54 protein-coding genes and 5 tRNA genes (1 of these 59 only partly in view) are annotated in these 56,338 nt (G+C 71.9%); 10 read left to right on the forward strand and 49 right to left on the reverse strand.

Translation table 11 applies throughout. The annotated features are described in order from the left end of the window. The 11 genes from lepB (ACZ4A5_RS08330) to proS all read right to left on the reverse strand — a co-directional run. A protein-coding gene (gene lepB / locus ACZ4A5_RS08330) for a signal peptidase I (RefSeq protein ID WP_467579858.1) crosses the window boundary here: on the reverse strand, positions 1-539 show its 5' portion. Its footprint begins 247 nt before the window's first position; only the first 539 of its 786 coding nucleotides appear in the window; the start codon lies at positions 537-539; its stop codon lies beyond the left edge, outside the window. 82 nt (positions 540-621) lie between these two features. Then, entirely contained in the window at positions 622-1,626 is a 1,005-nt protein-coding gene (gene lepB / locus ACZ4A5_RS08335; RefSeq protein ID WP_467580204.1) for a signal peptidase I, read from the reverse strand. Next, positions 1,565-2,596 (reverse strand): signal peptidase I, encoded by a 1,032-nt coding sequence (lepB, locus tag ACZ4A5_RS08340; protein ID WP_467579861.1) that lies wholly within the window; start codon positions 2,594-2,596, stop codon positions 1,565-1,567. The genes lepB (ACZ4A5_RS08335) and lepB (ACZ4A5_RS08340) overlap by 62 nt, the downstream gene beginning before the upstream one ends. Then, on the reverse strand, positions 2,589-3,416 hold the full coding sequence (gene lepB, locus ACZ4A5_RS08345; protein WP_467579864.1) for a signal peptidase I: 828 nt from the start codon (positions 3,414-3,416) through the stop codon (positions 2,589-2,591). The genes lepB (ACZ4A5_RS08340) and lepB (ACZ4A5_RS08345) overlap by 8 nt, the downstream gene beginning before the upstream one ends. 45 nt (positions 3,417-3,461) lie before the next feature. Next, on the reverse strand, positions 3,462-3,812 hold the full coding sequence (gene rplS, locus ACZ4A5_RS08350) for a 50S ribosomal protein L19 (protein WP_168096161.1): 351 nt from the start codon (positions 3,810-3,812) through the stop codon (positions 3,462-3,464). A 127-nt stretch (positions 3,813-3,939) separates the two neighbouring features. Continuing rightward, positions 3,940-4,749: a tRNA (guanosine(37)-N1)-methyltransferase TrmD gene (gene trmD / locus ACZ4A5_RS08355; RefSeq protein ID WP_467579869.1), complete on the reverse strand. Its 810-nt coding sequence runs from the start codon at positions 4,747-4,749 to the stop codon at positions 3,940-3,942. Then, the gene (gene rimM / locus ACZ4A5_RS08360; RefSeq protein ID WP_467579872.1) at positions 4,749-5,354 is read right to left on the reverse strand and encodes a ribosome maturation factor RimM; all 606 of its coding nucleotides are present in this window, start codon (positions 5,352-5,354) and stop codon (positions 4,749-4,751) included. Before rimM ends, trmD begins: the two co-directional genes overlap by 1 nt. 123 nt (positions 5,355-5,477) lie before the next feature. Then, complete coding sequence (locus ACZ4A5_RS08365) at positions 5,478-5,717, reverse strand: RNA-binding protein (RefSeq protein WP_005311361.1); 240 nt, start codon at positions 5,715-5,717, stop codon at positions 5,478-5,480. A 2-nt stretch (positions 5,718-5,719) separates the two neighbouring features. Continuing rightward, the gene (rpsP, locus tag ACZ4A5_RS08370) at positions 5,720-6,160 is read right to left on the reverse strand and encodes a 30S ribosomal protein S16 (RefSeq protein ID WP_361525207.1); all 441 of its coding nucleotides are present in this window, start codon (positions 6,158-6,160) and stop codon (positions 5,720-5,722) included. Positions 6,161-6,316: 156 nt separating this feature from the next. Further along, positions 6,317-6,907 (reverse strand): hypothetical protein, encoded by a 591-nt coding sequence (locus ACZ4A5_RS08375; RefSeq protein WP_361525204.1) that lies wholly within the window; start codon positions 6,905-6,907, stop codon positions 6,317-6,319. A gap of 291 nt (positions 6,908-7,198) precedes the next feature. Next, a complete protein-coding gene (gene proS, locus ACZ4A5_RS08380) occupies positions 7,199-8,614 on the reverse strand; it encodes a proline--tRNA ligase (protein ID WP_467579877.1) in 1,416 nt (471 codons plus the stop codon). Positions 8,615-8,888: 274 nt separating this feature from the next. Between proS and ACZ4A5_RS08385 the strand changes: the two genes are divergently transcribed. Next, positions 8,889-9,719 (forward strand): class I SAM-dependent methyltransferase, encoded by an 831-nt coding sequence (locus tag ACZ4A5_RS08385; RefSeq protein ID WP_467579879.1) that lies wholly within the window; start codon positions 8,889-8,891, stop codon positions 9,717-9,719. Between the two features lie 66 nt (positions 9,720-9,785). Here the strand turns inward: ACZ4A5_RS08385 and ffh are convergent, their stop codons facing one another. The 5 genes from ffh to nsdA all read right to left on the reverse strand — a co-directional run bounded on the left by ffh (position 9,786) and on the right by nsdA (position 17,533). Next, entirely contained in the window at positions 9,786-11,333 is a 1,548-nt protein-coding gene (gene ffh, locus ACZ4A5_RS08390) for a signal recognition particle protein (protein ID WP_467579882.1), read from the reverse strand. Between the two features lie 189 nt (positions 11,334-11,522). Next, positions 11,523-13,937 (reverse strand): [protein-PII] uridylyltransferase, encoded by a 2,415-nt coding sequence (locus tag ACZ4A5_RS08395; RefSeq protein ID WP_467579885.1) that lies wholly within the window; start codon positions 13,935-13,937, stop codon positions 11,523-11,525. A 76-nt stretch (positions 13,938-14,013) separates the two neighbouring features. Beyond that, positions 14,014-14,361 carry a P-II family nitrogen regulator gene (locus tag ACZ4A5_RS08400; RefSeq protein ID WP_398869853.1) on the reverse strand — a complete coding sequence of 116 codons (348 nt, stop codon included), beginning with the start codon at positions 14,359-14,361 and terminating at the stop codon, positions 14,014-14,016. Then, on the reverse strand, positions 14,358-15,683 hold the full coding sequence (locus tag ACZ4A5_RS08405) for an ammonium transporter (RefSeq protein WP_467579889.1): 1,326 nt from the start codon (positions 15,681-15,683) through the stop codon (positions 14,358-14,360). Before ACZ4A5_RS08405 ends, ACZ4A5_RS08400 begins: the two co-directional genes overlap by 4 nt. Before the next feature lie 338 nt (positions 15,684-16,021). Continuing rightward, entirely contained in the window at positions 16,022-17,533 is a 1,512-nt protein-coding gene (gene nsdA, locus ACZ4A5_RS08410; RefSeq protein WP_467579892.1) for a transcriptional repressor NsdA, read from the reverse strand. Between the two features lie 451 nt (positions 17,534-17,984). Between nsdA and ACZ4A5_RS08415 the strand changes: the two genes are divergently transcribed. Beyond that, the gene (locus ACZ4A5_RS08415) at positions 17,985-18,656 is read left to right on the forward strand and encodes a bifunctional DNA primase/polymerase (protein WP_467579894.1); all 672 of its coding nucleotides are present in this window, start codon (positions 17,985-17,987) and stop codon (positions 18,654-18,656) included. Between the two features lie 199 nt (positions 18,657-18,855). Here ACZ4A5_RS08415 and ftsY read toward each other — a convergent pair whose 3' ends face one another. Beyond that, positions 18,856-20,100: a signal recognition particle-docking protein FtsY gene (gene ftsY / locus ACZ4A5_RS08420; RefSeq protein WP_467579897.1), complete on the reverse strand. Its 1,245-nt coding sequence runs from the start codon at positions 20,098-20,100 to the stop codon at positions 18,856-18,858. 221 nt (positions 20,101-20,321) lie between these two features. Here ftsY and ACZ4A5_RS08425 point away from each other — a divergent pair, with 221 nt between their 5' ends. Beyond that, entirely contained in the window at positions 20,322-21,785 is a 1,464-nt protein-coding gene (locus tag ACZ4A5_RS08425) for a purine-cytosine permease family protein (RefSeq protein WP_467579900.1), read from the forward strand. 484 nt (positions 21,786-22,269) lie between these two features. Here the strand turns inward: ACZ4A5_RS08425 and ACZ4A5_RS08430 are convergent, their stop codons facing one another. From ACZ4A5_RS08430 to ACZ4A5_RS08445, 4 genes are all read right to left on the reverse strand, one after another. After that, complete coding sequence (locus ACZ4A5_RS08430) at positions 22,270-23,688, reverse strand: sugar porter family MFS transporter (RefSeq protein ID WP_467579903.1); 1,419 nt, start codon at positions 23,686-23,688, stop codon at positions 22,270-22,272. Between the two features lie 201 nt (positions 23,689-23,889). Then, positions 23,890-27,483: a chromosome segregation protein SMC gene (gene smc / locus ACZ4A5_RS08435; protein ID WP_467579906.1), complete on the reverse strand. Its 3,594-nt coding sequence runs from the start codon at positions 27,481-27,483 to the stop codon at positions 23,890-23,892. A 277-nt stretch (positions 27,484-27,760) separates the two neighbouring features. Further along, positions 27,761-27,967, reverse strand: a complete 207-nt coding sequence (locus tag ACZ4A5_RS08440; RefSeq protein WP_361527654.1) for a hypothetical protein — start codon at positions 27,965-27,967, stop codon at positions 27,761-27,763. Positions 27,968-28,389: 422 nt separating this feature from the next. Then, complete coding sequence (locus ACZ4A5_RS08445) at positions 28,390-28,674, reverse strand: acylphosphatase (protein WP_467579909.1); 285 nt, start codon at positions 28,672-28,674, stop codon at positions 28,390-28,392. 212 nt (positions 28,675-28,886) lie between these two features. Between ACZ4A5_RS08445 and ACZ4A5_RS08450 the strand changes: the two genes are divergently transcribed. After that, positions 28,887-29,804 (forward strand): CAP domain-containing protein, encoded by a 918-nt coding sequence (locus tag ACZ4A5_RS08450; protein ID WP_467579912.1) that lies wholly within the window; start codon positions 28,887-28,889, stop codon positions 29,802-29,804. Between the two features lie 39 nt (positions 29,805-29,843). Here ACZ4A5_RS08450 and mutM read toward each other — a convergent pair whose 3' ends face one another. From mutM to ACZ4A5_RS08495, 9 genes are all read right to left on the reverse strand, one after another. Continuing rightward, positions 29,844-30,725, reverse strand: coding sequence for a bifunctional DNA-formamidopyrimidine glycosylase/DNA-(apurinic or apyrimidinic site) lyase (gene mutM, locus ACZ4A5_RS08455; protein ID WP_467579915.1), 882 nt, complete (start codon positions 30,723-30,725; stop codon positions 29,844-29,846). A gap of 113 nt (positions 30,726-30,838) precedes the next feature. After that, positions 30,839-31,669 carry a ribonuclease III gene (rnc, locus tag ACZ4A5_RS08460; RefSeq protein ID WP_467579918.1) on the reverse strand — a complete coding sequence of 277 codons (831 nt, stop codon included), beginning with the start codon at positions 31,667-31,669 and terminating at the stop codon, positions 30,839-30,841. A gap of 19 nt (positions 31,670-31,688) precedes the next feature. Then, the gene (rpmF, locus tag ACZ4A5_RS08465; RefSeq protein WP_030087884.1) at positions 31,689-31,862 is read right to left on the reverse strand and encodes a 50S ribosomal protein L32; all 174 of its coding nucleotides are present in this window, start codon (positions 31,860-31,862) and stop codon (positions 31,689-31,691) included. Between the two features lie 2 nt (positions 31,863-31,864). Next, the gene (locus tag ACZ4A5_RS08470; RefSeq protein WP_398869841.1) at positions 31,865-32,461 is read right to left on the reverse strand and encodes a YceD family protein; all 597 of its coding nucleotides are present in this window, start codon (positions 32,459-32,461) and stop codon (positions 31,865-31,867) included. 201 nt (positions 32,462-32,662) lie between these two features. Next, on the reverse strand, positions 32,663-33,739 hold the full coding sequence (locus ACZ4A5_RS08475; RefSeq protein ID WP_467580206.1) for an ATP synthase F0 subunit B: 1,077 nt from the start codon (positions 33,737-33,739) through the stop codon (positions 32,663-32,665). Positions 33,740-33,838: 99 nt separating this feature from the next. Further along, positions 33,839-34,318 (reverse strand): pantetheine-phosphate adenylyltransferase, encoded by a 480-nt coding sequence (gene coaD, locus ACZ4A5_RS08480; protein ID WP_361527703.1) that lies wholly within the window; start codon positions 34,316-34,318, stop codon positions 33,839-33,841. A gap of 26 nt (positions 34,319-34,344) precedes the next feature. Continuing rightward, positions 34,345-34,947, reverse strand: coding sequence for a 16S rRNA (guanine(966)-N(2))-methyltransferase RsmD (rsmD, locus tag ACZ4A5_RS08485; protein ID WP_467579925.1), 603 nt, complete (start codon positions 34,945-34,947; stop codon positions 34,345-34,347). Between the two features lie 107 nt (positions 34,948-35,054). Next, positions 35,055-37,298 (reverse strand): ATP-dependent DNA helicase RecG, encoded by a 2,244-nt coding sequence (gene recG, locus ACZ4A5_RS08490; protein ID WP_467579928.1) that lies wholly within the window; start codon positions 37,296-37,298, stop codon positions 35,055-35,057. A gap of 67 nt (positions 37,299-37,365) precedes the next feature. Continuing rightward, a complete protein-coding gene (locus tag ACZ4A5_RS08495) occupies positions 37,366-39,057 on the reverse strand; it encodes a DAK2 domain-containing protein (protein ID WP_467579931.1) in 1,692 nt (563 codons plus the stop codon). 333 nt (positions 39,058-39,390) lie between these two features. On the opposite strand from ACZ4A5_RS08495, the gene rpmB reads away from it, so the two are divergent. Beyond that, positions 39,391-39,576, forward strand: coding sequence for a 50S ribosomal protein L28 (gene rpmB / locus ACZ4A5_RS08500; protein ID WP_087926075.1), 186 nt, complete (start codon positions 39,391-39,393; stop codon positions 39,574-39,576). 118 nt (positions 39,577-39,694) lie between these two features. Here the strand turns inward: rpmB and thiD are convergent, their stop codons facing one another. Both thiD and ACZ4A5_RS08510 read right to left on the reverse strand, forming a co-directional pair. Next, positions 39,695-40,483, reverse strand: coding sequence for a bifunctional hydroxymethylpyrimidine kinase/phosphomethylpyrimidine kinase (gene thiD / locus ACZ4A5_RS08505; protein WP_467579935.1), 789 nt, complete (start codon positions 40,481-40,483; stop codon positions 39,695-39,697). Positions 40,484-40,493: 10 nt separating this feature from the next. After that, positions 40,494-41,465: a thiamine-phosphate kinase gene (locus ACZ4A5_RS08510; RefSeq protein WP_398869837.1), complete on the reverse strand. Its 972-nt coding sequence runs from the start codon at positions 41,463-41,465 to the stop codon at positions 40,494-40,496. Between the two features lie 137 nt (positions 41,466-41,602). On the opposite strand from ACZ4A5_RS08510, the gene ACZ4A5_RS08515 reads away from it, so the two are divergent. After that, entirely contained in the window at positions 41,603-41,836 is a 234-nt protein-coding gene (locus tag ACZ4A5_RS08515; protein ID WP_361527676.1) for an Lrp/AsnC ligand binding domain-containing protein, read from the forward strand. A 20-nt stretch (positions 41,837-41,856) separates the two neighbouring features. Further along, positions 41,857-42,363 carry a DUF3515 domain-containing protein gene (locus ACZ4A5_RS08520; protein ID WP_467579940.1) on the forward strand — a complete coding sequence of 169 codons (507 nt, stop codon included), beginning with the start codon at positions 41,857-41,859 and terminating at the stop codon, positions 42,361-42,363. On the opposite strand, the gene ACZ4A5_RS08525 is transcribed toward ACZ4A5_RS08520, so the two are convergent. The 3 genes from ACZ4A5_RS08525 to ACZ4A5_RS08535 are packed head-to-tail and all read right to left on the reverse strand — an operon-like array spanning position 42,360 to position 45,296. Beyond that, a complete protein-coding gene (locus tag ACZ4A5_RS08525) occupies positions 42,360-43,514 on the reverse strand; it encodes a D-alanine--D-alanine ligase family protein (RefSeq protein WP_467579942.1) in 1,155 nt (384 codons plus the stop codon). The genes ACZ4A5_RS08520 and ACZ4A5_RS08525 overlap by 4 nt on opposite strands. 34 nt (positions 43,515-43,548) lie before the next feature. Beyond that, positions 43,549-44,550, reverse strand: coding sequence for an NAD(P)H-dependent glycerol-3-phosphate dehydrogenase (locus ACZ4A5_RS08530; protein ID WP_467579944.1), 1,002 nt, complete (start codon positions 44,548-44,550; stop codon positions 43,549-43,551). Next, positions 44,547-45,296 (reverse strand): lysophospholipid acyltransferase family protein, encoded by a 750-nt coding sequence (locus ACZ4A5_RS08535; protein WP_398869833.1) that lies wholly within the window; start codon positions 45,294-45,296, stop codon positions 44,547-44,549. Before ACZ4A5_RS08535 ends, ACZ4A5_RS08530 begins: the two co-directional genes overlap by 4 nt. 160 nt (positions 45,297-45,456) lie before the next feature. Here ACZ4A5_RS08535 and cofC point away from each other — a divergent pair, with 160 nt between their 5' ends. Next, positions 45,457-46,119: a 2-phospho-L-lactate guanylyltransferase gene (gene cofC / locus ACZ4A5_RS08540; RefSeq protein WP_467580208.1), complete on the forward strand. Its 663-nt coding sequence runs from the start codon at positions 45,457-45,459 to the stop codon at positions 46,117-46,119. A gap of 221 nt (positions 46,120-46,340) precedes the next feature. After that, positions 46,341-46,547, forward strand: coding sequence for a hypothetical protein (locus ACZ4A5_RS08545; RefSeq protein ID WP_467579947.1), 207 nt, complete (start codon positions 46,341-46,343; stop codon positions 46,545-46,547). 97 nt (positions 46,548-46,644) lie between these two features. Here the strand turns inward: ACZ4A5_RS08545 and ACZ4A5_RS08550 are convergent, their stop codons facing one another. From ACZ4A5_RS08550 to leuC, 4 genes are all read right to left on the reverse strand, one after another. Then, the gene (locus ACZ4A5_RS08550) at positions 46,645-47,349 is read right to left on the reverse strand and encodes an HU family DNA-binding protein (protein ID WP_398869830.1); all 705 of its coding nucleotides are present in this window, start codon (positions 47,347-47,349) and stop codon (positions 46,645-46,647) included. A gap of 125 nt (positions 47,350-47,474) precedes the next feature. Then, positions 47,475-47,720, reverse strand: a complete 246-nt coding sequence (locus tag ACZ4A5_RS08555) for an SCO5555 family protein (protein ID WP_116214085.1) — start codon at positions 47,718-47,720, stop codon at positions 47,475-47,477. Positions 47,721-47,889: 169 nt separating this feature from the next. Then, on the reverse strand, positions 47,890-48,483 hold the full coding sequence (gene leuD, locus ACZ4A5_RS08560) for a 3-isopropylmalate dehydratase small subunit (RefSeq protein WP_467579951.1): 594 nt from the start codon (positions 48,481-48,483) through the stop codon (positions 47,890-47,892). Between the two features lie 5 nt (positions 48,484-48,488). Then, complete coding sequence (gene leuC / locus ACZ4A5_RS08565; protein WP_467579954.1) at positions 48,489-49,922, reverse strand: 3-isopropylmalate dehydratase large subunit; 1,434 nt, start codon at positions 49,920-49,922, stop codon at positions 48,489-48,491. Between the two features lie 129 nt (positions 49,923-50,051). Here leuC and ndgR point away from each other — a divergent pair, with 129 nt between their 5' ends. Next, positions 50,052-50,780: an IclR family transcriptional regulator NdgR gene (ndgR, locus tag ACZ4A5_RS08570; protein ID WP_087926089.1), complete on the forward strand. Its 729-nt coding sequence runs from the start codon at positions 50,052-50,054 to the stop codon at positions 50,778-50,780. 51 nt (positions 50,781-50,831) lie between these two features. Here ndgR and ACZ4A5_RS08575 read toward each other — a convergent pair whose 3' ends face one another. The 10 genes from ACZ4A5_RS08575 to ACZ4A5_RS08620 all read right to left on the reverse strand — a co-directional run bounded on the left by ACZ4A5_RS08575 (position 50,832) and on the right by ACZ4A5_RS08620 (position 56,216). After that, on the reverse strand, positions 50,832-51,824 hold the full coding sequence (locus ACZ4A5_RS08575) for an anti-sigma factor RsbA family regulatory protein (RefSeq protein WP_467579959.1): 993 nt from the start codon (positions 51,822-51,824) through the stop codon (positions 50,832-50,834). Beyond that, positions 51,814-52,734: an MEDS domain-containing protein gene (locus ACZ4A5_RS08580; RefSeq protein WP_467579962.1), complete on the reverse strand. Its 921-nt coding sequence runs from the start codon at positions 52,732-52,734 to the stop codon at positions 51,814-51,816. Before ACZ4A5_RS08580 ends, ACZ4A5_RS08575 begins: the two co-directional genes overlap by 11 nt. Before the next feature lie 87 nt (positions 52,735-52,821). Then, positions 52,822-52,894, reverse strand: a tRNA-Glu gene (locus tag ACZ4A5_RS08585). A gap of 36 nt (positions 52,895-52,930) precedes the next feature. Next, positions 52,931-53,002, reverse strand: a tRNA-Gln gene (locus tag ACZ4A5_RS08590). A 12-nt stretch (positions 53,003-53,014) separates the two neighbouring features. Next, a tRNA-Glu gene (locus ACZ4A5_RS08595) sits at positions 53,015-53,087 on the reverse strand. 59 nt (positions 53,088-53,146) lie between these two features. Continuing rightward, a tRNA-Glu gene (locus ACZ4A5_RS08600) sits at positions 53,147-53,219 on the reverse strand. Between the two features lie 73 nt (positions 53,220-53,292). Next, positions 53,293-53,364 (reverse strand) — tRNA-Gln (locus ACZ4A5_RS08605). A gap of 295 nt (positions 53,365-53,659) precedes the next feature. After that, complete coding sequence (gene gltX / locus ACZ4A5_RS08610) at positions 53,660-55,138, reverse strand: glutamate--tRNA ligase (protein WP_467579965.1); 1,479 nt, start codon at positions 55,136-55,138, stop codon at positions 53,660-53,662. Continuing rightward, on the reverse strand, positions 55,131-55,913 hold the full coding sequence (locus ACZ4A5_RS08615; RefSeq protein ID WP_467579968.1) for a fumarylacetoacetate hydrolase family protein: 783 nt from the start codon (positions 55,911-55,913) through the stop codon (positions 55,131-55,133). The genes gltX and ACZ4A5_RS08615 overlap by 8 nt, the downstream gene beginning before the upstream one ends. A 90-nt stretch (positions 55,914-56,003) precedes the next feature. Continuing rightward, entirely contained in the window at positions 56,004-56,216 is a 213-nt protein-coding gene (locus tag ACZ4A5_RS08620; protein WP_398869822.1) for a hypothetical protein, read from the reverse strand. Positions 56,217-56,338: the final 122 nt, after the last annotated feature.

Raw genomic sequence — 56,338 nt, forward strand, 5'->3', positions numbered from 1 at the left:
GCGATGGCGTCCACCCGCCCCTTCACCGCGGAGGCGGGCACCGCGCCGTGCGTGGCGTCGGACAGGTGGGAGCGGGAGTCGATCGAGGTCGTGCGGTGGTCGCCGATGAGGAAGAGCTGCCCTTCGGGCACGGTGGCCGAGAAGGGCATGACCGACGCCGGGCTCCCGGCCGCCAGATAGGTCTCGTCGACCGGCTTGCCGCCGACCGTCATCCGGCCCTGCCGGTCGCAGCACTCGATCTTGTCGCCGCCGACGCCGACGACGCGCTTGAGCATGGGCACATTGCCCCAGACCTTGTCCTTGAAGACCACGACGTCCCCGCGCCGCACCTCGCTGCCGTCGACGCGCTCGGCGAGCACCCGGTCGCCGCGCGCGATGGTCGGCTCCATCGAGTCGGTGGGGACGGTGTACGGCTGGTACAGCACGGCTCCCCAGACGAATCCGCCGAGGAAGAGCACACAGCCGACGGCCACGGCCAGCCCGGACAGCACCCTGCCCGCGCGGCCGTGGCCGTCGTCGTCACGTCCCGCTGCGCTCATTCCGGCTCCCGCCCCCGTAAAGATCGGATTCCGCATGCCCCGAGGCATGGGATCGCACCTTACCGGGCGGTACGGACGTGAGTCAGCCCTTCGGTCCGGTCTTCCCGATGATCCTGCGGCGGCGCCACAGCACCAGCGGCACCGCGCCCGCGAGACCGAGCGCGGCGGGTGCCGCCGCGGCGGCGGCGTTCAGGCCGGACTGGTCGAAGGTGCCGGGCACCGAGAGAAAGGACCAGCGGTCGATCGGCCAGGCGACGCTGAAGGCGCGGCCCACGACGTCCTTCACCGGCACCGTGCCGTTGTACAGATCCGGGTGGTAACGGGAGTCCAGCGAGTCCTGGCGGTGGTCACCCATCACCCAGATGTGGTCCTTGGGGACCTTCACCGGGGCGAACGGCTTGTCGTCGCACGGGGAGTTGCCCTGGAAGATGTACGACTTCTCGTCGAGCGCCTTGCCGTTGACCTTCACCGGACCACCCTGGCCCTGGCATTCCACGGTGTCGCCGCCGACCGCGATGACCCGCTTGATGAGGTCCTTCTCCTCGGCCGACGGCATCAGGCCGATGAAGCTCAGGACCTTTTGCACACCGCGCCCGAGAGGGCCGGAATTCTGCTGCTGGGTATCGGGGCCGAGCCAGCTCTGGTCGCCCTTGCCCGGGTCGTGGAAGACGACCACTTCGCCCCGCTCGGGCTTGGACCCGAACCAGGGAGTCAGCTTGTCCACCAGCACCCGGTCGCCCCGCTGAAGGGTGTTCTGCATCGAATCGGAAGGAATCGAGAACGCCTGGACGAGGAAAGTCTTGATGAACAGGGCGAGCAACAGGGCGATGCCGACGAGGATCGGCAGCTCTTTCCAGAAGGACCGCTGCTTCTTGGCCTGCCGTCCACCCGGCTCCTCGGCGTCGCCGGGGGCCGCTTCGTCGTTCTCCGGGTTCACCGGTCCGTCCGCCGCCTCCCGGGACGCCTGGGCCGACCGGGCCGCCTGGGACGAGGCGGCATCCTCCGGCGCGCCGCCCCCGGGTGACTCATCGGTCCCTCCGGGTCGTTTCTCGGGCTCTCCATGACCGGAACGTGCGCCGACCGCCAAGTCCCCCACATCCGCTCCTCTCTCCACTCTGCCGCCTGTCGTACATACGACGCAGGCCCACCACTCCCATAACGAGCGGGAGTTCCGCAGGGGTCGGGAGCTGGATCAATCCGTCCTGATCCATGGAGGACACACTATTCGGCGAAGCGCCCGCTCGCGCCCCCGTACGCGGCGCGTCCCCGACCGATGCGAAGGTGTCCCGTTCGGACAGGCTCCGCCAGTGGCCGGACGGCCAGGCGATCACCATCGCCCGCCCCACCACAAGGTTCTCCGGGACGGTGCCCTGCCCGGCTTCCGTCAAGTGGTAGCGGGAATCGGCCGAATCGGAGCGGTGGTCACCCATGACGAAAAGGCGCCCCGCCGGTACCCGTACGGAGAATTCGATCTGGGACGGCGGGTTTCCCGGGTTGATATACGGCTCGTCGAGCGGTGTTCCGTTGACTGTGATTTTGCCGTTCTTGTCGCAGCACTTGACCGTGTCACCGCCGACGGCGATCACCCGCTTGATCAGATCCTGCTCTTTCGCGGAGGGAAGCAGACCGATGAAGGTCAGGAACTGCTTGCCCTGTTTGATGCCCACGGGGTCGTGCCCGGCCGTGGTCCCCTCCCCCGTGTGCCATCCGCCGGGGTCCTGGAAGACCACCACGTCACCGCGCTCGGGCTTGGACCCGAACCAGGGGGTCAGCTTGTCGACCAGCACCCGGTCGCCGATCCGGATCGTCTGTTCCATCGAGCCGGACGGGATCACGAACGCCTGCAGCAGGAAGGTCTTGAGCACCAGGGCGATCAGCAGGGCCACCGCTATGAGGATCGGCACCTCCTTGACCGCGGACCTCCGCCGGCGCCGCGTGACCCGCCGCGCCGCCTTCCGCCGCGCCGCGCGCCCGCCCGTCTCCACGCCCGCGTGCCCGGCGGGCGGGCCCTCGGTGTCCGGCGGGCGCGGCGGACCCGTACGCCCCCGGCTACCCATGCCGCCGCCCGGACGGGTCCGGTACGTCCGCGAAGGTGTCCGGCCCGCGCAGGGAGGTGAGCCGGCCGAACGGCCAGCCGATCCAGTCGGCCCGCCCGACGACCCGGCCGACCGGGACCGTGCCGCCGCCCGGCTCGCCCAGGTGATCGCGCGAGTCGCGGGAGCCGCTCCGGTGGTCGCCCATCACCCAGAGCTTCCCCGGCGGTACGACGATGTCGAAGGGCACGCGCGAGGGCGCGTCCCCCGGGAAGAGGTAGGGCTCGTCGATCGGCCGGCCGTTGACCTGGAGCCGGCCGCGGGCGTCACAGCAGGTGACCCGGTCGCCGCCGACACCGATGACGCGCTTGATGTAGTCGGTCCGCGCCGGGCTCATCAGGCCGACCGATGACGCCCCCTTGCGGATCAGCCCGGTGATCACGTTCTCCGAGGGGGCGTCCTGAACGAACGAACCCCTGCCGTCGAAGACCACCACGTCACCGCGGACCGGCTCGTCGCCGAAGCGGTAGGCGAGCTTGTTGACCAGCACCCGGTCGCCGACCTGGAGCGTGTTCTCCATGGATCCGCTCGGGATCAGGAAGGGCTGGACGACGTAGCTGCTGAGCAGCAGCAGAAAGACCAGGCAGGCGGTGAGCAGCAGGCCGGCCCTGCGCAGCGGTCCGCCGCCGACCAGCCAGCCCCGGATCCGCGCCGGCCGGCTCCGGCCGGGTATCTCCGGCGGAGGCGTCTCCCCGGGAAAACGCGAGGAGCGCGACCCCTGCTCCTCCCCCTGTGCGGGTTCTGGAGAGCGGTCGCGCTCCGAAAGCTGTGCGTCGGTGTCCATCGAGCCGAAAGCTTATCCGGCCGGGCCCGGACTCCGGACGAAAGCTCAGTTGTCGCGCTTCTCCTTGATCTTCGCGGCCTTGCCGCGGAGCTCACGGAGGTAGTACAGCTTGGCGCGGCGGACGTCACCGCGGGTCACCAGCTCGACCTTCTCGAAGATCGGGCTGTGCACCGGGAAGGTGCGCTCGACGCCGACGGAGAAGGAGACCTTGCGGACCGTGAAGGTCTCGCTGACGCCCGCGCCCTGGCGGCGGATGACGACACCCTTGAACTGCTGGATGCGGGAGCGGTTGCCCTCGATGACGCGAACGTGGACGTTCACGGTGTCACCGGGACGGAAGGCCGGGACGTCGGTGCGCAGCGACGCGGCGTTGACGTTGTCGAGCAGGGAGGACATGTTCGTCTGCTTCCTCGCCGATGCCACAGGTCATCAGCGGAATCGAAATGATGCTGGGGTGGTGCATGAGCCGGGCGGACGTCGTTCCCCCTGTGGCAGGGGCGCGCGCCGGGCGCAAGGCAACGGCTTATTCTTCCACGTCCGGGGCCACTCGCCCAAATCGGCCGTCGGGGCCCGGACCCCAGCCCAGGATCGAGAGCATCTCGCGGTCCTTCTTGTCGAAGGCCGCCGGGTCGGTGCGCTCGATCAGGTCGGGCCGGTTCGCGACCGTGCGCCGGAACGCCTCGTCGCGGCGCCAGCGGGCGATCTTGCCGTGGTGGCCGCTCACCAGGACGTCCGGGATGCCCCGGCCGCGCCACTCGGGCGGCTTGGTGTAGACGGGCCCTTCGAGGAGGTCGGCCATGGCGCCGGGGGCGAAGGAGTCGTCGCGGTGGGACTCCGCGTTGCCCAGCACGCCGGGCAGCAGCCGGGCGATGGCCTCGACCATCACCAGGACGGGCGCCTCGCCGCCGGCCAGCACGTAGTCGCCGATGGAGACCTCACGCACGTCGAGGCGGTCGCCGTACTCCTCGATGACGCGGCGGTCGATGCCCTCGTAGCGGGCCGGGGTGAAGACCAGCCACGGCTTCTCGGACAGCTCGACGGCGAGCTGCTGGGTGAACGGCTTGCCGCTGGGCGTGGGCACGACCAGGGTCGGCAGGCCCTCACCGGAGGCGATGACGGAGTCGAGCGCCTCGCCCCAGGGCTCGGGCTTCATCACCATGCCGGGGCCGCCGCCGTAGGGGGTGTCGTCGACGGTGTTGTGCTTGTCGTGCGCCCAGTCCCGCAGGTCGTGGACGCGGACGTCCAGCTGTCCGCGCGCTCGGGCCTTGCCGACGAGCGAGACGTTCAGCGGCTCCAGGTACTCGGGGAAGATCGTGACGACGTCGAGCCGCATCACGCGTCACCCTTCGCCGTGTCGTCCTCGTCCTGAGCGCCGGCAGCGCCGGCAGCCTCCGCCTCGGCGTCGCGGGAGCTCGCGACCTCGGCCTGCTCGCTGTCGATCAGGCCGCGCGGCGGCTCGACGACCGCGCGCTGCGCGTCGAGGTCGATCTCCGTGACGATCTCGGAGACGAACGGGATCATGACCTCGCCGCCGTCGGGCCGCTCCACGATGAAGAGGTCCTGCGACGGCAGATGCGCGATCTCCGTGATCCGGCCGATCACGGTGCCGTCGGCGGTGACGACGTCGAGGTCCATCAGCTGGTGGTCGTAGAACTCCTCGGGGTCCTCGGGGGTCTCCTCGGGGTCCACGTCGGCGATCAGGAGCGTGTTGCGGAGCGCCTCGGCGCCCGTACGGTCCTTGACGCCGGCGAAGCGCAGCAGCAGCCGACCGCTGTGCACCCGCCCGGTCTCGATGGTCAGCGGGCCCACTCCGGCGGGGTCCGTGGCCAGCACGGCGCCCGGCCCGAGCCGCAGCTCGGGGTCGTCCGTGCGCACCTCAACGGTGACCTCACCCTTGATCCCATGGGCGCGGCCGATCCTGCCGACTACCAGCTGCATGCCGTTCCTTCTCTGCTTCTGCTGTACGAAGCTTCTGCTGTACGAACACGACGAGCGAAACGCGACAACGGGCCGGGAGGGGCCATAAGCCCCTCCCGGCCCGTGCCGGTGCTCAATCGCTTCTCAGCGGACCTGGTCCACGTCGACGAGGTCGACGCGGATGCCACGGCCGCCGATGGCTCCCACGACGGTGCGCAGTGCGCGCGCGGTGCGGCCGTTGCGGCCGATCACCTTGCCGAGGTCGTCGGGGTGGACCCGGACCTCCAGCACGCGCCCGCGCCGCAGGTTGCGCGAGGCGACCTGCACGTCGTCGGGGTTGTCGACGATGCCCTTCACGAGGTGCTCAAGGGCCTCCTCGAGCATCCTCAGGCCTCGGTCGACTCAGCGGACTCGGCCGCGGCGGCCTCGTCCTTCTTCTCCGACTTCTTGGCCTTCGGGGTGATGGCCTCACCCTTCGCGGCGCTGTCCTCGAGGCCCTTGGCGAACTCGTCGAACGCGCGACGCTTGTCCTCCTTGGTCTCGGGGAGGAGCATCGGGGCCGGGGCCGGCAGACCCTTGAACTTCTGCCAGTCGCCGGTGACCTTGAGGATGGCCATGACGGGCTCGGTCGGCTGCGCGCCGACACCCAGCCAGTACTGGACACGCTCGGTGTCGACCTCGATGCGCGAGGGGTTCTGCACCGGGTGGTACAGACCGATCTCCTCGATGGCCCGGCCGTCACGGCGGGTACGGGAGTCGGCGACGACGATACGGTAGTGAGGCGAACGGATCTTGCCCAGACGCTTCAGCTTGATCTTGACTGCCACTGGAGTGGTGTCTCCTGGTCTTGACGTGGTTGGGCACAACGAGATGCCACGTGGGGTTGCGGTACTCGGGGTGCCCGATGGACGCGTCAGCCGGAGGAGAGAGGGGTCCTGTGCGACTGTCGAGTACAGCGTCCCATTGTGCCACACCGCTCCAGGTCAGCCGACCGATACGGCCTCGGGGATACGGAAGGGCTGCCCGCAGCCGCCGCACATGATCGGCGCCTGCGCGAGCACGGAAGGCACGACGCGGACGTTACGGCCGCAGTCGCACACCGCCTTGACCCGCACTCCCCCGCCGGAGGAGCCGTGCCGCGCCGCCGGACCCCGGAAGGTGCGCGAGGTGTCGGCGGTGGTGGCGACCGTGTGCGCCTTCAGGGCGCGCTGGAGTCTCTCGATGGTGGGGCGGTAGCGCTTGCGCGCCTCCGGGTTGAGCACGACCAGCGAGAAGCCGCTGCTGGGATGTGGCTCGTCCCCATGGTCGAGACCCAGCTCCTCGGCGATCGCCAGGAAGCGGCGATTGTGGTAGCGGCCCGCGCGTGACGTGTCACGGACACCGCGGGCGGCCGCGATGCCGTGCACTGCCTCGTGCAGCAGCCGTTCGAAGGAGAGCTCGGCGCCGCAGGCGGACGACGACTCCCCGATCAGCGATTCGGGCGCGGCTAGATCCGGCAGCTCGGGGTGGTACCGCTGAATATCGGCCCACGCCTGCGCCAGCTCTGCGGCGAGAACAGGTGGTGTCGTGCTCACGTCGTGACAACGAGCAGGGATGGCCCGGTGTTCCGATACCGGGCCATCCCAAATAATTTGCACGTACCAGTCAGTTTCACGCTCATGCGTCCTGACGAGGGCGGGTGCGCAGATCTATGGAGAACCCGCGCACCTGTTCGCAACATGGGACGTACTGACTCACGAGTAAGCACGCATCAGGGGGCGTGCGCCCCCACGCGCTTCCATGCGCCTGCCCGCCCCGGAGCGATCCATTCCGGCATCGGCGCTCCCCGCGCCGGCCGTGCGCGGCCGACGCGGGGAGCGGCGTGCTCAGTACGCGCGCGCGACGATCGCGATCGTGCCCGGGGCGTCGTCGGCCTCCGGCACCGAGCCGTCCTCGGCGATCAGGCAGCGCACGGACACGGCCTGCTCGGCGAGCTTGGCCTCACCCTCGGGACCGAGGTCCGCCCACGGGATCCGCGCCCAGCCACCGGCGATGGCGGCCTCCGCGGCCTCCTCGATGGTGCGCACGTCGGACGTCAGCGACTCGCGGCGCTCGCGCGACTGGGTCAGCAGCAGCTCCTGGTCCTCCTCCAGGACCTTCGGCAGCAGCGCGACCAGCTCGTCGAGGCGGACCGGCGCCTTGCCGCCGGGGATCCGGCGGGCCAGCATCGCGGTGCCGTTCTCCAGGTCGCGCGGGCCGACCTCGATGCGCACCGGAACGCCCTTGAGCTCCCAGTCCACGGCGCGGCGGCCGAAGGGGGTGTCGGTGCGGTCGTCGACCTGCACCCGGATCCCGGCGGCCTTCAGCTGGTCACCGATCTCGCGGACCTTGGCGATCACAGCGTCGTCACCCTTGATCGCCAGGACGACGGCCTGGACGGAGGCGAGGCGCGGCGGCACCCGCAGGCCGCTGTCGTCGCCGTGCGACATGATCAGACCGCCGACCATGCGGGTCGAGACGCCCCACGAGGTCTGCCAGACCATCTCCTGCTGCCCGTCCTTGGACAGGTAGGAGGTGTTGAACGCCTTGGCGAAGTTCTGGCCGAGCTCGTGGCTGGTGCCCATCTGGAGCGCCTTGCCGTCCCGCATCATGCCTTCGAGCGTGAGGGTGTTGATGGCGCCCGCGAAGCGCTCCTTGGCCGTCTTGCGGCCCAGCACGACGTCGATGCCGAGCACGTTCACCATGAAGTCGTAGTAGACGTCGCGGTGGATGCGGGCCGCGTAGTCACGCGCGTCCTCGTAGGTGGCGTGGGCGGTGTGGCCCTCCTGCCAGAGGAACTCGCTCGTGCGCAGGAAGACGCGCGGGCGCATCTCCCAACGCACCACGTTGGCCCACTGGTTGATGAGCAGGGGCAGGTCGCGGTAGCTCTGCACCCACTTGGAGAAGTACTCGTTGATGATCGTCTCGGAGGTGGGCCGGACGACGACCGGCTCTTCCAGCTCCTTGCCGCCGCCGTGCGTGACGACCGCGAGCTCGGGCGCGAAGCCCTCGACGTGCTCGGCCTCCCGCGTCAGGTAGGACTGCGGGATGAACAGCGGGAAGTACGCGTTGGAGGCGCCCGCGTCCTTGATGCGCGCGTCCATCTCCTGCTGCATGCGCTCCCAGAGCCCGTACCCGTACGGGCGGATGACCATGGTGCCGCGCACCGGGCCGTTGTCGGCCAGCTCGGCCTTGTTGATCAAGTCCTGGTACCAGCGCGGGAAGTCTTCCGCCTGGGGGGTGAGAATGGGAGCCTTTGCCATGGTGCGAATGGTACGGGGCCGATCCACCGGAGCGTGAATCCCCTCCCCGCGCCCACCCGCCCACCGGCGGGCCGCAACCCCCGCTGCCCGTGCGAGAGCGCCCGGCACATGCCATCGTGGGCGGACGGGAACGTTCTCGCGCCACCCCCTGGACTCGGGGACGGAAGCGGAGTTCTCTGGCATACGGGGGTGCTTCACAGCAGCGCGCGCACGGCAGCACATCGGGGGGCCGATTCGGCACACACACGTCTCTCGGCGGATTGGGGCGCTTTCGATGACACCAACGCTCGTGCGGCGGCACCGGCCGTCCGCTGCGTCGCCCGGCTCCCGGGCCCGCGACTGGGCGGAGATCCAGGAACGGATGCTGGTGCCGCTCTACGAAGCGGTGTACCAACGGCTGGAGGTCTCCTCCGGCACCCGGCTGCTCAGCCTGGGCTGCGGCTCCGGGCTGGCCCTGCTGATGGCGTCGGCCCGGGGCGCCACGGTCTGCGGCGTCGACTCCGACCGGCGGCGGCTGGACCTGGCCCGCGAACGGCTGTCCCCCGAGGGCGGCCGCGCCGGACCCGGCGCGCGTCTCGGGCACGGCGGCCCCGAATCCGTCACCGAGCCCGGCACTCCCGCCTTCAACCTCGTCACCGCCTTCGACCCGCTGTACTGCGCGGGCGGCGGCGCCGGCGACCTGGCGGGCGCCCTCGCCAAGGCGGCGGCCTGTGCCGAGTACGGCGCGCCCGTCGTGCTGGCCGGCTGGGGCCCGCAGGAGCGCTGCGCCGCCTCGGGAGCGCTTCGGGTCGCGGCCCGGCTCGCGGACCCCATGTGCGCGCCCTCCCGCTGGCGGCCGAGCGGCCGCGACGACCTGGAGAACCTGGCCCAGCGCGCCGGCCTGCGCCCGGACGGCTCGGGCCGCGTGGCCTGCCCGTACGGCTACGCCGACCTGGGCAGCGCGGTGCGCGGGATGCTCTCGACGGGCGCCTTCGACGCGGCGATCGAGGCCACGGACGAGGAGCAGGTCACCAAGGAACTCTCCGAGGCGCTCCACCCCTACCTGCGCCACGACGGCACCGTGTGGATGCCCAACGTCTTCCGCTATCTCATAGCCCGCGTCTAGCCCGGCCCCGCAGGGGCGTGAGGTCCTGCTGACGTCAGCAGGACCTCACGCTTTCGTACGACGGGATCAGCCCATGAACTTCTTGAACTCGTCGGGGAGTTCGAAGTTCTCCGGCTGCTGGCCCGCGGCGGGCAGGCCCAGCGGGTTGGCCGCCTGCTGCTCGCGGCGCGCGGCCGCGGCCTCCTCCTCGGCCTTGCGCTTCATCGGGTTGCCGCTCTTGCGCTTGCCCTTGGCCTGCTTGACCTGCTTTTTCTTACGGGCCGCGCCGCCGCCCATGCCCGGCATCCCGGGCATCCCCGGCATGCCGCCGCCCTGGGCCATGCGGGACATCATCTTGCGGGCGTCGAAGAAGCGCTCCACCAGATTCTTGACCGCGCTGACGTCCACGCCCGAGCCCTTGGCGATACGGGCGCGGCGCGAGCCGTTGATGATCGTGGGGTCCTGGCGCTCGGCCGGGGTCATCGACTTGATGATCGCGGCGGTGCGGTCGACGTCGCGCTCGTCGAGGTTGTTGATCTGTTCCTTGATCTGCCCCATGCCGGGCAGCATGCCGAGCAGCTTGGAGATGGAGCCCATCTTGCGGACCTGTTCCATCTGGGACAGGAAGTCGTCGAGCGTGAACTCCTTCGGCCCCTTCGCCAGCTTGGCCGCCATCTTCTCGGCCTCGTCCTGGCTGAAGGTCTGCTCGGCCTTCTCGATGAGGCTGAGCATGTCGCCCATGCCGAGGATGCGGGACGCCATGCGGTCCGGGTGGAACGCGTCGAAGTCGTCCAGCTTCTCGCCGTTGGAGGCGAACATGATCTGCTTGCCGGTCACATGCGCGACCGACAGGGCGGCACCACCGCGGGCGTCACCGTCGAGCTTGGAGAGCACCACGCCGTCGAAGCCGACGCCGTCGCGGAACGCCTCGGCGGTGTTGACCGCGTCCTGACCGATCATGGCGTCGACGACGAAGAGGACCTCGTCGGGGCGGACGGCGTCGCGGATGTCCGCGGCCTGCTGCATCAGCTCGGCGTCGATGCCGAGGCGGCCGGCGGTGTCGACGACGACCACGTCGTACTGCTTGGACTTCGCGAACTCGATCGAGTCCTTGGCGACCTGCACCGGGTCACCGACGCCGTTGCCCGGCTCCGGCGCGTAGACCGCGACGCCCGCGCGCTCGGCGACGACGGAGAGCTGGTTGACGGCGTTGGGGCGCTGGAGGTCGCAGGCGACCAGCAGCGGGGCGTGGCCCTGGCCCTTGAGCCAGAAGCCGAGCTTTCCGGCCAGGGTGGTCTTACCGGCACCCTGGAGACCGGCGAGCATGATGACCGTCGGGCCGGTCTTCGCGAAGCGCAGCCGGCGGGTCTCGCCGCCGAGGATGCCGATGAGCTCCTCGTTGACGATCTTGATGACCTGCTGGGCGGGGTTCAGCGCCGCGGAGACCTCGGCGCCGTTGGCCCGCTCCTTGACCTGGCGGATGAACGCGCGGACGACCGGCAGGGCGACGTCCGCTTCGAGCAGCGCGATACGGATCTCGCGGGCGGTGGCGTCGATGTCCGCCTCGGACAGTCGGCCCCGGCTCCGGAGGTTCTTGAATACGTCCGCCAAGCGGTCGGAAAGAGTATCGAACACAGCGCTCGTCGGTCCTCGGGGTCGGGGGCGGGGTGAATCGCCCTCCAGAGTATCTGGCCCCGCCGACCCGGTGTCCTCACCCACCGGATATGACGAACCGGAACGGACAGGACGGGACGGAACAGGAACCGTGCGGCGCCCGGGGTGCTCCCGGGCGGGCGTCGGGAACGGCCGTGCCCACGGCCCCGCTCAGGCCAGTGCCGCCTCCACGGCCCGCGCCACCGCCGTCGCCTCCTCCTCGGGCAGCGGCCCGCCGTCCACCCGCGTCACATAGAAGGCGTCCACCACATGGGCCCCGAGCGTGCTCACGTGCGCGCTCCGCACCCACACCCCCGCGTCCTCCAGGGCCCGCCCGATGCGGTGCAGCAGGCCGGGGGCGTCCTGGGCCCGTACCTCCAGGACCGTCGCGTCCCGTGAGCCACCGGCGGCCACCGTCACCCGCGGCGGCGCGTGCACGCCCCGGCGCCGCCTGGCGTACGCCGCCTCCCGCTCCGCGAGCCGGCCGACGAGGTCCAGGCCGCCGTCCAGGGCCCGTACGAGATCGTTCCGCAGCCGCACGGACTCCGGCAGGGAGCCGAACTCCGCGGCCACCCGCCATCGCAGCAGCAGCGCGCCACCGACCGAGCACAGGTCGGCCGCGCGGACGGTCAGCCGGTGCAGCGCGAGCACCCCGGCGGTCGCGGGCAGCACTCCCGACCGGGTGGGGACGGCGATGGCCAGTTCCACGCCCACCGTGCCCGAACCCTCGCGGGCCTCCTCGCCCTCCGGCCGCTCGCGCAGCTCCAGCACGACGCCTCCGGTGCGCAGCGCCGCGGCCACCAGACGCTCGTGCCCGGCGCCCGGCGGCCCCGTCCGCGTACGGCCCGGGGCGTCGCCCGTGAGCGCGGCCGCGGCGCGGCGGACGAGGCCGGTCACCAGCGAGGCCCGCCAGGCGCTCCAGGCCGCGGGCCCGGTGGCCAGCGCGTCGGCCTCGGTGAGGGCGTGGAGCAGCTCCAGGGTGTCGGTGCGCGCGACGGCGTCGGTGACGGCGCGGATGGTCGCCGGGTCGTCGAGGTCGCGCCGGGTGGCGGTGTCGACGAGCAGCAGGTGGTGGCGTACGAGCGTGGCGAGGGTCTCGGTGTCCGCCGGGCCGAAGCCGAGCCGGGCGGCGATGTCCCGGGTGAGGGCCTCCCCCACCGCGGAGTGGTCGCCGGGGCGGCCCTTGCCGATGTCGTGCAGCAGGGCGGCGACGAGCAGCAGGTCGGGGCGGCCGACGTCGCGCGCGAGGGCGGCGGCCCGGACGGCCGTCTCGATCAGGTGCCGGTCGACGGTCCAGCGGTGCACGGCGTTGCGCTGCGGGCGGCAGCGCACGTGCTCCCACTCGGGCAGCAGGCGCGAGATGAGCCCTTCCGCCTCCAGGGCCTCCCAGACCTCGACGGTGGGAGGGCCCGCGCCGAGCAGGGTGATCAGCGCCTCGCGCGCCTCGTCCGGCCAGGGCACCGGCAGCGGGGCGGCGGTGGCGGCCATCCGGCGCACGGCGTGCGGGGAGAGCGGCAGTCCCGCCTGCGCGGCGGCGGCCGCGGCGCGCAACGGCAGCACGGGGTCGCGCTCGGGCCGTGCCGCACGGGCGAGCACCGCCTCGCCCTCCTGCTCGACGACGCCCTCGGCCAGCGGCAGGCGCTCCGGCTCCACGAATCCCCCGCGGCCGCCGCGCCCGCCGAGGATCCGCCGCAGGCGCGGCCTGGCCGAGCGGGCGCGCAGGACCCGCCCGACCTCGCGCCAGGTGACGTCGGCGGCGTAGGAGACGGTGCGGGCCGCTTCGTAGACCTCGCGCAGCAGGGTGTCGCCGTCGGGGAGGCCGATGGCGGCGGCCACTTGGTCCTGCTCCTGGAGGGCGAGCCGGTCGGTGGCGCGGCCGGTGGCCAGGTGGAGGGCGTCGCGGGTGTCGAGCAGCAGGGCGCGGGCGCTCTCCAGGCCCTCGCGGGGCGCGTCCGCGAGCCAGGAGGCGGCGACGGCGCGCAGGGCGGTGGCGTCCCGCAGGCCACCGCGCGCCTCCTTGAGGTCGGGCTCCAGCAGGAAGCGCAACTCGCCCTGGAGCCTGGCCCGTTCCTCGCCGAGCTCGCGCAGCTCCGGCAGCCGGGAGGGGGCCTGGGCCCGCCAGTCGGCATAGGCGGTGGCGCGCAGCCCGGCCGTGAGGTGCTCGTCGCCGCCGAGGTGGCGGGCGTCGAGGAGCCCGAGGTGGACCTTGAGGTCGGCGGCGGCGGTCCGGCGCGCCTCGGCCGGGGTGCGCACGGAGTGGTCGAGCGCGAGGCCCATGTCCCATACGGGATACCAGACGCGGTCGGCGATCGCCGCGATCTTCGACGGGTCCGCCGAACCGTCGTGCAGCAGCAGGACGTCGAGGTCGCTGCGCGGCGACAGCTCGCCGCGGCCGTAGCCGCCGACGGCCACGAGTGCCACGCCGTGCGTCTCGCCCAGCAGCGCCCCCAGCCACTGGTCGGTGAGCCGGGCGAGGGCGGCGCGGCGCGGCGGCCCGGCCGTCGTCCCCTGGTGCAGGAGGCGCAGCCGGGCCGCCGCGTATCCGCCGGGTTCCGAGCCGGTCGCCGGGGAAGCAGTGTCCGTCACGTCGGGACTCCTTGAGAGTGCTCGTGGAAGGGGGCCGGCCGATCCGTGTCCGGCGGTGCTTCGGACGGCCGCGGGCCTAGAGGGCGTCCGGGCCGCGCTCGCCGGTGCGCACGCGGATGACGTCCTCGACGGGGACGACCCACACCTTGCCGTCGCCGATCTTGCCGGTGTCGCCGGAGCGGGCGGCCTTCACGATGATGTCGACGACGTCCTCGGTGTCGTGGTCCTCGGTGAGGATCTCTATCCGGATCTTCGGCACGAGGTCGACGGTGTACTCGGCGCCGCGGTAGACCTCGGTGTGGCCCCGCTGGCGGCCCGATCCGCTGGCCTCGCTGACGGTCATGCCGCGCACGCCGAAGCTCCGCAGCGCCGCCTTGATGTCGTCGACCATGTGCGGCTTGACGACCGCGGTGATGAGCTTCATGCGTCCACCTTCTTGTGCTGTGCCGTGCCGTTGTCCGGGGTGTGGCCGGACGTGTCGCGACCGGTCTCCGAGGACGGGTCCGACGAGGGGTGTGCGACGGTCCGGGTGACCGCCGAGACGCCGCCGACCGCGCTGAAGTCGTAGGCCGTCTCGGCGTGGAACGCCTGGTCGATACCGCTCAGTTCGTCGTCCTCGCTCGCCCGGAAGCCGATGACCTTGTCGACGAGCTTGGCCAGGAGCCAGGAGACGGTGAAGGAGTAGCCCAGCACCGCGAAGGCCCCCACGGCCTGCCGTCCGAGCTGGGTGGCCCCGCCGATGCCGCCCGTGGCGAGGAGGCCGACGAGGAGGGTGCCGATGACGCCGCCGACGAGGTGGACGCCGACCACGTCGAGCGAGTCGTCGAAGCCGAGCTTGAACTTCAGGGCGACGGCCCAGGAGCAGACCGCTCCGGCGACCACGCCGATGAGGAGCGCGCCGAAGGCGTTGACGGCGGCGCCGGAGGGGGTGATGGCGACCAGGCCGGCGACGGCGCCGGAGGCCGCGCCGAGGGTGGTGAACGCGCCGTGCCGGACGCGCTCGTAGGCGAGCCAGCCGATCATGGCGGCGCCGGTGGCCACCTGGGTGTTGAGCGCCATGTTGGCCGCGGTGCCGTTGGCGGCGAGCGCGGAACCGGCGTTGAAGCCGAACCAGCCGAACCACAGCAGCGCCGCGCCGAGCATCACCAGCGGCAGGCTGTGCGGCCGCATGGGGTCCTTCTTGAAGCCGATGCGCTTGCCGACGACGAGCACGGCGGCGAGGGCGCCGATGCCCGCGTTGATGTGGACGGCCGTGCCGCCCGCGAAGTCGATCACCTTCAGCTTGAAGAGCCAGCCGCCGGGCTGCCAGACCCAGTGGGCGACGGGGAAATAGACGACCGTCACCCAGAGGGTGATGAAGAGGGCCCAGGCGCTGAACTTCACGCGGTCGGCGAGCGCCCCGCTCATCAGGGCGGGGGTGATGACGGCGAACATCAGCTGGAAGAGGGCGAAGGCGAAGACCGGGATGCCGCCCTTACCGGTCAGCGTCTCCGGGCTGATGCCCTTGAGGCCGATGTGGTCGAGATTGCCGAGCAGCCCGGCGCCGACGTCGTCACCGAAGGCGAGTGAGTAGCCGTAGAGCACCCACAGCACGGTGACGATGCCGAGCGAGATGAACGACATCATCAGCATGTTGAGCGCGCTCTTGACCCGCACCATGCCGCCGTAGAAGAAGGCCAGGCCCGGGGTCATCAGCATCACGAGCGCGGCACTGATCAATACGAATGCGGTATCTGCGCCATTCACGCGACGTCTCCTCGAAAGCGGCGGCCCGTACGGGCGGATGGTCAGCGGGCCGGGTTTCGCCAAGAGGTTGACGCAGTGCGGTTTCAGCCGGTGCGGCCGGTTGTTTCACCGGGGTGACGATGGCGTCGTAGGTGTTACGCCCCGATGAACTGCGGTGGGTCGGCCCGCGACGTGTGGTGCTTCGCGGCGGCGGTCCATGGGGGCTCGGACCGGCCGCGGCGACCGCCCTGTCGGACCTGGCGTAGGGGAGCCGAGTCGGGCTGTACGGGAGGGTCGCCGCGGTCGGGGTCGGGGGTGGGAAGGGACGTGCGGAGATCGGCCGGCATGATGGCGGCGGATCAGACCGCCTGCACGGCTTCCGGGGATTCCGGCAGGTGAATGCCGAGTTGCTCGGTGAGGGCGACGACCTCGTGCACCTCGCCGAAGTCGCGGGCGGCGGTGCCCACGGTCTTGCGCAGGCGGTTGTTGACCCGCTCCGAGCGGACCTGCTTGGCGATCTTCAGGGCCTTGCCGGCCGCGACGCTCGCCTGCTCCGGCTCGCGCTGCATCAGGTGCACGGTGGCCATGCCGATGAGATTGAGTGCATACGACCGGTGGTGGTCGCCGTCCTGCTGGAAGAGCTCGACCGCGCGCTCCATCTTGGGCCGGGCGAGCGAGGCGTATGTGGGGCTGCGGCCGGCCACATAGGCGAGGTCGCGGTAGGAGTGGGCGTTCTCGGCGTTGAGCTCGGCCTCGGAGAAGAAGCGGATCCAGTCGGGGTCCTCGTCACCGGTGCCGCAGTCGGCGAAGCAGTCCTCCGCCATGGCGACCGCGCGCTTGCACTTGGCGGGCTGGCCCATATTGGCGTAGGCCCGGGCCTCCACGGCGTAGAGCATCGCCTGGGTGCGCGCGGTGGCGGTCTCCCGCGAGCCGTACTGCCCGAGGTGGATGAGCTCCAGGGCGTCGTCGGGCCGGTCGAGGTGGATCATCTGGCGGCCCATGCTGGAGAGGATGTACGACCCGAGGGGGCGGTCGCCGGCCTCCTTCGCGGCGTGCAGGGCGAGCACGAAATACTTCTGCGCGGTGGGGTGGAGGCCGATGTCATAGCTCATCCAGCCCGCCAGCTGGGCCAGTTCGGCGGCGGCCTTGAACAGCCGCTTGGAGGTGGCCTCCGGCTGGGGCTCCTGGAGCAGGTCGGTGACCTCGTGGAGCTGCCCGACCACGGCCTTGCGGCGCAGCCCGCCGCCGCACTGGGCGTCCCACTGCCGGAACATCACGGTCGTGGACTCCAGCAGATCCAGCTCGGGCGCGGAGAGCCTGGAGGCGCGCGGGGAGCGGTCCTGCACGCTGTGCAGATCCCGGCCGACGGGGCCGGGCGTGAGCCAGCGCTGCATCGGCTCGATCAGCGAGGGGCCGGCGGCGAGGGCGAGCGAGGCACCGAGGAAGCCGCGCCTGGCCAGCATCAGGTCGCTGCGGGAGAACTCGCTGATCAGCTCGACGGTCTGCGGGCCGGCCCAGGGCAGGTCGACACCGGCCACGGAGGGCGACTGGTGCGCGACCCGCAGCCCGATGTCCTCGACGCCGACGACGCAGCCGAAGCGCTCGGAGAACAACTCGGAGAGGATCTTGGGGATCGGCTCACGCGGCTGCTCGCCGTCGAGCCAGCGGCGCACCCGCGAGGTGTCCGTGCTGATGTGGTGGGCGCCCAACTGCCGCGCCCTGCGGTTGACCTGGCGCGCCAGCTCGCCCTTCGACCAGCCGCTGCGCAGGAACCAGGAGCCCAACTGCTCGTTGGGACGCTTCTCGGCCCGGTCGGACCCGGCCTTCTCAGCTTTCTCGGCACCACTGGTGCCGCTGCCGTTGCCGCCCACCTGGAAGCCCCCATCCCGAACTCTGAATCAGTGCGTGACCCGCAAACAGCCCGCCGCCACTGCGGCGGCCTGTCCGGCGATGCTCCACCCCGGCCGGGGGTTGGCCGGCCGGGCGGCGATACGGGCCGCGCCTCCGACGTGTGGCAGTCGGCGGGTGCATCTCCGAGGTCCGTGCACCGAAAGTAATCCTACGATCACGGGTCACGCGAGGGCAGTCCAGGAAACGCCACCATTCGCCACCCCAAGGAATGAACTCAACCGCACCTCCACGCGATTGACTTGACACATACCGATCAGGGGCGGGTCGGACCGATGCGCGCCAGGGCGCGCGCCCCGCGGCGCACCCCGGGCCGCACACCGTCACGCCGTCGCATGGAGGGCTTCGACAACCGTCCGTGTCCGAGACACTCCGAGTCGTAACCATCGGCGAGCACGACCCGTTGGAGGGGGCATGGGCTTCACTATCGGCGGCATCCGGGACCTGCGCTCGGGCTCTCGGCGCCGCGGACGCGCGTCCGAGACCGTGACAGCGGTGGCGGAGTACACCGGTCTGTGGGGATGGGATGTGGTCCCGGGCGCCCGCGCCTCCCGCGGCGGGCGTCCGTCCTGCTCCTGCGGCACCGCCGACTGCCCGGCCCCCGGCGCGCATCCGCTCTCCTTCGCCCCGCCCGTCCCGGCGGGCGCCACCCTGGGCGCCGCCGCGGCCGCGTGGGGCGAGGTGCCGGGCGCGGCCGTACTGCTGCCCGTGGGCCGCTCGTTCGACGTGCTGGAGGTCGCGGAGACCGCCGGGCGGCACGCCCTCGCCCGGCTCGAGCGCATGGGGCTGCGGCTCGGCCCGGTGGCCCTCACCCCGCACGGGCGGGCCCTGTTCTTCGTGGCGCCCGGCGCCGCCGCCGAACTCCCCCAGCTCCTCTACCGCATGGGCTGGGACGACGCCCGGCTCGATCTCCGCTGCCTCGGTCCGGGCGATTACGTCACCGCGCCGCCCTCCGACCTCGCGGGCCTCGGCCCGATGCGCTGGCTGCGCCCGCCGACCCTCGACACGGCGGGCCGGCCACCGCAGGCTCGGCTGCTGCTGGGCACACTGGCGTACGTCTGCCACCGCGCGCCGCTGTGCCGTTGAGGCTGCCGCCCCGGCTGTAGCCGGGGAGCCCGGGCGCGCCCTGGACCGCCGGACCGGCCGATGCCCGCGTGACCGCCGGCCCGCGACAGGCGGGCCCCTCCGGCAGTAGTGATGCGGAACCGGAGCGCGGCCGCAAAACGTCAGGGGCCCCACAGCCGAAGCTGTGGGGCCCCTATTGCCTCGCGGGCACGCGTCCCGGTCAGTCGCCGATCAAGGCGTCCACGAACGCGCCCGGTTCGAACGGCGCGAGGTCGTCCGCGCCCTCGCCGAGGCCCACCAGCTTCACCGGCACGCCCAGCTCGCGCTGGACCGCGATGACGATGCCGCCCTTGGCGGTGCCGTCCAGCTTGGTGAGCACGATGCCCGTGATGTCCACGACCTCGGCGAACACCCGCGCCTGCACCAGGCCGTTCTGCCCGGTGGTGGCGTCGAGGACGAGCAGCACCTCGTCGACCGAGCCGTGCTTCTCCACGACGCGCTTGACCTTGCCGAGCTCGTCCATGAGCCCGGTCTTGGTGTGCAGGCGGCCGGCGGTGTCGATGAGGACGACGTCCGCGTTCTCGGCGATGCCCTCCTTGACCGCGTCGAAGGCGATCGACGCCGGGTCGCCGCCCTCGGGCCCGCGGACCGTACGGGCGCCGACGCGCTCGCCCCAGGTCTGGAGCTGGTCGGCGGCGGCGGCGCGGAAGGTGTCCGCCGCGCCCAGGACCACCGACTTGCCGTCCGCGACGAGGACGCGCGCGAGCTTGCCCGTGGTGGTGGTCTTGCCGACGCCGTTGACGCCGACGACCAGCACGACGCCGGGCTTCTCCTCACCGTTCACACCCACGCCGGGCTCGGTGTGGACGCTGCGGTCGGTGTCGGCGCCGATGAGGGCGACCAGTTCCTCGCGGAGGAGGGCGCGCAGCTCCTCGGGGGTGCGGGTGCCGAGCACCTTCACCCGCTCGCGGAGCCGCTCCACGAGCTCCTGCGTCGGGGCGACGCCCACGTCGGCGGTGAGCAGGGTGTCCTCGATCTCCTCCCAGGTGTCCTCGTCGAGGTGCTCGCGGGAGAGCAGGGTCAGCAGACCCTTGCCGAGGGAGTTCTGCGACCGGGAGAGCCGGGAGCGCAGCCGGACGAGCCGGCCCGCGGTGGGCTCCGGGACCTCGATCTCGGGCGCCGCCGGAGCCTCGGGGGCCGCCGGGACCTCGGGTTCCGCGACGGGCGCCTCGGCCACCGGAGCGTCGGCCGCGGGCAGCTCGACCTCTTCGACGGTGCGGCGCGGCTCCGGGCGCGGGGTCTCGGCCTCCTCGCCGACGTGCGGCTCGGCGGGCGGCGCGGTAACGGACGGGCTGCTCGGCGGGGCCGGGGGCAGCTGCTTCTTCTTACGGCTGCTGACCACGAGCCCGCTGATCGCGCCGAGCGCGACCACAGCGATGACTACAGCAAGGATGACGATTTCCATAACGTCCCCAGTATCGGACACCCGGGCGTCATCGCACCGCCGCCTCCGCGACCTGTGGATTCGTACAAAGCGACGAGGACCAAAGGCACTATCTGGCCAAAGTTGGAGCAAAGTACGATGGCGGTCGACGTTGTGACGCGCGTAGAGTCCGCAGCGTCTCTTTCTGCCCCGGCCCTTCCGCTGTGGCTTTTGCCCCGCTTCACCCGCACGGAGCCCCCCACATGGACAACGTCGTCCCCGCCGAGTCCGACGGCGCGATAGAAACACGCGGCATCGAGCCCGTCCCGGACCATGAGCGGCACGGTCGCGTCCGGGAGCTGTTCCCGACCTGGGTCGCCGCCAACATCAGTGTGCTGCTGCTCACCATGGGCGCGGCGCTGGTCGTCTTCAACCAGCTGAACTTCTGGCAGGTCCTGATCGTCGCCGGGTGCGCCGCGCTCGCGTCGTTCGGCATGGTCGGCGTGCTGTCGGTCTCCGGCAAGTGGGGCGGCGCCCCGGGCGCGATGCTCTCCCGCGCGACCTTCGGCGTCCGCGGCAACCTCTTCCCGGGCGCGATCCTGTGGGTCGCCCGCTTCGGCTGGGAGACGATCAACGCGGTCACCGGCGCCTACGCCGTGCTGACCGTCCTGGACCTGCTCTTCGGCATCAAGAGCAACACCCCGCTGATCGTCGTCACGCTGTTCCTGTTCGTCGCCAGCACCTTCCTGGTGAGCGGCATGGGCCGCAAGGCGCTGAACGTGTGCAACAAGTGGTCGACGTACCTCTTCGGGGTCTTCTCCGTGCTGGTGCTGGGCTATCTGATCGTCCACATGAACTGGAGCGAGGTCTTCTCCAAGCCGGCGGGCACCACCGCCATGATGATCACCGGCATCGGCACCATCGCCGCCGGCGGCATCAGCTGGGTGCCCACCGGCCCCGACTTCGCGCGCTACCTGCCGCACAAGGCCTCCGGCAAGAAGATCGTCGGCGCGACGGTCTCCGGCGCCGGTCTGGTGATGGTCCCGATGGTGCTCATGGGCGCGGTCATGGCCGTCGCGACCCCGGATCTGGCAAAGGCGCCGGACCCGGTCTCCTTCCTGGGCGACATCCTGCCGACCTGGCTGGCCGTGCCCTACCTCGCCACCGCGATCGTGGGCATGCTGCTGATCAACAGCCTGTCGATGTACTCGGCCGGCTTCACCGCCCAGACGATGGGCGTCAAGCTGCCGCGCGCCATGGCCGTGAGCATCAACGCCGTGATCTCCCTCGTCGGCGGTCTGCTGCTGATGCTGGTCGCCAAGAGCTTCCTCAGCTCCTTCATCACCTTCCTGATCCTGCTCGCGGTCTCCTTCTCCGCGTGGATCGGCGTCTACGCCGTCGACATGGCCCGCCGCCGGGTCCGCGCCGTGCGCTACGACGCGGAGGCCCTGATGGACACCGGCCGCACCAGCCGCTACTGGTACGCGGGCGGCTTCTGCTGGCAGGCGATGACCGCGTGGACGGTCGCCCTGGTCGCGGGCGCCTGCTTCACCAAGTGCGACTGGTTCGCCGGTCCGCTGTCCGGCACGTTCATCGGTGAGTACGGGCTGGGCTGGGCGGCGACGATCGCCATCGCGGCGCTGGTGATGCTTCTGCTGCCGACGCCGCGGGAGTCCGTGGCCGAGGCTTCTCCCGCGGCCCCGGCCCGCGAGAAGGTCTCCGCGTAGCGTTCTGCTCCACCCTGACGTCCCCTTCCGCCGCTCCCTGGCGGGAGGGGACGTTTGCGTGTGCGGCTCGCTGACGCCTGCGGCGGGCTTCTTCCCCTACCCGCCCCTTCCCGAACTGGGGCGCGTGCCCCAGACCCCCGGCTACCGGTCCGTTGCCGCCTGCGGCGGGAGCGCCCTTGGGGGTCCCCCCGGACGAAGTCTGGGGGAGCGTCCTCAAACTCCCCCAGCTACCGCTGGGAGGTGCCCCCAACGGGCTGGATTGCGCACCCACATCAGCCAAATCCAGCCCGTCCGGCGTTTGAGGACAACGCGCGAAGCGTGTTGCTGGGGGTCTGGGGGCCTGCCCCCAGTTCGGGAAGGGGCGGGGCTGGGGAAAAGCCCGCCGCAGGCGCAAGCAACCCGCAAGCGCAACAAAGACGGCCGCTGCCCCCGCTCATACGGATGAGCGGGGGCAGCGGCCTTCGAGGAGAGAGCGGCGGGGTGGTCAGCCCATCTCCTCCAGCGCCTTGCCCTTGGTCTCCTTCACGAACTTCAGCACGAAGGGGATCGAGAGCACGGCGAAGACCGTGTAGATGATGTACGTACCGGAGAGGTTCCAGTCCGACAGGCTCGGGAAGCTCGCGGTGATGGCCCAGTTGGCGATCCACTGCGCGGACGCGGCCACACCGAGCGCCGCGGCGCGGATCCGGTTGGGGAACATCTCGCCGAGGAAGACCCAGACCACGACACCCCAGGACAGGGCGAAGAAGAGCACGAACGCGTGGGCCGCGATGAGCGCCACCGTGCCCTGCGTGGTCGGCAGCGAGCCGTCGGACGCCTTGGAGGCGAAGGCCCACGCCTCCAGCGCGAGGGAGACCGCCATACCGGCGGAGCCGACGAGCGCGAGCGGCTTGCGGCCGATGCGGTCGACGAAGATCATCGCGATCACGGTGCCGACGATGTTGATGATCGACGTGGTGAAGGAGTAGAGGAAGGAGTCGCTCGGGTCGATGCCGACGGACTGCCACAGGGTCGCCGAGTAGTAGAAGGCGACGTTGATGCCGACGAGCTGCTGGAAGACGGAGAGGCCGATGCCGATCCAGACGATGGGCAGGAAGCCCGCCTTGCCGCCGAGCAGGTCCTTGAAGGTGGACTTCTGCTCGCTGTGCATGGCCAGCTCGATCTCGGCGACGCGCTTGTCGAGGTCGACGGTGTGGCCCTCGACGTCGGCCAGCACGGCCTTCGCCCGGTCGGTCTTGCCGACGGAGATCAGAAAGCGCGGGGACTCGGGGATCGCGAAGGACAGCAGGCCGTAGAGGACGGCCGGGACGACCATGACGCCGAGCATGAGCTGCCACGCCTCGATGCCCATGACGTGACCGCGCTGCTCACCGTGCGCGAGGTTGAGGATGCCCCAGTTCACGAGCTGCGAGACGGCGATGCCGACGACGATCGCGGCCTGCTGGAAGGAGCCGAGACGGCCGCGGTAGGCGGGCGGCGAGACCTCGGCGATGTAGGCCGGGCCGATGACCGAGGCCATGCCGATGGCGATGCCGCCGAGGACGCGCCAGAAGGCGAGGTCCCACAGCGCGAAGGGCAGCGCCGAACCGACCGCGCTGATGGTGAAGAGGGTCGCGGAGATCTGCATGACGCGGATCCGGCCGATGCGGTCGGCGATACGGCCCGCGGTGGCGGCACCGATCGCGCAGCCGATCAGGGCGATCGCGATGACCTGGGCCAGAGCGGCAGAGCCGATGTCGTACTTCCCGCGGATGCCCTCGACGGCACCGTTGATCACGGAACTGTCGTAGCCGAAGAGGAAGCCACCCATGGCCGCGGCCGCGGTGATGAAGATGACATGGCCGAGGTGGTCCGGCTGGGCCTTGCGGCCCTCGGACCCCTGCGCCATCGCAGTGCTGGTCAACGTGTACTCCTGAGGCCCGGCGGCATTGCCGGGCGTGGGGGGCTTGGCCCTTCAAGTGGGGCACAACTCCGGGGGGCCCACCACTTGAAGGTATTAGCAACGCTGCCGACCTTATGGCTTCAATTTTCTAAGTCAATAGGTCGTAACCAAGAAGTTTCCTGGGGGCTTCCCGAGCGTTGCGTTCAACACTTGAAGTAGCGGTCAGGAGCTACGCAGTCGCTGACTGATGACCTTGGAAACGCCGTCGCCCTGCATGGACACGCCGTAGAGCGCGTCCGCGACCTCCATGGTCCGCTTCTGGTGGGTGATCACGATCAGCTGGGAGCTCTCCTGGAGCTCTTCCATGATCCGGATCAGCCGCTGCAGATTGGTGTCGTCCAGCGCCGCCTCGACCTCGTCCATCACATAGAACGGGCTGGGCCGCGCCTTGAAGATCGCCACCAGCAGCGCCACCGCGGTCAGGGACCGCTCGCCGCCCGACAGCAGCGACAGCCGCTTGACCTTCTTGCCCGGCGGCCGCGCCTCCACGTCCACCCCGGTCGCCAGCATGTCGTCCGGGTCGGTGAGCACGAGCCGCCCCTCCCCGCCGGGGAAGAGCCGTGCGAAGACACCCTCGAATTCCCGGGCGGTGTCGTGGTACGCCTCCGTGAAGACCTCCTCGACCCGCTTGTCGACGTCCTTCACCACCTGGAGCAGGTCGCCGCGCGTCTTCTTGAGGTCTTCGAGCTGCTCGGACAGGAACTGGTGCCGCTCCTCCAGCGCCGCGAACTCCTCCAGCGCGAGCGGATTGACCTTGCCCAGCTGCTGGTACGCCCGCTCCGCGGCCTTCAGCCGCTTCTCCTGCTCGGCCCGCAGATAGGGCACCGGCCGGTTCCTGGGGTCGTCCGGGTCCTCGGGCAGCTCCTCGCCCTCGGCCGGCGGCGACGGCGGTACGGGCTGGTCCGGCCCGTACTCCGCGACGAGCGCCGCGGGCTCCACACCGAGCTCCTCCAGGGCCCTGGCCTCCAACTGCTCGATGCGCAGCCGCTTCTCCGCGCCGAGCACCTCACCGCGGTGCACCGAGTCCGTGAGCCGGTCGAGCTCGCCCTTGAGCTCGCGGCCCCGCTCGCGCTCCGCGACCAGCTCCCGTTCGCGCTCGGCCTTCGCCGCCTCGGCGTGCCCGCGCTCCTCGTCGGCGCGGACGGCCGACGCCTCCACGTGCGCCAGCAGCTGCCGGGCACCCGCGGCGACGGCGGAGGCGACCCGCGCCTCGTGGCGCAGCCGAGCGCGCCGCTGCTCCGCGCGCGCCCGCGCCTCCCGTTCGGCGCGCGCCGCCCGGTCCAGCCCGTCCGCCCGTCCGGCGAGCGCCTTCACCCGCTCCTCGTGCGTACGGACCTGGAGCCGGGCCTCCATCTCGGTCTGCCGGGCGTTGGCCCCGTCGGCCGCGAGCCGGTCGCGCACGGAGGTGTCCGGCTCCTCCGTGCCCTCCGGGCCCGCCTCCTCGGCCACCGCCAGCCGCTCGGCCAGTTCCTCGGCCTCCTCGGTGGCGCGGACAAGGGCCTCCTCGGCCCGTGCCACGGCGGCCGCCGTCCGGCCCGCCTCGTCGGCCGCCGCGCGCGCCTGTCCGCCGAGGCGCCCGAGCGCCTGGGCGATCTGCGACTTCTCGCGGTCCGCGGCGCTGCGCCGGGCCGCGAGCTCCTCGACCAGGGCGGCGCACTCGGCGCGCCGCTCGTCCGCCGCCCGCTGAGCCAGCGCCAATTCCTCGCAGCGCGCGTCCAGTTCGGTCAGCTCGGCGGTGGCCTCGTCGACGGCGGACCGCACCTCCAGCAGGCTGGGCGCGCCGCCGGAGCCGCCCTGCGCGAACCGCGCCCCGAGGAGATCGCCCTCGGCGGTCACGGCCGTGCACTCGGGCCGTTCGGCCACCAGTTCCTCGGCCTCCTCCAGCGTCCCGACGACCATGACATCCCGCAGCAGCGGCGCCACGGCGGCCAGCAACTCGGCGGGGCCGTGGACGAGTTCGAGCGCGGGCCGGGGGCCGGGGCCGACGGGTGCCGGGGCGGGAGCCGCGTCGGCGCGCTGCGCCTCAGCGCGGCTCAGGCCATGCGCCACCAGCAGTGCCGCGCGCCCGGCGTCCTGCTTGCGCAGCCGGCGCAGGGCCTCGGCGGCCGTGGCGGTGTCGGTGACGGCGAGGGCGTCGGCGGCCGCGCCCAGGGCGGTGGCGACGGGGAGTTCGTGGCCGGGGGCGACCGTGAGGAGTTCGGCGGCCGGTCCGAGCAGTCCGGACAAACGATCCTGCGGGGACAGCAGCGCGCCCGTGCCGTCCTTGCGGCGCAGGCCGAGCGCCAGCGCGTCGCGGCGGGCGGCGGTCGCCGCGCGGCGGCGCTCGGTGGCCGTCGCCGCCTCCCGGGCCTCCGTCAGCGCCGCCTCGGCCGCGGCCAGCCCGCGCTTGGCGTCCTCGTGCAGGGCGGCGAGCTCCCGGTCCCCCGCGTCGAGCCCCTCGACCTCGGCCCGCCGCCGCTCGTACTCCTCCTCGGCGGTGGCCGCGCGCTCGCGGGCCTCGTCGCGGGCGGCGGCCAGCCGGTCGATCTCGGCCTGCGCGGAGGCGGCCCGGCCGTGCGCGGCGGTGACGCGCCCGTGCAGGCGGGCGAGGCCCTCGCGGTGGTCGGCGACGGCGCGGGCGGCGTCCCGCAGCCGCCGCTCCTCCTCGGTGAGCCTGCGCTCCAGCTCGGCCCGGTGCGCGGTGGTCTCCTCCAGGGCCGTGCCCGCCGCTTCGAGCGCGGCCTCCAGCTCCGCCTCCTGCTCACGGACCCGGGCCGCCTCGCGCTCCAGGTCCTCGGGGTCGCGGCCGCGCCGCTCCTCGGCGGGCGCGGCGGTGGCGCTGGTGACCCGGGCGTCGGCCAGGCCGATCGTGCCGCGCACCCGCTCGGCGAGCTGCGACAGCTCGTACCAGGTCCGCTGGGCCGCGGCGAGGCGCGGCGTGAGGGCGCGGACCTGCTCCTCCAGGGCCGCCTCGCGCTGCGCGGCCGTCCGCAGCTCGCTCTCGGCGGCCTCCTTGCGGGTCTTGAGCGCGGCCTCGTCGGCGAGTTCGGCGTGCAGGGCCCGGCGCAGGGTCACCAGGTCGTCGGCGAGCAGCCGCAGCCGGGCGTCGCGCAGGTCCGCCTGGATGACCGCGGCCCGGCGGGCGACCGCGGCCTGCCGGCCGAGCGGCTTGAGCTGGCGGCGCAGCTCGTCGGTCAGGTCCTGGACGCGCGCGAGGTTCGCCCGCATCGCGTCGAGCTTCCGCAGCGCCTTCTCCTTGCGCTTGCGGTGCTTGAGTACGCCGGCCGCCTCCTCGATGAAGGCGCGGCGGCCCATGGGGTCGGCGTGCAGGACGGAGTCCAGCTGGCCCTGGCCGACGATGACGTGCATCTCGCGTCCGATGCCGGAGTCGGAGAGCAGCTCCTGGATGTCGAGGAGCCGGCAGGTGTCGCCGTTGAGCTGGTACTCGCTGCCGCCGTTGCGGAACATGATCCGCGTGATGGTCACTTCGGCGTAGTCGATGGGCAGCGCGCCGTCGGAGTTGTCGATGGTGAGGGAGACCTCGGCGCGGCCCAGCGGGGGGCGGCCGGTGGTCCCGGCGAAGATGACGTCCTCCATCTTGCCGCCACGCAGCGACTTCGCGCCCTGTTCCCCCATGACCCAGGAAAGCGCGTCGACCACATTGGACTTTCCGGAGCCATTGGGTCCCACCACACACGTGATCCCGGGCTCGAAGCGCAGGGTCGTCGCGGAGGCGAAGGATTTGAACCCTCGCAGGGTCAGGCTCTTGAGGTGCACGCGGAAGGACTCTACCGGCCGCGCGCCCCCCACGACCGCCCGGCACGAGGCAGCCGGGGGCGACAACAAGCTGCCCCTTTCAATTTTCCGGTTTCACCCGGGAAGGGGCAGGGCACATCAGTCCAAGGGGACGGGAGGAAAACGGCCGGAAACGGCACGGTGATATGACGATCGGATGAGGCGCGCCGGATACGACGAAGGGACGCCGGAGCGTCCCTTGCAACTCTCAAGCGGCTGACAGTGCAGCCCGACCGCGCCCCCGGGGCAGGGCGGCTGGTCAGGCGAGCGCAGGCTCCGCCTGGGATACGTCGATGCTGTCGAGCAACGAGTCGCCGTGGTGAGCGGCGGCAGTCAGCGCGTCGTTCTCGGCCTGCATCCGGATGAGCTCGGATTCAAGGTCCTGGACACGCTGCTGAAGCCGTCGCATCTCGGAGAGGACTCGGGGGTCGGAGCCGCCGACGTAACCGAGAAGCGCCTTTGCCATGATGGATGGTCCTCCACACTGAGTGACCGACCGAAGCGGTGTGGGTCGTGAGGGATTCGCACCCGCGTGTCTGCCATCACTACTGCGGTGTTCAATGCCAAACAGCTAAGGTGCGCGGGGCTTCCAGAGTCTCACCAAAAAGTTTGACGGTCAACACGATCACACCCCGTATCGGCGGGCGTCCCAGGGGTGCGCGGCGGTGAATACGCGGCGCAGTCGCTCCCGGGCCCGGAGGGGCGTAGAGATCATCCGTTGGCAGCAGCCTTCCACGAGAGCGGCGAGTTGGCAACCATCAGGGAATTTCTTTTGTTCGCATATGCCAACGGCATATCAATAAGGTCATCGCGACCCACGACCACCCCTTCTTCATGCGGTTCACCCCGCACCCTCCCGGGAAAAAATCCCCTTTCCGGCAGGTGCGGTCAGCGGATCTCGAAGCCGTCATAGCCCCCGCGCGGCACGGCGTCCCAGATCTCCGTGACGCCGTCCACACGCCCGGGCGTGTTCCCGTCGCGCAGCCATTCGAGCAATTGTTCGCAACCTTCGCGCGCGCCCTCGGCGACCACCTGGACCCGGCCGTCGGCGAGATTCGAGGCGAAGCCCTCGAGCCCACCGATCCGCAAGGCGTTCTCCCGCGTGAACCATCGGAAGCCGACACCTTGCACATGGCCCCGGACCCAGGCCGTCAGACGGACATTCTCGTTCATGTCTGCACGTTAACCGACCAATTGCATACGAAGCGCTTAGACCCTGGCCCTATTGCCGTACAGTCGCCGGTCGACAGGTCCCACCCCCGTACGAGTGACGCACGACGACGCCGAACACGTGAGGAAGGCAGCGGATGGGTCGCCATCGACGCTCTGCCCACCCAGCCACCGGTCACCCCGCAGCCGCTCCCCCGCCGGCCGAGACCCTCTCGGTGAACGGGACCTCCGGCACCGGGCCGCCTTACGGGCCCGGCGAACCCGCCGATGCCGGCCGGCACCGCACCACGCGGCGGCGCGGCCGGGTGAGCGCTCCCATGCGGACCGGGCTGCTCGGTGCTTCGGCGGCGATGGCCATAGGTGTAGTGGCCATGGCCTCGGGGCTGTTCTCCGGAGGGGACACCCTCCAGCTCGGCGGCGGCAGCCCCGGCGGGCAGATGCGGGCCGACGACCCGCCCGTCCTCCAGAGCGACCCGCGGCCGCGCGCGCAGGCCCCCGCCCCCGACCGCGGCGAGCTCCCGGTGAGCCGCGGGGCCCAGCGCCCCGAGGCGCGGCCCACCCCCTCCGCCGATGCCGCTGCTCCCCCTCCCCCCGCTCCCCCTTCCTTTGCTCCCTCCTCCGAAGCTCCGTCGCCCGACCCGGAGGACTCGGCCATCGACCCCGGCAGCGAGGCACACACCCTCCCGGCCACGGTCCCCGACCTGCCCAGGGCGGACCCCGGCGATCCGGGCACGGCGACCGAGGCGGTCAGCCTCCAGGCGGCACCCGTCGCCCAGATCCTCGCCCTGGTCAATCAGGAGCGGGCCAAGGTGGGCGCCCGGCCGCTGGCTCCCAGCCCCCGACTCTCCTCGCTGGCACAGTCGTTCAGCGACGACATGGCCCGGCGCGGCTTCTTCGCGCACACCGACCCGGACGGGCGCACCCCGTGGGACCGCGCGGCGGGCCGCGGCATCGGGAATCTCGGCGGCGAGAACATCGCGCGCGGCCAGCCCGACCCCAAGGCGGTCATGGAGGCGTGGATGAACAGCACGGGGCACCGGGCCAACATCCTCAACCGGGAGTACCGCACGCTGGGGATCGGGGTGAACCCCGGGTCGGGCGGGCCTTGGTGGACACAGGACTTCGGCTATTGAGCGATGGAGCACGAAGGAGCGCGCGCCCCGCCGCCGGCGTCAGACCCCGCGCGGCGGGCGCTGGCAGCGGGGGCAGAAGTAGCTGGAGCGGTTCATCCACGGGTGCCGTCGCATCGGCGTGCCACAGCGGCGGCACGGCTCGTCCTCACGGCCGTACGCGTCCAACGACCGGTCGAAATAGCCGGATTCACCGTTGACGTTGACGTAGAGGCTGTCGAAGCTCGTGCCGCCGACGGCGAGCGCCTCGTTCATGACCTCACGGATGTGCGTGAGCAGTTCCGCGCTGCGCGGGCGGGTCAGCGTCGCGGTCGGGCGGTCGTAGTGCAGCCGGGAGCGCCACAGCGCCTCGTCGGCGTAGATGTTACCGACGCCGCTGATCAGCGACTGGTCGAGCAGGGCCCGCTTGACGGTCGTACGGCGGCGGCGCAGCGCGGCGTGGAACGCGGCCTCGTCGAAGGCGGGGTCGAGCGGGTCGCGGGCGATGTGCGCGATGACGTCGGGCAGCCCGTCGGGGTCGCCCGGCACGGGGTCGTGCAGCGAAAGCCCGCCGAAGGTGCGCTGGTCGACGAAGCGCAGCTCGGTGGGGAGGGTGTCGGCGAAGCGGATCCGGATCCGCAGGTGCTTCTCGTCGGGCGCTTCCCCCGGCTGGACGAGGAGTTGGCCGCTCATCCCGAGGTGGGCGAGGAGGGACCGGTCGGGAGCGTTCTGCCCGGGTGCCTCCAGTGGCACCCAGAGATACTTGCCGCGCCGGTGCGCGGTGCCGAGCGTGCGCCCGGTCAGCCGGGCGGCGAAGTCGTCGGGCCCGGCCAGGTGGCGGCGGATCGCCCGGGGGTGCAGCACCGCCACATCGGCGATGGTGCGCCCGCTGACCCACTGCGCCACACCGCGCCGTACGACCTCGACCTCGGGCAGTTCGGGCACGGCAGCGGTACTCCTTCGCAAGGGTTCGCCAGGGCCGCGCCCCGGGCACTCGGTGAAACGTGATCGCCGGGCGGGTCTTGAGGACCCGCCCGGCGATCACGGACGAACACGCGTCAGTGCGACGCGCCCTGCACACCGTCGGCGGGCTCGGAAGCCGCCGGGTCGGTCCCGGTGGCCGGGGCCTCCGGGGCGGCTTCGGCAGCGGCCTTGGCTCGCGCCTCCGCCGCTTCGTGAATGGCGCGCCAGGCGGCTTCCGCCGCCTGCTGCTCCGCTTCCTTCTTGCTGCGGCCGGTGCCGGTGCCGTACGCGACACCACCGACGCGGGCAGCAGCCGTGAAGGTCTTCTCGTGGTCGGGGCCGGTCTCGGAGACGAGATACTCCGGGACGCCCAGGCCCTCCGTGGCGGTCAGTTCCTGGAGGCTGGTCTTCCAGTCCAGGCCCGCACCGAGGTTGGAGGACTTCTCGATCAGCGGATCGAAGAGCCTGTGCACCAGTTCCCCGGCGGCCTCGAGGCCCTGGTCGAGATAGACCGCCCCGATCACGGCTTCCAGCGTGTCCGCGAGGATGGACGCCTTGTTCCGGCCGCCCGTGCCCTCTTCGCCCCGGCCGAGCCGGATGAAGGAGCCGAGGTCGAGACCGCGGCCGACCTCCGCCAGCGCACGGGAGTTGACCACCGCGGCCCGCAGCTTGGCCAGCTGGCCCTCGGGCAGGTCGGGGTGGATCCGGTACAGCGTGTCGGTGACCACCAGGCCGAGCACGGAGTCACCGAGGAACTCCAGCCGCTCGTTGGTGGGCAGCCCGCCGTTCTCGTACGCGAAGGAACGGTGAGTCAGCGCACGCACCAGAAGGGCGGTCTCGAGTCTGTACCCGAGCCGCCCTTCCAGAAGCGTGTGAGACGAGGCCGTGTCCGCCGGCGCCTTCTTCGGCGTAATGGCGTCTGACATTGAGCCTGTCACCCGCCGATCAGACCTCGAGGACCTGGCGCTTGTTGTAGGTGCCGCAGCTCGGGCACGCGATGTGCTGCAGCTTCGGCTCGTGGCAGCTAGCGCATGCCACCAGGGTGGGGACCGCAGCCTTCCACTGCGACCGGCGGTGGCGCGTGTTGCTGCGCGACATCTTCCGCTTCGGAACAGCCACGGCTACTTCTCCTGTGAGTCATCCCCGCCGGAGCGGGGTGCGTTGTCCATCTCGCCGTCCTGGTTGGACCCGGCGAGTCCCTGCAGTGCCGCCCAACGAATGTCGACGGACTCATGGTGGTGCTCCGGGTCGTCCGCCAGCCGCGCTCCGCACTCGGAGCACAGACCAGGGCAGTCTTCCTGGCACACCGGCTGCAGCGGCAGTGCGAGCACCACCGCGTCACGCAGCACGGGTTCGAGGTCGAACAGGTCGTCCTCGAGGAAGAGCATGTCCTCCTCGTCGTCCTCGGCGTCGTCGTCCGTGTCCGCGGTGCGGCTCCGGGCGTCGGCGTCGGGGTAGGAGAACATCTCCTGGAAGTCCGCTTCGAGCTCTCGCTCCAGCGGCTCCAGACACCTTACGCACTCCCCTGTCAGCGGTGCACGGGCGGTGCCTGTGACAAGCACCCCTTCCATGACCGACTCCAGGCGGAGGTCGATTTCCACCGTCGCGCCCTCGGCGACCCCGATGACCTCGATACCGAGATCGGCGGGTGCCTCGATCGAACGGGAGACCCGCTTCAGCGCACCGGGACGCCGGCCCAGCTCGCGTGTGTCGAACACGAGAGGGGAACGGTGATCAAGGTGGGCGTTCAGGGTTTCCTGCTTTCTACGCTGCGGCGACGGCCGCCCGACGCGGAAAACGCGTCCCGGGCAGCCCTGATCGCGAATGCACACGCGACCGAAGAGCCAGAATACTCGACGGGCCGCCGTACACCCAATCGGCGACCGGCCAGGACCCCGCCCGGCGCGGGTCGCGGCGGGTCAGCGTCCCTGCTCGTACCGGCGGAGCTGATCGAGGTCGATCATGCTCGTGTCGAAGAGGCTCGTCTCGTCGAGCTGGGGCTGCTGGGACGGCTGGTGCCGCGGGTCCTGCGGAGACTGCTGCTCATGGCCCTGGTGACCCGCCGGAGCGGGGTAGCCGCCGTGCTGGTCGTAGCCCCCCGAGGCGGCCGGCGCGGGCCAGGCGTAGGGGTCGTGCTGCGCGTAGCCGCCCTGGACCGCGTACGGGTCGGGCTGCCCGTAGGACGCCTGGTAGGCGTACGGGTCGGGCTCATAGCCCTGGGCCGGGTAGTAGTCCGGCTGCGCGGGCGCGGGCGGCGGACCGGCGGGCTCCTGGGGGGCGGCCAGCTCGGCGAGGAAGTCGGCGTCGCTGGTGTGGTGGCCGCCGGGAAGGCCGTCCTGGGCGGCCATGTGGGCGCCCAGCTCGTCCGTCGGGCGGGCTCCGGTCAGCTTCTCCCGGCCCCGGCCGACAGCTTCGAGGGTCTTGGCCAGCACGGCCGCGACCGCGCCGAGCTTGGCGTCGACGTAGGCATCGGCGCGCTGCCGCTGGAGTCCGGGGTCCGAGCTGCGCTCGGGGCCGTCGTCCGGGTCCTCGGCGTCCTGGCCGTCCGCGCCCGGCAGGCCCAGCAGCTTCTCCCGGCCGCGGTCGACGGAGCCGATGGTCTTGGTGAGGACGACCTCGAAATTGGCGAGCTTGCCGTCGACGTAGTCGTCGGCCTCGGCGCGGATCTCCTCGGCCTCCCGGCGGGCCTCCGCGAGGATGCGGTCGGCCTCCTCCTGGGACTGGCGGGCGACCTCGGTGTCGGAGATCAGCGAGCCGCGGTGGGCGCGGGCCGACTCGATGATCCGCTCGGCCTCCTCGCGAGCGTCGGCGACGAGCCGCTCCCGGCCCCCGATCAGCTCCTCGGCCCTGGCCAGGGAGTCGGGCAGGGCGGCCCGCACCTCTTCCAGCAGGGCGAGCAGCTCGGCCCGGTTGACGACGCAGGAGGCCGACATGGGCAGGGACCGGGCGCCGGAGACCGCCCGGACGATCTCGTCGAGCTTCTTCTGCACGTCCACCTTGGCGCTCGCCACTCTCTTCTGACGATGGGCACGAACGGGGACGACTGTACGGCCAGTCGACCCCCGCCCGACACCGGGTGACGGGCACTCAGCCCGTCAGTCCCGGCCGAGCCGCTCGCCGAGCGCCTCCAGCACCAGCGGAGGCACCAGGTGGGAGACGTCGCCGCCCCAGGCCGCGACCTCCTTGACCAGGCTGGAGGACAGGAAGCTGTAGGTGGGGTTGGTGGGGACGAAGAGGGTCTCCACGCCCGACAGCCCGTTGTTCATCTGGGCCATCTGGAGCTCGTAGTCGAAGTCGCTGACCGCCCGCAGGCCCTTCACGATGGCGGGGATGTCGCGCTGCTTGCAGAAGTCGACGAGCAGCCCGTGGAACGCCTCCACCTCCACGTTGCCGTACTCCGCCGTGACCTGGCGGAGCAGGTCGATGCGCTCGTCGACGGTGAACAGGCCCTGCTTCGACTTGTTGATCATCACGGCGACGTGTACGACGTCGTACAGCTTGGAAGCGCGGGCGATGATGTCGAGGTGTCCATTGGTGACGGGGTCGAACGACCCCGGACAGACGGCGCGGCGCAACTGTGGTTCCTCGCTCTCCGGTCCATTCATGACGCGCGGGGAGATGTCGTCTCTTCGGCGCACGTCGAGGCGGCGCGACCGTACCAAAGCGTTCCCTCGCCGTAGCGACGGGCCCTCAGGGGCTCGAAGCCGTCCGGCCAGGGGAACTCCCCGCCCCTGGTGCTGCGCTCCACGGTGACCAGCGCGTCGTCCGCAAGCCAGCCCTGGGCGCGGAGTGTGAGGAGAATCTCGCGGAGATCGTCGTTCCCGACAGCGTAGGGCGGGTCGAGGAAGACCACGTCGTACGGCGCGGTGGGCACCGGCCCGGCGACGACCTGCGCGGCCTTGCCCGCGCGCACCTCGGCGCCCGGCAGCCCCACGGCGCGGACGTTGTCGCGGATCGTGCGGACCGCGCGGGCGTCGGCCTCCACCAACAGGACGTGCGCGGCGCCGCGCGAGAGGGCCTCCAGGCCGACCGCGCCGGAGCCGCCGTACAGATCCAGCACCCGGGCGCCCTCCAGGGGGCCGAAGAGCGATTCCCAGGTGGAGAACAGGCCCTCGCGCGCCCGGTCGGAGGTCGGGCGGGTGCCGGTGCCGGGCGGCACGGCCAGGCGGCGTCCGCCGGCGGTACCGGCGATCACGCGGGTCATGGGGTCCTCGGTCCTTCGCGGTCGGTCGGCGGGTCGGGTGGGCCCGCCGTCCACTCAGCCTAGAACGTACGGGGCCCGCTCACCCCCGCCCGCCGGGCGCCCCCGCCTCAGCCCTTGTCCAGATACTCCTCGCGCTCGCGGTCCAGCAGCGCGTCCAACGCCGTGCGCAGCTCGGGCAGTCGTGTCAGCTCGGGATCCGCGGCGACCACCGCGGCGGCCTCCTCGCGGGCGGCGGCGATGACCTCCTCGTCCTCGATGACCGTGAGCATCCGCAGCGACGACCGGACGCCGGACTGCGCCTGGCCGAGGACGTCGCCCTCGCGGCGCTGCTCCAGGTCGATGCGGGAGAGCTCGAAGCCGTCGAGAGTGGCGGCCACGGCGGCCAGCCGGGCGCGCGCGGGGCTCGCCTCGGGCATCTCGCTGACCAGCAGGCACAGGCCGGGCGCCGAGCCGCGGCCCACCCGGCCGCGCAGCTGGTGGAGCTGGGAGACGCCGAACCGGTCCGCGTCCATGATCACCATGACGGTGGAGTTGGGCACGTTCACCCCGACCTCGATGACGGTCGTGGCGACGAGCACGTCGACCTCGCCGGCGGCGAAGCGGCGCATGACGTCGTCCTTCGCCTCCGGCTGCATGCGGCCGTGCAGCACCTCCACGCGCAGCCCGCGCAGGGGCCCCGCGCCCAGCTGCGCGGCGATGTCGAGGACGGCGAGCGGCGGGCGCTTCTCGGCCAGGTCCTCCGCGGACGGCTCGTCCTCCTCGGACTTCTTGCGGGACTTGGCCGCCTTGGCTGCCTTGGGGCCGTCGCCCTCGTCCGCGATGTCGTCGCCGATGCGCGGGCAGACCACGTACGCCTGGTGGCCGCCCTCGACCTCCTCGCGCACCCGCTCCCAGGCGCGGGCCAGGAAGTGCGGCTTGTCCTTGGCGGGCACGACGTGGGTGGCGATGGGCGAGCGCCCGGCGGGGAGCTGGTCGAGCACCGAGGTCTCCAGGTCGCCGAAGACGGTCATGGCGACGGTGCGCGGGATCGGGGTCGCGGTCATCACCAGCAGGTGGGGCGGCTGCTTGCCCTTGGAGCGGAGCGCGTCGCGCTGCTCGACACCGAAGCGGTGCTGTTCGTCGACGACGACGAGGCCGAGGTCGTGGAAGCGCACCTTGTCCTCGATCAGCGCGTGGGTGCCGATGACGATGCCGGCCTCGCCGGTGACCAGGTCGAGCAGGGCCTGCCGCCGGGCCGCCGTCCCCATGGAGCCGGTGAGCAGCACCACCTTGGTGCCCTGCTCGGCGCCGCCGAGCAGGCCCCCTTCGGCGAGCTCGCCCATCATCTCGGTGACCGACCGGTGATGCTGCTGGGCGAGCACCTCGGTGGGCGCGAGCATCGCGGCCTGCCCGCCGGCGTCGACGACCCCGAGCATGGCCCGGAGGGCGACCATGGTCTTGCCGCTGCCCACCTCCCCCTGGAGGAGGCGGTGCATGGGGTGTTCGGCGGCGAGGTCGGTGAAGATCTCCGCGGAGACCTTGAGCTGGCCGTCGGTGAGGGTGAAGGGGAGCTTCGCGTCGAAGGCGTCGAGGAGGCCGCCGGGCACGGGTTCGCGCGCGACGGCGGGCAGTTGGGAGTCGGCGTGCCGGCGGCGGGCGAGGGCGACCTGGAGGACGAACGCCTCGTCCCACTTCAGGCGGGCCCGCGCGTCCTCGATGTCGGCCTTCGAGCGCGGGCGGTGGACCTTGCGGAAGGCGTCGGGGAGCTCGGCGAGCCCCCGGCCGTCGCGCAGCGCCGGGGGCAGCGGGTCGGCGAGGCCCCGCCAGTGCTCGGCCTCGAAGAGGCCGAGCAGGGTGTCGACGGCCTTGGTCAGCTTCCAGGACTGGAACTGCTTGCACGCCGGATAGATCGGCAGGAGCTTCCCGGCGAAGGACTCGGCGGCGTCGGCGCCGCTCTCCTTGTCGAGCAGTTCGTAGTCGGGGTGCAGGAGTTGACGGGTGTGGTTGAAGAGGGAGACCTTGCCCGCGAACATCCCCCGGCGGCCGGGCAGCAGTTCCTTCTCCCGCGCGTAGGCGCCGCGGCCGAAGAAGACGAGGGTCAGCGCGCCGCTGCCGTCGGTGACCACGACCTCCAGGCGGACGCCCTTGCCGTGGTTGAAGGTCTTCATGGCGGCCTTGGCGACCTGGGCGACGACGGTGACGTGCTCGTCGAGCGGCAGGTCGGCGAGCCGGGTCAGCTCGCCCCGCTCGGCGTAGCGGCGCGGATAGTGGTGCAGCAGATCGCCGGCCGTGTGCAGGTCGAGGTGCTCGGCCATCACCTTCGCGGTGTTGCCGCCGAGGATCTTCTTCAGGGGTTCGTCTAGCGCGGGCACGCCCCTATTGCACACCACGGCACTGACAAACCACGCTCCTCCGCCGCCCCGGGGCGGCGACAGCGCGTCACTCGACGCCGATGAGCAGCGGCGCCGCCTGCTGGCCCCCGCGGTAGACCACCGTGTCCACGGCGAGGTGGCCCTCGCGTACGTGCCGCTCCAGGCGGTCCGCGACGGAGCCGGGGACGCCCGCGCCGAGGACCAGGGTGACCATCTCGCCGCCCGCGGCGAGCATGCGGTCGAGGACGGTCTCGGCGGTCCCGGCGAGCTCCGTGCCGATGACGGCCACGTCGCCGTCGATGAGGCCGAGCACGTCCCCGGCCTGGCAGACGCCGGCCATGGTCCAGGACTGCCGCTCGGCGACGGCCAGCTCGGCGTAGCGGGTGGCGCCCGCGGCGGCGGTCATGGCGACGACGTCCTCGTCGAAGCCCCGCTCCGGCTCGTGGACGGCGAGCGCGGCGATGCCCTGGACCGCGGAGCGGGTCGGGATGAGGGCGACGCGTACGCCTTCGGTGCGGGCCTGCTCGGCGGCGGCCGCCGCGGTGTGGCGCAGCTCGGGGTCGTTGGGCAGGAGCACCACCTCGCGGGCGTGCGCGCGCCGGATGGCCGCGACCAGCTCGCCGCTGGCGGGCGGTTCGCCCGGCCCGGCGGGGACGACGGTGGCACCGGCCTCCCCGCACAGCCCGGCCAGGCCGTCGCCGGGCACGACGGTGACCACGGCGCGCTGGACGGGCTCCCGGGTGCGGGCCGCGGTCCCGGCCGCGGGGCCGAAGTGGGTGATGCGGACGCGGTGCGGGCGCCCGGCCTCGATCCCGGCCTCGACGGCCGCTCCGGCGTCGTCGACGTGCACGTGGACGTTCCACAGGCCGTCGCCGCCGACGACGACGAGCGAGTCGCCGAGCGCGTCGAGCCGGGTCCGCAGGCGGGCGACGGCGGTGTCGTCGGCGTCCAGGAGGTAGATCACCTCGAAGGCGGGGGCAGGGCGGCAGCCTGTCGTGGGTTCCGTTTCCGCGCACCACGCGCGCGTGGCCGACGCCTCGCCTCCGGTCTCCTGCCGGCCGGCGCGGTGGCCGCGCTCGCGGCGGGCCTCGGGCGGGGCGCTCTCGCCGGACAGCGCGCGGGACAGCGCCCCCAGGACCTCCACCAGGCCGAGGCCGCCCGCGTCGACGACGCCCGCCCGGCCGAGGACGTCCAGCTGGCCGGGGGTGGCCGCGAGGGCGGCGCGGGCCGCCTCGTCCGCGGCGCGGGCCACTTCCGGGGCGCCGCCGGGAGCGTCCGAGGCGGCCTTCGCCGCGGCCGCGGCGACCGTGAGCACCGTGCCCTCGACGGGCCGGGCCACGCCCTCGTAGGCGGACGCGACGGCCCGCCGCAGCGCCGCGCGCAGCGCCTCCCCGCCGTCGGCGCCGCCGGGGGGCTCCTCGGCGGCGAGGACCTCCGCCATGCCGCGCAGGAGCTGGGCCAGGATCGTGCCGGAGTTGCCGCGCGCGCCTATGAGGGCGCCGTGGGCCATCGCGCGTACGGCGTCGGGCAGGCCGGGGAGCCGGCCCGGGGCGGCGGGGCCCGCCGTGGCGTGGCCGTCGAAGACCGCCTCGACGGCGCGGGCGGCGGACTCGACGGTCAGATAGAGGTTGGTGCCGGTGTCGCCGTCCGCGACCGGATAGACGTTGATCGCGTCGATCTCCTCGCGGGCCCGTCCGAGCGCGTCGAGGGCCAGAGCGCACCAGGTGCGTACCGCGGTGGCGTCCAGCGTGTGCGGCACCTGTGTCCTCCTCGGACTCCTCGGGGCGGTGGGCAGTGACCGGCAGCGTAGTCCCGCGGCGGGCCGGTGCGGGCAGCCGGTGGGAACCCCGCGGACAGGGCCGGGAGGGGCCGGGAGGGGAGCCATGGGCCGCCGGTACGGGCCCGGCCGGTCACGGGCGGCCATGGTAGTTTCGTTGTACGGGAGCAGCCGATGTATGCTGCTCCGGTTGCCTGATGAAAATCAGGAACATCCCCTGATCCTGCCGGTCACTCAGATTTCGGCACGCAGGGATTCACCGTACGTGCCTGTTGTTCCCGCGCAAGTGGGGATGACCCGTCTTTGGAGTAACCCGTGGCTGCCAACTGCGACGTCTGCGGCAAGGGGCCGGGCTTCGGCAACGCTATTTCGCACTCGCACCGCCGTACCCCCCGTCGTTGGAACCCCAACATCCAGCGGGTGCGCGCAGTGATCGGGCGCACGCCGAAGCGGATCAACGCCTGCACCTCGTGCATCAAGGCCGGCAAGGTCTCGCGCTGAAACGCGTGATCTTTCCCGCGCAAGCGGACACCGGTCCACCTGTGGGTGGGCCGGTTTTTCGCATGTCCGGACGCGGCTGACACGGCTCCCGGGGCACCGCCCCGGGAGCCGTCGTCGTCTAGAGGCGCCAGCCGTGGTCCACGGGGCCGATCCCGGCGCCCAGCGGGAAGCCCGCGGCGATGGCGCCGGTGACGTAGTCCTTGGCCGCGGCGACGGCCTCCGGCACCCCGCTCCCCTTGGCCAGTTCCGCGGCGACGGCGCTGGCGAGGGTGCAGCCGGTGCCGTGCGTGTGGCGGTTGTCGTGGCGGGGGGCGCGCAGCCAGTGTTCCTCGGTGCCGTCGGTCAGCAGGTCGACGGCCTCGGCGCCGTCGAGGTGGCCGCCCTTGACGAGGGCCCACTCCGGCCCGAAGGCCAGCACCGCGTCGGCGGCCCGGCGCAGGCCGGCCTCCGTGGTGACGTGGACGCCGGTGAGCCAGGCGGCCTCGTCGAGGTTGGGGGTCACGACGGTCGCCACGGGCAGCAGCTTCGTGCGCAGCGCGTCGAGCGCGGAGGCGGCGAGCAGGGGGTCGCCGTGCTTGGAGATGCCCACCGGGTCGACGACCACGGGGGCGTCGAGTCCGGTGAGGAGTTCCGCGACGGTCTCCACGAGCCCGGCCGAGGCGAGCATGCCGGTCTTCACGGCCTGGACGCCGATGTCGTCGACGACGCTGCGGTACTGCGCGCGCACCGCCTCGGCGGGCAGTTCCCAGACGCCCTGCACCCCGCGGGAGTTCTGCGCGGTGACGGCGGTGAGCACGCTCATGCCGTGCACGCCGAGGGCGAGCATCGTCTTGAGGTCGGCCTGGATGCCCGCACCGCCGCCGGAGTCGGATCCGGCGACGGTCAGCACGCGTGGAGGTATCGGCATGCCGCCGAATCTACTCGTCGGGCTCGGCGTCGCCGAAGTGGTCCCAGCCGCCGGTCTTGTCCCAGGGCGCGCCGTCGACGGTCACCTGCGGGAGCGCGGAGGGGCTGACGACCTCGCCGATGACCTTCCAGCGGGCCGGGAGCTTCACATCCGGCGGGAAGGTGGCCACGATGGCGTGGTCCTCTCCCCCGGTGAGCACCCACTGCAGGGGGTCGACGCCGACCGCCTGCCCGATGTCGGACATCTGGGTGGGCACGTCGATCGCGGCGGTCCGCAGGTCGATGCGGACCTTGCTGGCCTCGGCGATGTGCCCGAGGTCGGCGATCAGGCCGTCGCTGACGTCGGTCATCGCCGTGGCGCCGAGCCCGGCGGCGGCGGGGCCCGCGTGGTAGGGCGGCTCCGGGCGCCGGTGGGCCTCGACGAAGGCGCGCGGCGAGCGGAAGCCCCGGACGAGCACGGCGAGTCCGGCGGCGGACCAGCCGAGCCAGCCGGTGACCGCGACGACGTCGCCGGGCTGTGCGCCGGAGCGGGTGACCGGCTCGTGGTTGCGCAGGTCGCCCAGGGCCGTGATGGCCACGGTGATGGTGTCACCGCGCACCACGTCGCCGCCGACCACGGCGGCTCCCGCGACCTGGCACTCGTCGCGGATGCCGTCCATCAGCTCGGTCGGCCAGGTGGCGGGCAGTTCGGCGGGCACGACGAGGGCGAGCAGGACGGCGGTGGGGACCGCGCCCATGGCGGCGATGTCGGCGAGGTTCTGCGCGGCGGCCTTGCGGCCGACGTCGTACGCCGTGGACCAGTCGCGACGGAAGTGCCGCCCTTCCAGCAGCACGTCCGTACTCGCCACGACCCTGCGGTCGGGCGCGGCGACCACCGCGGCGTCGTCACCCGGCCCGAGCCGGACCGCCGGGGTGGTGGTGAGCCGGGAAGTAAGCTCTCTGATGAGCCCGAACTCCCCCAACTCGCCCACGGTGCCTTTCACTGAGCTCCTCCTAGGAGTATCGGTTGTGACATTCGCCGCGCCGCGCAGTCAGCGCGGGTCTCCCCGCGCCGTACGGCGACGCGGTACCGTGGCGTCTCTTCTCCCCACATGATCCTCGTAGCCGCCCTGGAGGTTCCGTGGTACAGGCGTACATCCTGATCCAGACCGAGGTCGGCAAAGCGTCGACCGTGGCCGAAGTCATCGGAAAGATCACGGGAGTGATCCAGGCCGAGGACGTGACCGGTCCGTACGACGTCATCGTGCGCGCCCAGGCCGAGACGGTCGACGAGCTCGGCCGGATGGTGGTCGCGAAAGTCCAGCAGGTGGAGGGCATCACCCGCACACTGACCTGCCCGGTCGTCCATCTGTAGGTCCCCCGTATGCTCGCCCGGTGAAGTTCTCGCCCCGCCGGTCGCTCGGCCTGCCCGCTGTCGTCGTACTGTTCGCCGCCGTTGGCTGTTCCTCGGGCAACGACACGGCGGGCCCCGCGGTTCCCACGCCGCCGGCGCGGGCGGTCGAGCCCTGCCGGGCACTGCACAAGGCACTTCCGGAGTCCGTGGACGGGATGAAGCGGCGCGCTGCCGCTCCCGCCTCGGACTTCACCGCTGTCTGGGGCGACCCGCCGATCGCGCTGCGCTGCGGGGTGCGGCGCCCCGAGATCATCCGGGAGGGGTCCAAGACGTACGCGCCCTCCACGGGCTCGGTCGAGGCCGACGGTGTGGAGTGGCTGCCGGAGCAGCGGTCCGACGGGAGCATCCGCTGCACCACCGTGCACCGGGAGGTGTGGGTGGAGGTGACGCTGCCGAAGAAGGTCGTCGGTGACGCCGGCGATCTCGGTGCGCTCACCGATCTCGCCGACGCCGTCAAGAAGACGATCCCCTTCGGCTACGTCGACTAGCGCAGGCCCGTGGAGCGGCGCAGCGCCGCCTGGATCAGCGCGTCGACCAGCTCGGGGTAGCTCATGCCGCTCTCCTGCCACATCCGCGGGTACATCGAGATGGGCGTGAAGCCGGGCATGGTGTTGATCTCGTTGATGACGAACTCGCCGTCCTCGGTGAGGAAGAAGTCCGCGCGGACCAGGCCCTCGCAGGAGACGGCGTCGAATGCCTGGACGGCCAGCTCCTGGACGCGCGCCGTCTGCTCCGGCGTCAGCGGCGCCGGGACGATGCCCGCGGCGGAGTCGATGTACTTCGCCTCGAAGTCGTAGAAGTCGTGGGCGGTGACCGGCGGGATCTCGGCCGGGACGCTCGCGCGCGGCCCGTCCGCGAGCTCCAGCACGCCGCACTCGATCTCCCGGCCGCGCAGCAGCGACTCCACGATGATCTTGGGGTCGTGGCGCTGGGCCTCGGCGATGGCGTCGTCCAGGCCGGCGAGGTCGTCGACCTTGGTGATGCCCATGGAGGAACCGGCGCGGGCGGGCTTCACGAAGAGCGGCCAGCCGTGCTCACCGGCGAAGTCGACGATCTTCTTGCGGGCGGCGGCCGGATCGGCCTGCCACTCGCGCGGGCGGACCACCTCGTACGGACCGACGGGCAGGCCGTAGGAGATGAAGACCCGCTTCATGTACTCCTTGTCCTGGCCGACGGCCGAGGCGAGCACACCGGCACCCACGTAGGGGATGCCGGAGAGCTCCAGCATGCCCTGGAGGGTGCCGTCCTCGCCGTACGGGCCGTGCAGCACGGGGAAGACGACGTCGACCTCGCCCAGCGCCTTGGGGACGGTGCCCGGCTCGGTGTAGACGACCTCGCGGGAGGCGGGGTCGACCGGCAGCACCACGGTGCCGTCGGGCGAGCGGTCGAGCTCGGCGACGCTCGGCAGCGTGCGGCCGGCGATGGCCATCCGCTCGGGGTCGTCGGCGGTGAGCGCCCAACGGCCGTCGGTGGTAATGCCGATCGGCAGCACGTCGTACTTCGTACGGTCGATCGCGCCCATGACGGCGCCGGCGGTGACGACCGAGATCGCGTGCTCGGAACTGCGACCGCCGAACACGACCGCGATGCGCGGCTTACGGCTCCGGTCAGGGCTCTGGGTGGTGGTCTCGCTGCTCATATCGCGACGAGACTACCTGGTGGTACGGGGTGCGTCAGTGCCGCTCGGGCTTGGCGCTGCGCGACATCAGCTCCTTGAGGGCCACCAGCGGCGGCTTCCCCTCGTGGACGATCTCCACGACGGTCTCCGTGATCGGCATGTCGACGTCGTGCCTGCGCGCCAGATCCAGCACGGACTCACAGGACTTGACACCCTCGGCGGTCTGCTTGGTGACCGCGATGGTCTCGGCGAGGGTCATGCCGCGGCCGAGGTTGGTGCCGAAGGTGTGGTTGCGGGAGAGCGGCGAGGAGCAGGTGGCCACGAGGTCGCCCATCCCGGCGAGGCCGGCGAAGGTGTGCGCGTCGGCGCCCATGGCGAGGCCGAGCCGGGTCGTCTCGGCCAGGCCGCGGGTGATGAGCGACGCCTTGGCGTTGTCGCCGAGGCCCATGCCGTCGGCGATGCCGACGGCGAGCGCGATGACATTCTTGACGGCGCCGCCCAGTTCGCAGCCGACGACGTCGGTGTTGGTGTACGGGCGGAAGTACGGCGTGTGGCAGGCCGCCTGGAGCCGCTTGGCCACGGTCTCGTCCCGGCAGGCGACGACGGCCGCGGCGGGCTGCCTGGCGGCGATCTCCTTGGCGAGGTTGGGCCCGGTGAGGACGGCGACGCGGTCGGCGGAGACCTTGGCGACCTCCTCGACCACCTCGCTCATCCGCTTGGCGGTGCCCAGTTCGACGCCCTTCATCAGGGAGACGAGGACGGTGTCGGCGGCCAGCAGGGGTGCCCACTCGGTGAGGTTGCTCCGCAGGGTCTGCGAGGGCACGGCGAGGACGGTGAAGTCCGCGCCGGCGGCGGCCTCGGCGGGGTCGGTGGTGGCCCGCACGCCCGCGGGGAGCTCGGTGCCCGGGAGGTAGTCGGCGTTGACGCGGGTGGTGTTGATCGCCGTCACCAGGGACTCCCGGCGGCCCCACATCGTCACCTCGCAGCCCGCGTCGGCGAGGATCATCGCGAAGGCGGTGCCCCAGGATCCGGTGCCGTAGACGGCGCAGCGCGTCACTTGGTGTCCTCCTGGGCCTGGCGGCGGGCCGCGGCGCGCGCCTTGCGGTGGTTGTACGGCTCGGCGGGGGCACTCTCGCCGCGGAGTTCGGCGAGGAGGGCGGTGATGGCGGCCATGATCTCGTCGGTGGCGGCGCGCAGCACCTCGGCGGTGGGTTCCTTGCCGTAGTACGCGGAGAGGTCGACGGGCGGGCCCGCGAGGACCTTGAGCGTCTTGCGGGGGAAGAGCCGGAGCTTGTTCTCCTTGGCGTACGGCGGCATGGCCTCGTTGGCGCCCCACTGGGCGACCGGGATGACGGGCGCCTGGGTGAGCAGTGCCACACGGGCGGCGCCGGTCTTGCCCTCCATCGGCCACATCTCGGGGTCGCGGGTGAGGGTGCCCTCGGGGTAGAAGGCCACGCACTCGCCCTTGTTGATGGCGTCGACGGCGGCCCGGAAGGCGGTGGCGGCGTCGGTGGTCTCGCGGTAGACCGGGATCTGCCCGGTGCCGCGCAGCACCGCGCCGACGAAGCTGCCCTTGAACAGCGCCGCCTTGGCCAGGAAGCGGGGGACGCGGCCGGTGTTGTACTGGAAGTGCGCGTAGGAGAGCGGGTCGAGATACGAGTTGTGGTTGACCGCGGTGATAAACCCGCCGTCGGCCGGAATGTGCTCCATTCCGCGCCAGTCCCGCTTGAACAGAACCACGAGCGGCGGTTTTGCCAACACCGCCGTAAAGCGGTACCAGAAGCCGATTCTGTGGCGGGACACTCGGACACCCTTCTCTCGGGACCTGGGAGCTGTATGAACCCGGGGGCCGCACAAGTGTCGCCCCAGGTACCCGGTCTGTCGAGAACACCGTAACCCCGCGCCCCTCGCGTGACTGAGGCAGCGGGTGACAATGAGGCTGATGCGAAGAGAGGGGGCGGATGTGGCCTGGACCCTGGTGGTGCCGCTGAAGCCGCTGTCCCAGGCCAAGAGCCGCCTCGCGCAGGGGACCGGGCACGCTCCGCGGCCCGCCCTCGCGCTGGCTTTCGCCCTGGACACGGTGGCGGCCGCGCTGGCCTGTCCGGCGGTGGGGGGTGTGGTGGTCGTCACGGACGATCCGCTCGCCGGCGCGGAGCTGACGGCCCTCGGGGCCCGGGTGCTGCCCGAGCCGGCGGGGCCCGGCGGGCTGAACGGCGCGCTGGCGCACGGCGCGCGCACCGTGCGGGCGCGAAGTCCGCGGTCCGCGGTGGCGACGCTCAACGCGGACCTGCCGGCGCTGCGGCCGGTGGAACTCGGGCGGGTGCTCGATTCCGCGGCGGAATTCCCGCGGGCTTTTCTCGCGGACGCGGCGGGAATCGGGACGACGCTTCTCGCGGCGGCTCCCGGAATGGAATTGGCTCCGGCGTTCGAGGGCCGTTCGCGCGCCCGTCACCGTGCGTCGGGAGCCCGGGAGATCGAGCTGACAGGGGTCGATTCCGTGCGCCAGGACGTGGACACGGAGGCCGATCTGCGGACGGCGCGGGCGCTGGGCCTCGGCCCGCGGACGGCCGCGGCGGCGGGCCTGCCGGCGGGCGGACCGGGACTGGCGGGCCAGGCGGTGCCCTGAGGGTTTACCGCCGCCCGAAGCCGCCCGGGGCCGCCTGATGCCGTCCTGGTGCCGTCCGGTGCAGCCCCGGGCCGCACAAGGCCACCCGATGTCGCCCGGCGCCCCGGACGGCACCCCGGCCACCGCTCGCCGCCACCGCCCGGCTCCCCCGCCCGGCTCCTCCCGCCCGCCGGGCCCGGGGACGGGCGGGCCACCCGGCGCCGCGGGCGTAGGCTCGACCCATGCAGGCCACCGCGTACACCTACGACCCTCAGACCCGCTCCGGCAGTGTGCTGCTGGACGACGGCACCCCGGTGCCCTTCGACGCCGCGGCGTTCGACGCCGGCGGTCTGCGGCTGCTGCGGCCCGGCCAGCGGGTGCGGATCGAGTACGCGGGTCAGGGCGAGAGCGCCGGGAACATCTCCCTGGTGACGCTCCAGACCTTCTGACTCCAGAGCTTCTGAACGGCCCTCCAGGGGCCGCGCACACACCGCGGGCCGGGCTCCCCGGAGGGAGCCCGGCCCGGCGCGTGACGCGGTCGCAGCCTTACTTCTTGGCGGCGGCCTTCTTGGCGGTGGTCTTGCGCGCCGTGGTCTTGCGCGCCGGAGCCTTGGTCGCCGTGGCCTTCTTGGCGGGCGCGGTCTTCTTCGCAGCCGCCTTCTTGGTGGTGGCGGTCGCCTTCTTGGCCGTCGTGGTGGCCTTCTTGGCGGCGGCCTTGGTGGCCGTGGTGGCCTTCTTGGCCGGGGTGGCCTTCTTCGCCGTGGTCTTCTTCGCGGCGGCCTTGGTGGCGGTGGCCGTCGTCTTCTTGGCGGTGGTCTTCTTCGCCGTGGTCTTCTTGGCGGCCGGGGTCGCCTTCTTCGCGGTGACCTTCTTGGCGGTGGCCTTCTTGGCCGCGGCCTTGGCCGTCACCTTGGTGCCGCCCGAAAGGCTGCCCTTCGGCGCCTTCTTCACGGCGACGTCGTTCTTCGGCAGCTTCTTCGAGCCGCTCACCAGGTCCTTGAAGCCCTGGCCCGCGCGGAAGCGCGGCACGGAGGTCTTCTTGACCCGCACGCGCTCACCCGTCTGCGGGTTGCGGGCGTAACGGGCCGGACGGTCGACCTTCTCGAACGAGCCGAAGCCGGTGACCGAGACCCGGTCCCCGGCGACAACTGCACGGACGATCGCGTCGAGTACCGCGTCGACCGCGTCTGCGGCCTGCTGACGGCCACCGAGCTTGTCGGCAATCGCTTCAACGAGCTGCGCCTTGTTCACGTCTTCCCCTTCGGAGACATTGCTGGAACGAATGCGTTCCAGCCTTTTCGCACGTTAGGCAGATATATACCGCAAATCAAACACGAAACGGTCTAATCACCCTTGTGCCGCAACGAACTCGACCATCACGGAGTTCCGTCACGGTCGGGCTCTTCGGGGAAACGGCCCTCGTCGAGGTCGTTCATCAGCCGGTCCAGACGCTTTGCCGCGCCTGAGAGATCGTGCTTTGCCGCGGCCGTGATGGCCAGCAGCTTCCGGGACAGCGCCATCCGTACGCCCTCCGGGACTTGCAGTGTGCGCACCCTGGTGTGCGCTTGCTTGAGTTGGTCGGCGACGAGCCGGTAAAGCTCGAGTTGGCTGTCGCGTTCCATGCACCGATTGTGCCATCTGAGGCGAGTTGTCGCTTCACAGGGCCTCAACAAAGCGATGCGCCCCCTGTCCGAAGACAGGGGGCGCATCATGTCAAACCCTGGGTGAGCAGCGAAAATCCGGGTCCCCACAAGCGTGTCGGCCAGCGGCCGAACGGGGCTGAAATCCGTGTCAGAACTGGGCCGTGGACGGCTTGTACGCGGGCCTGCGGGCTTCGAAGGCGGCGATGTCGGCCTCGTGCCGGAGGGTCAGCCCGATGTCGTCCAGACCCTCCAGCAGACGCCAGCGCGCGTTCTCGTCAAGCTCAAAACCAGCCGTGATGCCCGCGGCCCGGACCTGGCGCCCGACGAGGTCGACCGTCACCTCGGCGGTGGGGTCGGCCTCGGTCAGCCGCCACAGGGCGTCGACGGTCTCCTGCGGCAGGACGACGGTCAGCAGCCCGTTCTTGAGCGAGTTCCCGCGGAAGATGTCGGCGAACCGGGACGAGATGACCGCCTTGAAGCCGTAGTTCTGGAGCGCCCAGACGGCGTGTTCGCGGGAGGAGCCGGTGCCGAAGTCGGGGCCCGCGACCAGGACGGTGGCCCCCTGGCGCTCCGGGCGGTTCAGCACGAACTCCGGATCCTTGCGCCACGCCTCGAAGAGCCCGTCCTCGAAGCCGTCGCGGGTGACCTTCTTGAGCCAGTGCGCCGGGATGATCTGGTCGGTGTCGACGTTGCCGCGGCGCAGCGGTACGGCCCGGCCGGTGTGCGTGGTGAAGGCTTCCATGTCTCTCAGACCCCTACGGAAGTGCGGACGTCGGACGCGTCGGCCAGGTCGGCCGGGGAGGCCAGCCGGCCCAGGACCGCGGTGGCGGCGGCGACCTGGGGCGAGACCAGGTGGGTGCGGCCGCCCTTGCCCTGCCTGCCCTCGAAGTTGCGGTTGGAGGTCGACGCGGACCTCTCGCCGGGCGCGAGTTGGTCGGGGTTCATGCCCAGGCACATGGAGCAACCCGCGTGCCGCCATTCGGCCCCGGCGGCGGTGAACACCTTGTCCAGCCCTTCCGCGACGGCCTGGAGGGAGACGCGCACGGAGCCGGGGACGACCAGCATCCGGACGCCGTCGGCGACCTGCCGGCCGTCGAGGACCGCGGCGGCGGCGCGCAGGTCCTCGATGCGGCCGTTGGTGCAGGAGCCCACGAAGACGGTGTCCACACGGATGTCGCGCAGCGCCTGACCCGCCGTCAACCCCATGTATTCCAGGGCCTTTTCGGCCGCGAAGCGGTCGGAGGGGTCAGTGTAGGAGGCGGGGTCGGGGACGTGCGCCGACAGGGGCGCGCCCTGGCCCGGGTTGGTCCCCCAGGTGACGAACGGCGAGAGCTCGGTGGCGTCGATGACCACCTCGTGGTCGAAGACGGCGTCGTCGTCGGTGCGCAGGGTGCGCCAGTAGGCGACGGCCTCGTCCCAGTCGGCGCCCCGGGGTGCGTGAGGGCGGCCTTCGAGGTAGGCGAAGGTGGTGTCGTCGGGGGCGATCATCCCGGCGCGGGCGCCCGCCTCGATGGACATGTTGCAGACGGTCATCCGCGCCTCCATCGAGAGCTTCTCGATGGCCGGGCCGCGGTACTCGATGACGTAACCCTGGCCGCCGCCGGTGCCGATGCGGGCGATGACCGCGAGGATCAGGTCCTTCGCCGTGACGCCCTCGGGCAGTTCGCCCTCGACGGTGACGGCCATCGTCCGGAAGGGGGCCAGCGGCAGGGTCTGGGTCGCGAGGACGTGCTCGACCTGGCTGGTGCCGATGCCGAACGCCAGCGCGCCGAAGGCGCCGTGGGTGGAGGTGTGGCTGTCGCCGCAGACGACGGTGGTGCCGGGCTGGGTCAGGCCCAGCTGCGGTCCCACGACGTGGACCACGCCCTGCTCGACGTCGCCCAGCGGGTGCAGCCGCACGCCGAACTCCGCGCAGTTCTTGCGCAGGGTCTCCAGCTGGGTGCGGGAGACGGGGTCCGCGATCGGCTTGTCGATGTCGAGGGTGGGCGTGTTGTGGTCCTCGGTGGCGATGGTGAGGTCGAGGCGGCGCACCGGGCGGCCCGCCTTGCGCAGCCCGTCGAACGCCTGCGGGCTGGTCACCTCGTGGAGCAGGTGCAGGTCGATGAAGAGGAGGTCGGGCTCGCCCTCGGCGCGCGTGACGACGTGGTCGTCCCAGACCTTCTCCGCGAGTGTCCGTCCCATCGCTGTCCCTCCGGCCGGCGTCGCCGCCGGTCCCATTCGTGTGGCTCGTGGGTTGCTGTCCCTCCAGGTTGGCGGGTCCGCCGGGAAATTGAACTTGCGTTTCACAGTGTGAGACGCAAGTATCGTTTCATGGACAACTCTGGTGGCGCCTCGAGCGGTGTGGGCGTACTCGACAAGGCGGCTCTGGTTCTGAGCGCGCTGGAGTCCGGTCCGGCGACGCTGGCCGGACTGGTCACGGCGACCGGGCTCGCGCGCCCGACGGCGCACCGGCTGGCGGTCGCGCTGGAGCACCACCGCATGGTGGCGCGGGACATGCAGGGCCGCTTCATCCTCGGCCCCCGGCTCAGCGAGCTCGCCGCGGCGGCGGGCGAGGACCGGCTGCTGGCCACGGCGGGCCCGGTGCTCACGCACCTGCGGGACGTGACGGGCGAGAGCGCGCAGCTCTACCGCCGGCAGGGCGACATGCGGATCTGTGTGGCGGCCGCCGAGCGGCTGTCCGGATTGCGGGACACGGTGCCCGTCGGCTCGACGCTGCCGATGAAGGCCGGTTCCGCGGCGCAGGTGCTGATGGCGTGGGAGGAGCCCGAGCGGCTGCACCGCGGCCTCCAGGGGGCCCGCTTCACGGCGACGGCGCTCTCGGGCGTGCGGCGGCGCGGCTGGGCCCAGTCGATCGGCGAGCGGGAGCCCGGCGTCGCCTCGGTCTCCGCGCCCGTGCGCGGCCCGTCCAACCGCGTGGTCGCCGCCGTCTCGGTCTCCGGTCCCATCGAGCGCCTCACCCGGCACCCGGGCCGGATGCACGCCCAGGCGGTCATCGACGCGGCCGTGCGCCTCAGCGAGGCCCTGCGCCGCAACGGCTGACCGGCCGGACCCCGTACGGAAGCCCTGTGAGGGCGGGCGCGGCGCCCGCCCTCACAGGGCTTCCGCGTCCGTCGGCCCGGCGATGCGCAGGGTGACCCCGGTGCCGCCGTCCCGGGGCCGTACGTCCAGGAAGTCGCTGAGGCGGCGGGCGAGCCAGAGGCCGTCCTCGCCGCCCGGGTCCGCCCCGGGCGGGAGATAGCCCGCGAGCGCGGGCACGGGGGCGCTGTGCGGCCCGGGGCGCCACAGGTCGTACACCAGGGCCCCCGGCTCCTCCCAGGCGCTCAGCGTGACCCGCGCGCCCCCGGCGGCCTCCAGCAGGTGGTCCGCCGCCTCGTGGACGGCGAGCTCGGCCAGGGCGAGCCGCTCGCCACGCAGGCCCGCCGCGGCGGCCCGGGCGCGGGCGAAGCGGCGCAGGGCGGCGGGGTCGGCCGTCGGCGGGGCCAGGACGGCCGAGGCCGGCGGCGGGAGCTCCGGGGGTGACAGCGAGGCCGTGTAGCCCGCCGGGTCGCGGTAGGCGGCGCAGGGCGTCACGTGCTCGCCGTCCAGCCGCGCGGGATGGGTCGCGCAGGCCGCCTCGATCACGTCGGCCGGCACGGCGCGGGTGTCGTACGGGCAGACCATCCACAGCGGCAGCGCGGCCAGCAGCAGGTTCAGGCCGGACTCCATGCGTTTCCACTCGGCTCTCTGGCGGGCGGATCTGCCGCTCCACACCGGCTCGGCGATCATCCGCATGCGCAGGCCGGGCCGGGCGCGGCGCTCGTGGTAGCGCAGGAAGGCGAGGACCCGCTCGACGGGCCTGCGGCCGAAGTACGCGGTCTCGGCGGTGTCCAGGGCGCGCGCGCCGTCCCCGAGGGCGGCGCGCAGCAGCTCGATGTTGGCGGACGTCGTCGCGGCCAGCACCGGTTCCCCGGCGGCCAGCCCGGCGCGGACGAAGGGCACCGCCATGGCCAGGAACTCCGCGTCGCTCCCGTACGGACAGGCGTGGTGGACGAACCCCCGCCCGGGCCCCGCCGGCTCGTCGGGCCCCCCGTGCTCAGCAGGCATGGGCGGCCCCCAGCCGCAGGCCCGGGGTGCGGTCCCAGCCGATGAGGGTGATGACGTGCAGCAGATGGGGTGGCATCCCGGCCAGTTCGACGGTGCAGTGGCGGGCGGCGCGGGCCCTGGCGAAGGTCATCAGCAGCCGCAGCCCCGTCAGGTCGAGGAATTCCACTCGCGACATCTCCAGGCGGACGTCGCCCCGGACGGAGGCGACGGACTGGAGGGCGTCGCGCAGGTGCCGGTGCGAGGCGGTGTCGACCACCCCTTCGATGCGCAGGCCCGGCGGGTCGAAGGTGCGGAGGACGACGAGTTCGGCGGTGCGGATGACGGGATCCACTTCGACGCTCCTGGGGTGAGCCGATGCGAAGGCGTCCAGGGCGGCGGGGTCGCAGCGGCGGGTGTCGCACTGGCAGACCGCCAGCGCCTCCCCGGAGCCGAACTCCGCGGCCAGCAGGGCCTCGTAGCGCAGCAGCCGGGAGACGTCCCGGCCGTCGCACAGAGCGGTGCACAGATCCCCCGTGACGCGCAGCGCGCGATAGCCCTCGCTGCGGGAGCGGTCGACGGCCGCCCGCAGCGAGCCGACTAACGCCTCGGGGTCCAACTCGCCCTGCCGCGGGGCGAGCTCGGCCGCCCGGAGCACCTCCAGCTGCCCGGCGGGCACCGGGGGCGGTCCGGTGAAGCGGCACTGCTCCAGCAGTTCTCCCGGTCCCCCGGGGCCGTCCGCGCCCGCCAGATAGAGGATCTTGTGCTTCGCGTCCAGGCCCGCGAGCAGGAATCCCCGCAGGACCGACGCCCGTTCCTCGTCCGTGGCGTAGAGGGCGCAGACGTGGTCGCCGGGGCGGAGGTCACCGACGTGGACCGTGCCGGCCGTGCCGCTCGTGCCGCCGGGGTGTCGCGCGCCGTCGGTATGGGCCATGCGTGGATTATCGGGCCCGGTACGTGCCTGCGGAAGCCCACACGAAAAAATGCCCCCCGCTTATGCGGGAGGCATCTTTCCTTTTTGTACCCCCGACCGGATTCGAACCGGCGCTACCGCCTTGAGAGGGCGGCGTGCTAGGCCGCTACACAACGGGGGCCTGCTTTGCTGCTTTGCAGAGCTATCGCTCTCTGCGCTGGGCTACCAGGACTCGAACCTAGACTAAGGGAACCAGAAACCCTCGTGCTGCCAATTACACCATAGCCCATGGTGTTACCCGTACCCCCGACCGGATTCGAACCGGCGCTACCGCCTTGAGAGGGCGGCGTGCTAGGCCGCTACACAACGGGGGCCCTAGCGATCCATTCCTCGCCTCCGGGAAATCTCCGGATGGTGATGAATTCAGGATCTGTACCCCCGACCGGATTCGAACCGGCGCTACCGCCTTGAGAGGGCGGCGTGCTAGGCCGCTACACAACGGGGGCTCGCACTGCGCTTTACTGCTTTGTTTACTGCGTTTCCTACTTTATCAAAAGAAATCCGAGTGAATTTCTTTTGCTGGGGTACCAGGACTCGAACCTAGACTAAGGGAACCAGAAACCCTCGTGCTGCCAATTACACCATACCCCACCGGAACTCGACCTCCCTGAAGGGGTCTTGTTCGGGCTTGCTCCGTCCGTTCCGGCCTCTCGGCCCTCTCGGGCGGCGCAGGAAGAACATTACCCGAAGGTGGAGGGTGCTCCAAAACCGATAAGCCCGCGCAGCGGCCGGGACACCTCCCCGAGGTGCCCGGGGCGTCACGCGAGGGCGCCGGGCGGCCCCCGCGCGCCCCGTAAGGGCCCTGGCGCCGCGAAAGGCCGAGGGCCCTCTCCCGCGGTCGCGTACCGCTGGAGAGGGCCCTCGGCCCGGACGTATGCCGCTACGGCTACGCGGCCAGCTTCGCCAGCGCCGCGTCGATGCGGGCGAAGGTGCGCTCGCGGCCCAGGATCTGCAGGGACTCGAAGAGCGGCAGGCCGACCGTGCGGCCGGTGACGGCCACGCGGAGGGGGGCCTGCGCCTTGCCGAGCTTCAGGCCGTGCGCCTCACCGGCGGCCAGCACGGCGTCCTTGAGGGCGTCGGGGCTCGACCAGTCGGCAGCCTCGAGCTTCTCGCGGACCGTGCGCAGCAGCGCGTCGGAGCCCTCCTTCATGGCCTTGGCCCAGGACGCCTCGTCCCGCACCGGCTCCTTCAGGAAGAGGAAGTCGACGTTGGCCGTGATGTCCGACAGCACCGTGACGCGGGTCTGGGCGTACGGGGCGATCGCCTCCCAGGCCGCCGGGTCGAAGTCCTCCGGGGCCCAGTTGGCGTGCGGGGCCCGCAGCCACGGGGCGCACGCCTCGGCGAACGCCTTCGCGTCGAGGCGCCGGATGTGGTCGGCGTTGATCGCCTCGGCCTTCTTCAGGTCGAAGCGCGCCGGGTTGGCGTTGACGTCGGCGAGGTCGAACTTCGCCACCATCTCGTCGATCGAGAAGATGTCCTGGTCGGCCGAGAACGACCAGCCCAGCAGCGAGAGGTAGTTGAGCAGGCCCTCGGGGAGGAAGCCACGCTCCCGGTAGAGGTTCAGGGACGCCTGCGGGTCGCGCTTGGAGAGCTTCTTGTTGCCCTCGCCCATGACGTACGGCAGGTGGCCGAAGGCCGGGATGTCCTTGGCGACGCCCAGCTCGATCAGCGCCTTGTAGAGCGCGATCTGGCGCGGGGTGGAGGACAGCAGGTCCTCGCCGCGCAGCACGTGCGTGATCTCCATCAGCGCGTCGTCGACGGGGTTGACGAGCGTGTAGAGCGGGGCGCCGTTGGCACGGACGATGCCGTAGTCGGTGACGTTCTCCGCCTGGACGGTGATCTCGCCGCGGACCAGGTCCGTGAAGGTGGTGGCCTCGTCCGGCATGCGGAAGCGGACGATGTGGCTGCGGCCCTCGGCCTCGTACGCCTGCTTCCGCTCGGCGGTCAGGTCGCGGCACTGGCCGTCGTAGCCGGACGGCTTGCCGGCGGCGCGGGCGGCCTCGCGGCGGGCGTCGAGCTCCTCGGTGGTGCAGTAGCACGGGTAGGCGTAGCCGCCGTCCAGCAGCCTGCGCGCGATGTCCCGGTAGATGTCCATGCGCTGCGACTGGCGGTACGGGGCGTGCGGGCCGCCGACCTCGGGGCCCTCGTCCCAGTCGAAGCCCAGCCAGCGCATCGAGTCCAGCAGCTGCTCGTACGACTCCTCCGAGTCGCGCGCCGCGTCGGTGTCCTCGATGCGGAAGACCATGGTGCCGCCGTTGTGGCGGGCGAACGCCCAGTTGAAGAGGGCGGTGCGGACCAGACCCACGTGGGGGTTGCCGGTCGGCGAGGGACAGAAACGGACGCGTACAGGAGTTGCGCTAGCCACGCTTGATCACCTTATTGGTGAGAGTGCCGATGCCTTCGATGGTGACGGCGACCTCGTCGCCGACGTTCAGGGGCCCGACGCCGGCCGGGGTGCCCGTGAGGACGACGTCGCCGGGGAGCAGCGTCATCGCCTCGGTGATGTGGACGATCAGGTCCTCGACGGAGCGCACCATGGCGCTCGTGCTGCCCAGCTGGCGCTGTTCGCCGTTGACCGTGCACATGATGCCGAGGTCACTCGGGTCGAGCTCGGTCTCCACCCAGGGGCCCAGCGGGCAGGAGCTGTCGAAGCCCTTGGCGCGGCCCCACTGGTGCTCGCTCCGCTGGATGTCGCGCGCGGTGACGTCGTTGGCGCAGGTGTAGCCGAGGATGACGTCCTTCACGCGCTCGCGCGGGACCTCGCGGCACATCCGCCCGATGACCACGGCCAGCTCGGCCTCGTGGTGCACCTCACCGGAGAAGGAGGGGTAGGCGATGGGGTCGCCGGGGCCGATCACCGTGGTGGACGGCTTGAAGAAGACGACGGGGGCGTCGGGGACCTCGTTGCCCAGCTCGTCGGCGTGCTCGGCGTAGTTGCGCCCGATGGCGACGACCTTGTTGGGCAGCACGGGCGGCAGGAGCCGCACCTTGGAGAGGGGGATCTTCTGCCCCGAGCGCTCGAATTCGGCGAAGGGGTGGCCCTTGATGATGTCGAGGACGGGGCCGCCTTCGGTTGAGGCGTCCCCTTCCACGACGCCGAAGGCGACGTTGCCGTCGATGGAGAACCTGGCGATGCGCACGGGAAGCTGTTGCCCCTTATCTGATCCGGCCGGAGTCTGACCACATCAGGCTATCGCGGGGGGCGTGTGCGGCCCGTGCGCCGCCGGACGTCAGTCCTGGGGGGCCGCGACCGGCGCGGTCATGAGGACGGTGCGGCGCGGGTTGGCCGTGACGGCGGGCAGCTCGACGGCGTGCTCGCGGGGCTCCAGGGTGCGCAGCGCCTGGGCGCTCTCCAGGTGGGCGAGCGTCGTGCGGCGCGGATTGGCGGTCTTGCGGGACACCAGCGTCGTCGTGGTCTTCGTCTTCTTGGTCGTCGTCTGCACTTGCTGCCTCGCGGTGTCGTGTGTCGCGGTCGTTTTCGCGGCCTGTGTAAAGGACCAGGCTAGGCGCGCCTATCCCCAGCCGTCCGCGCGAGAAGTCATGAGTTGCTTGTGAGTTTGCTCAC

The sequence above is a fragment of the Streptomyces sp. NPDC025618 genome (genome assembly GCF_055558795.1).

What these genes read in the sequence shown, in the direction of transcription:
- lepB (WP_467579861.1), bottom strand. Translation starts at nt 2,596, where the DNA reads ATGGGTAGCCGGGGGCGTACGGGTCCGCCGCGCCCGCCGGACACCGAG.
- lepB (WP_467579864.1), bottom strand. Translation starts at nt 3,416, where the DNA reads ATGGACACCGACGCACAGCTTTCGGAGCGCGACCGCTCTCCAGAACCC.
- rplS (WP_168096161.1), bottom strand. Translation starts at nt 3,812, where the DNA reads ATGTCCTCCCTGCTCGACAACGTCAACGCCGCGTCGCTGCGCACCGAC.
- trmD (WP_467579869.1), bottom strand. Translation starts at nt 4,749, where the DNA reads ATGCGGCTCGACGTCGTCACGATCTTCCCCGAGTACCTGGAGCCGCTG.
- rimM (WP_467579872.1), bottom strand. Translation starts at nt 5,354, where the DNA reads ATGCAGCTGGTAGTCGGCAGGATCGGCCGCGCCCATGGGATCAAGGGT.
- ACZ4A5_RS08365 (WP_005311361.1), bottom strand. Translation starts at nt 5,717, where the DNA reads ATGCTCGAGGAGGCCCTTGAGCACCTCGTGAAGGGCATCGTCGACAAC.
- proS (WP_467579877.1), bottom strand. Translation starts at nt 8,614, where the DNA reads ATGGCAAAGGCTCCCATTCTCACCCCCCAGGCGGAAGACTTCCCGCGC.
- ACZ4A5_RS08385 (WP_467579879.1), top strand. Translation starts at nt 8,889, where the DNA reads ATGACACCAACGCTCGTGCGGCGGCACCGGCCGTCCGCTGCGTCGCCC.
- ACZ4A5_RS08400 (WP_398869853.1), bottom strand. Translation starts at nt 14,361, where the DNA reads ATGAAGCTCATCACCGCGGTCGTCAAGCCGCACATGGTCGACGACATC.
- ACZ4A5_RS08415 (WP_467579894.1), top strand. Translation starts at nt 17,985, where the DNA reads ATGGGCTTCACTATCGGCGGCATCCGGGACCTGCGCTCGGGCTCTCGG.
- ftsY (WP_467579897.1), bottom strand. Translation starts at nt 20,100, where the DNA reads ATGGAAATCGTCATCCTTGCTGTAGTCATCGCTGTGGTCGCGCTCGGC.
- ACZ4A5_RS08425 (WP_467579900.1), top strand. Translation starts at nt 20,322, where the DNA reads ATGGACAACGTCGTCCCCGCCGAGTCCGACGGCGCGATAGAAACACGC.
- ACZ4A5_RS08440 (WP_361527654.1), bottom strand. Translation starts at nt 27,967, where the DNA reads ATGGCAAAGGCGCTTCTCGGTTACGTCGGCGGCTCCGACCCCCGAGTC.
- ACZ4A5_RS08445 (WP_467579909.1), bottom strand. Translation starts at nt 28,674, where the DNA reads ATGAACGAGAATGTCCGTCTGACGGCCTGGGTCCGGGGCCATGTGCAA.
- rnc (WP_467579918.1), bottom strand. Translation starts at nt 31,669, where the DNA reads ATGTCAGACGCCATTACGCCGAAGAAGGCGCCGGCGGACACGGCCTCG.
- rsmD (WP_467579925.1), bottom strand. Translation starts at nt 34,947, where the DNA reads ATGACCCGCGTGATCGCCGGTACCGCCGGCGGACGCCGCCTGGCCGTG.
- thiD (WP_467579935.1), bottom strand. Translation starts at nt 40,483, where the DNA reads ATGCCGATACCTCCACGCGTGCTGACCGTCGCCGGATCCGACTCCGGC.
- ACZ4A5_RS08525 (WP_467579942.1), bottom strand. Translation starts at nt 43,514, where the DNA reads ATGAGCAGCGAGACCACCACCCAGAGCCCTGACCGGAGCCGTAAGCCG.
- ACZ4A5_RS08545 (WP_467579947.1), top strand. Translation starts at nt 46,341, where the DNA reads ATGCAGGCCACCGCGTACACCTACGACCCTCAGACCCGCTCCGGCAGT.
- ACZ4A5_RS08555 (WP_116214085.1), bottom strand. Translation starts at nt 47,720, where the DNA reads ATGGAACGCGACAGCCAACTCGAGCTTTACCGGCTCGTCGCCGACCAA.
- leuD (WP_467579951.1), bottom strand. Translation starts at nt 48,483, where the DNA reads ATGGAAGCCTTCACCACGCACACCGGCCGGGCCGTACCGCTGCGCCGC.
- leuC (WP_467579954.1), bottom strand. Translation starts at nt 49,922, where the DNA reads ATGGGACGGACACTCGCGGAGAAGGTCTGGGACGACCACGTCGTCACG.
- ndgR (WP_087926089.1), top strand. Translation starts at nt 50,052, where the DNA reads ATGGACAACTCTGGTGGCGCCTCGAGCGGTGTGGGCGTACTCGACAAG.
- ACZ4A5_RS08575 (WP_467579959.1), bottom strand. Translation starts at nt 51,824, where the DNA reads ATGCCTGCTGAGCACGGGGGGCCCGACGAGCCGGCGGGGCCCGGGCGG.
- ACZ4A5_RS08580 (WP_467579962.1), bottom strand. Translation starts at nt 52,734, where the DNA reads ATGGCCCATACCGACGGCGCGCGACACCCCGGCGGCACGAGCGGCACG.